Consider the following 57,671-nt stretch of genomic DNA (forward strand, 5'->3'; position numbering starts at 1 on the left):
GTGTTAGGCTTAAACAATACGTTTTTTCTTCAGTTAATGATTATTATTGTCGTGACTTTCCTTTACATGCTGTCGTCGCAGACAGGATTAAACGTAGGGATCCGCATTTTAAGTAAAACAAATATTTACTTAGCAGGTATTTTAATGCTGTTTCTTTTATTCTCAGGACCTACAAACTTTATTATGAACTCTTTTACGCAGACTTTCGGAAATTATTTACAAAACCTTGTATCGATGAGCTTCCAGCTCGATACGTTTAATTTGGAATCAACTTGGGTAGAAGGCTGGACAATCTTTTACTGGGCCTGGTGGATCGCCTGGGCTCCATTTGTAGGGACATTTATTGCCCGTGTTTCCCGGGGACGGACGATCCGTGAATTTATTATCGGAGTAATTGCGGTACCTTCTGTATTTGGAGCGCTCTGGTTCTCAGTTTTTGGAGGAACAGCTATTCATTTGGAAACAATTGCAGGAGTCAGTGTCATGGATGTCATGACAAATGCCGGTGAGGAATCTGCCTTGTTCTTTGTATTACAGCAGTTCAATTTCGGCTGGATAATGGCGATTGTAGCTATTTTCCTCATAGCTTCTTTCTTCATCACTTCCGCAGACTCAGCAACTTTTGTTTTAGGAATGCAGACAACAAACGGCAGCCTGAACCCTCCAAACAATGTAAAGCTTATCTGGGGGCTTATCCAGTCAGCAACAGCAGCCGTTCTCCTTTACTCAGGAGGTCTGGCTGCACTGCAGACGGCAGCCATTATTGCTGCTTTTCCATTTGTAATAATTATGATCTTTATGATTATAAGTTTAATGAAGTCACTAAAGCAGGAGACTTTACCTGAAAAAAAGAAACCAGGAAAGAGTAAAAATAGTTAATATCACAAAGCGGAGCCCCGTATCGTACGGGCTCCGCTTTTGCTATTACGGGGGAATTACCTAATACACCTGAGATTAATGAATAATTTAAAGAGAGACTGAAGCTTTGCTTAATTTGCCGGTTCACTCCCGGTGAAGCTTACCCCTGGGAGCATAAGTGCAACATGAGTTTTAGAATCTTTGGATACCCTTTTCACGTGCTGTGAGACCGCCGAAGTCCCCACATGTGAATGGAAGTTCGCTGGATTCCTTACTAGAGGGCTTTTCTTACTGTTTATAGTTATGACCCAAGATTTTTTACTGGTGATTATCATCAGTTTTCATTTATATAACAGTTTGGTTACTTTAAACAAATGTTGAGCTAATCGTGATAACATCAAAATTGTTTCATAGGTGTAAGTATTTAGTAAGGGAGTGACCCATATGAATCGTTTGTGTGTGATTATTTTAATGACTTCCTGTTTATATATGTCGAGCTGTCAGTCAGATAATATTAGTGCCGATTACTCGTTTCTTGAGGAGTCCCAGGATAATAAGGTGCCAGAAACATTATTATTTTCTAACAATACAGATATCCAGGAAGAGCACGATTACTATGATGCCCTTCGTATTCTCCAGAAGAAGTATCCTGATAGACTTAACAGTACGCACATTGTGTCTGAAAGTGACCATTCCTTAGTCAATTATTACGGTATAGATACTTTTCCTACACTTTTGCTTATAGAGGATCTTGAAGTTAAATTGAGAATAGAAGGCGCAAATGAATTTTCCTCAATACTAAACGAATTAAAATATACATTACTAGATGATTAAATCGGTCATCATTTCATACAAAAACCCCGTAAACAAAATTGGTTTACGGGGTTTTCCTATAAATAACAGTAATTATTTTACAATGTGAACAGGCATTCCTAATGCTACTTCGGCTGTTTCCATTGTGATTTCTCCCAATGATGGGTGAGCGTGAATGGTTAAAGCCAAATCTTCTGCAGTCATACCTGCTTCGATAGCGACACACGCTTCAGAAATCATATCAGACGCGTTATGCCCCGCAATTTGTACGCCAAGGACTAGCCCGTCTTCTTTTCTTGTTACCATTTTCATAAATCCTTCTGACTCATTTAGCGACAGCGCTCGTCCATTCGCCTGGAACGGGAACTTAGAAGCTACCACATCATAGCCTTCTTCTTTCGCTTCTTTTTCAGTTAAACCGACGCTTGCCAATTCAGGACCGGAGAACACTACTTCCGGAATAGCCGTATAATCAATTTCAGCAGCTTCTCCTGAGATGGCTTCGGCGGCTACTTTTGCCTCGTAGGACGCTTTATGGGCTAGTGCAGGACCTGCCACTATATCACCAATCGCGTAAATATTGGATGAGGACGTGCGGCACTGTTTATCAATTTTTACAAATCCTTTATCATCAAGCTCAACGCCTGCCTGCTCAAGTCCCAGCTCGTCTGTATTTGGACGGCGACCAACAGTCACAAGAAGAACATTGCCTTCAAATTCTTCCTCTTTGCCTTTAACTTCAGCTTTCACCTTTACACCATTATCAGTTTCTTCCATTTCTTGAGCAAAAGCTTCAGTTTTAATTGTAACTCCAGCTTTCTTTAATCGGCGTGATACCAGCTGGCTCATTTGCTTTTCAAAACCAGGAAGAATCTGTTTAGTACCTTCAAGAATAGTCACTTCAGCGCCAAGGTTGGCATATGCTGAACCCAGCTCAACACCGATATAGCCTCCGCCGATAACAACCATCTTTTCAGGAACCTCTTTTAAAGCGAGAGCGCCCGTTGAAGAAACGACTTTTTCACTCCATTTAAATTTAGGGAGTTCAACTGGAGATGAGCCTGTGGCTACAATACAGTTTTTGAATTTATACGTCTGGGACGTTTTTTCATCCATGATTCTTACTGTAGAGTCATCAACGAAATAAGCTTCTCCTCGAACAATGTCAACCTCATTGCCTTTTAAAAGACCTTCTACTCCACCTGTCAGTTTCTCAACAACTGATTGTTTCCATTTTTGCACTTTAGAGAAGTCCAGATTTACTTCCCCTACAGAAATCCCCATGTCATCTGAATTTCCTGCATCATGGTAACGGTGTCCAGCTTCGATAAGTGCTTTTGACGGGATACAGCCGACGTTAAGACATACGCCTCCCATATTTTCTTTTTCTACGATCGTTACTTTCTGGCCTAATTGCGCGGCACGGATAGCTGCTACATACCCTCCCGGGCCAGAACCGATGACGAGCGTATCTACTTCTTCTGGAAAATCTCCTACTACCATAAATTATCCCTCCATTACAAGTAATTGCGGATCATTTAATAAACGTTTGATATGGTTCAACGCATATTGTGCTGTTGCACCATCAATAATACGATGATCGAAGCTTAATGACAAGGCTAATACTGGTGCAACTGTCACTTCACCGTCACGGACAATTGCTTTTTCCTGAATCCGGCCAAGTCCAAGAATGGCAACTTCAGGGTGATTAATAACAGGAGTAAACCATTGGCCGCCTGCAGAACCGATATTTGTAATCGTTGTAGAAGCGCCTTTCATTTCTGCTGCAGATAGAGTGCCTTCGCGCGCTTTACCTGCCAGACCGTTAATTTCATCAGAAATAGTGAAAATTGATTTACGATCAGTATCTTTTACAACAGGAACCATTAATCCTTTTTCAGTGTCAGCCGCAATTCCGATATTGTAGTAGTGCTTATGAACAATCTCTTCAGTTGAATCATCAAGAGAAGTGTTTAAGATTGGATATTCACGGATTGCTGAAGTTAAGGCTTTAACCACATACGGTAAGAAAGTCAATTTGATGCCTTTTTCTTCTGCTACCGGTTTGAACTGTTTACGGTGCGCTACAAGGTCAGTCACATCGATTTCGTCCATAAGTGTCACATGCGGGGCTGTACGTTTGGAATTAACCATAGCCTTAGAAATAGCTTTACGTATTCCTGACATTTTCTCACGCGTTTCAAGCTCTTCATTAGCCGGTTGATAAGATGGAACAGATTGTGCTTCCTCTTGAGCTTCAGGAGCTTCTGTCTGCTCGGCAGCTTCAGCTGGCTGCTGGTCGCCAGATAAGTAAGCATCAATATCTTCTTTCATGACACGGCCATTTTTGCCTGAACCTTTTACTTTACGGATGTTTACGTCTTTTTCACGTGCATATTTACGTACAGAAGGCATCGCAATCACACGTGCAGTTTCATCAACTTCTTCCTCTTCTGAAGCAGGAGCTGATTCACTCTTTTCTTCTTTTGGTTCTTCAGAAGCTTTCTCTTCCTCTTTCTCTTCTTCTCCTCCGCCATGAGCATCTTCCGGCTGTTCAGCATCTGTCTCAAACGTAATAATAACTGTTCCTACTTCAGTTACTACTCCTTCGTCAACGTGCAGCTTTTGTACCGTACCCTCTACAGGGGAAGGAATTTCAACGACTGCTTTATCGTTCTGAACTTCACATAAGACGTCGTCTTCTTTGACTTCATCGCCTTCTTTGACTTCCCATTTTACAATTTCACCTTCATGAATTCCTTCACCAATATCAGGAAGTTTAAATTCATATGCCATTATAACGCCTCCAGTTCTTTGTCTTAATTATAGAGAAGAAGGAGGAAATAAAATGATCTCCTCCTTGATGTTTAATTTCAGTTATTAAAAGTTAATAACTTCTTTTGCTCTTGATACGACATCTTTAGAGCTTGGGAGCCAGATATCTTCAGCTGTAGCAAACGGGAAGACAGTATCTGGAGCAGTCACTCGTAAAACAGGTGCTTCAAGACTCAGGATCGCACGGTCGTTAATTTCAGCTACTACACTAGCAGCCACACCTGCTTGTTTTTGAGCTTCCTGTACTACAATTGCACGGTTGGTTTTCTCTACTGACTCAATAATAGTGTCAATGTCAATAGGGCTCACCGTACGTAAGTCGATAACTTCCGCTGAGATTCCGTCTTTTTCAAGTTCATCTGCAGCTTTAAGGGAAGTGTGAACCATCGCACCATAAGTCACAATTGTAATATCAGAGCCTTCACGCTTTACGTCTGCTTTTCCAAGAGGAAGAGTATATTCTTCTTCCGGCACTTCCTCACGGAACGAACGGTAAAGCTTCATGTGCTCGAGGAATACTACAGGATCATTGTCTCGGATAGCAGAGATTAAAAGTCCTTTTGCATCATATGGAGTTGAAGGGATAACAACTTTAATACCCGGTGATTGAGCCATCAGACCTTCAAGGCTGTCAGCGTGAAGTTCCGGCGTTTTAACACCGCCGCCAAAAGGTGAACGAATTGTCACAGGAGCGTGGTATGTTCCGCCTGAACGGTAACGCATACGGGCCATCTGAGCTGCGATCGCATCAAATGTTTCAAACACAAATCCGAAAAATTGAATTTCCATTACCGATCTGAAGCCTGTTACACTTAATCCAGCCGATAAACCGCCGATGCCTGATTCTGCTAAAGGTGTGTCGAAAACACGTTCTTCGCCGAATTCCTTCTGAAGGCCTTCAGTCGCACGGAATACCCCGCCGTTAAGACCTACGTCTTCCCCGAATACAAGCACTTTTTCGTCATTCTTCAACTCATTTCGCATTGCATCAGTTATTGCCTGAATCATTGTCATTTGCGCCATAACTTACTTCGACTCCTTTTCTTTATACTCTTCCATTTGCTCCTGCAGATTAACTGGAAGCTCTTCTCCCATAATTTCGATCAGGTCGGTAACTTTTTGTTTAGGTACGCTGTCAGCTTTCTTAATTGCAGCTTTAATATCTTCTTTGGCCTGTTCTACGACTTTGTCTTCATCTTCTTCAGACCACAGATTTTTGTCTTCAAGGAATTTCCGGAAACGGACAAGAGGATCTTTCTTTTCCCACTCATCGTCTTCCTCAGAGGTACGGTAACGTGTCGGATCGTCACCTGCCATAGTATGAGGACCATAACGGTAAGTTAACGTTTCGATAAGTGTCGGGCCGTTACCATCAAGGCCTCTCTGACGAGCCTCTTTAGTCACAGCGTAGACCGCAAGCAGATCCATTCCGTCAACTTGTACACCGTGAATTCCTGCAGCAACTGCTTTTTGTGCTATTGTTTTAGCTGCAGACTGCTGTTCTACTGGAACTGAAATGGCAAACCGGTTGTTTTGCACTACGAAAATCGCCGGACTGTTAAAAGCCCCCGCAAAGTTCATACCTTCGTAAAAGTCCCCTTGGGATGCACCGCCATCACCAGTATAAGTGATCGCCACAGCATCTTCTTTATTCTTTTTAAGGCCCATTGCCACACCAGCTGTCTGTGTAATTTGCGCGCCGATAATAATCTGCGGCATCATTACCCGTACACCTTCCGGCATTTGCCCGCCTTTGAAGTGTCCTCTAGACCATAAAAAGGCCTGATCCAGCGGAACGCCATGATAATGTATTTGAGGAATATCACGGTAACCCGGCAGAATCCAGTCCTGCTTTTCAAGGGCATACTGGGAACCGATCATTGATGCTTCCTGCCCTGCTACCGGTGCATAGAAACCAAGACGTCCCTGACGGTTAAGGGAAATAGCTCTTTGATCCCAAATACGTGTGTAAACCATCCGCGTCATCAATTCTTTTAATTCGTCATCAGAAAGCTCCGGCATAGCTTCTTCGTTTACTACTTTTCCTTCTTCATCGAGAATCTGGAAAGTCTGGAACTGCTCTTCAACCTGTTGCAATTCTTTAGTTTTTTCCATGAATACTGTCACCTCATCCTTTCTTAAATCGCCTTCTCAAATTAGCTTTTATACGTCAGAATCACTACTAATAAAGTACCCAAAGTTATCTTATTACATGTGATTCGACACGATCAATGCAATCCATACAGGTTGTATTCCCTTTTGTCGAACTCATAATCATAAAAAATTTAGATTTTCAGCCGGACTGTAATAGTTATTTGAAATAAATAGTAATACAACCTCTAATCACGTTATTTAGTTTACACGATACCTTTATCATTCGTCAACGCTTTTACTCTTGTTTTAAACGTTTTCCACATTTCTAATGTTGTTAACGACTTCACAAGTATTTAACAAACTGTTACAGGTAATATTTAAGCCTGTTATACTTTATGACCGATGTGTGAACGTGAGTTTTTTGTCGTGAAGCTTATTTAAAGGATGTTTTTTGGGGGCACTGGCAATTTACAGCATAAAATTATAAAAAACAGTTCCTTTTACTCATGCTTTCAGCCTATGATCAAAAAAAGAAGAGGACGGCTGCCCTCTTCTTGAAAGATTTACTCATCAGCCACATTTAAATCAGCAGCTTGATAAAATTCCATTTTTGCCTCATTGTATTCGTTTGTTAACTGGTTAAACTCCTCATTCAGACTCGAAATTTCTCCATAAATATCATTAACTGTTTCGTGCTGCTCCTGCAGCTCTTCAGCTTCTGCATTTTCATCTTTAATCATTTCATAAAGGGCAATGTCTTCATCGATAGACGTCATATAAGTATTGAATAATTCCTGATAAACCTCATAACGTTCATGCATTGTCTGAACAACGTTCTCTCCTGCTGTCCTGACTTCTTCCTCATCAATATCCTCAAGATGCTCTTCTGCTTCCTGGAATATGCTGAATGATTCTTCAATAAGAGTCTCTTCTTCTTCCATTAATGTCCTTCGTTCTTCGGCCGACTCAATCGCTTCATTTGCCAGCGGTTCAATATCTTCTACGGATGACAGAGTAAGCATTTCGTCATAGAGATTCATTTCTGTTTGTTCGGCATCTACGAGGGGGTCTTGTTTATCCTCTATTTGATTTTCTATTTCAACAGACTCCTCAAATTTTTCGTACATTTGTTCAACCGGATCGTCACCAAAGCAGCCGCTTGTAAAAATTATTGCTGCTGATGCTCCTAATAATGTTATTATTTTTTTCAAATATGAACCCTCCTAAACAATTCACTATATTGCTCCCAATAACAAACTACCTTATTTTACTAATCATTACAAGAATATTTTTCTTCTTTTACATTTAACAACTACCATATTTCATTTATGAAAATAATATCAATACCTATTTTTTTGTTTTTTTATGTTTTTATTTGTGCTCACCTTTGTACGTCCTTCTTACTTTTTTATGTCTTAAAAAATGAGCTGCCAATGCTTAAATTAGCAAGTGCGGGTTTATTTTTTAAAAAAAATGATAAAAAATAGGTGTTTATCTATTCCGGATTTATTAGGCTGCATACCATGAAAGTACTCCGCCTGAAGGAAGCGGTAATTAAAAAGGAGGCATTTTTATGTACGGACATGGTTTTTGCGATGACCCTTGCGGATATGGACATCATCACGGATACGGTTATCCTACACAAGTAGCCGGAGTTGGAACAGGGCCAGGTAAAGGATTTGCCTTAATAGTAGTTCTGTTTATTCTTCTTATTATTGTAGGCGCATCAAAGTACTACTGCTAGGCAAACCTTTAAAGGGGAGCAGCTAAAAAGCTGTCTCCTCTTTTCATTAATTAAAAAACTGTTTATGATAAAGAGAAAGGTATATTTAATATTGCATGATGATGAAAGGAGATACCTTATGTTAACAATGGATGATATTATTCGTGAGGGGCACCCCACCTTAAGAAAAGCAGCTGAACCTGTTGATCTTCCTCCAAGTCAGGAAGACCAGAAAACTTTAAATGATATGATGCAGTTTCTTGTACATAGCCAGGATCCTGAAACTGCCGAAAAATACAGCCTTCGCCCTGGTGTTGGCCTAGCAGCGCCCCAGATAAATGTCAGTAAACGTATGCTTGTTATGCGTACAACAGATCAAAACGATGAAATTATTGAATATGCATTCTTTAATCCTAAAATTATCAGCCACTCCGCTGAAACCACTTATCTTGATAGCGGTGAAGGGTGTTTATCAGTAGACAGGAACGTCGAAGGTATTGTTCCCCGCTATGCGAGAATAAAAATTGAAGCGTACGATGCAGACGGAAATAAAGTTGTTAAACGGTTAAGAGGTTACTTAGCCATTGTTTTTCAGCACGAACTCGACCATTTAAACGGTATTATGTTCTACGATCGGATTGAAGGCGATGACCCTTACAAAAAACCTCTGCCTCCCGGCGAAGTAATAAAAGTCAAGAACGATGACGGCCCCCTCTTATAATTAAGAGGGGTTTTCAAATGGTAAATATCTCCTCGCAACTTCTTTCCTTTTTCTACTCATATTAAAAATAATTAACTACGTAAAACAAACTGGTACACGCTGGTGCTGTTTATTTTTTCTAGAAAAATATCCCTTTATTGCCTCTTCTCACAAACAAGAGTCTTGAATTGAATGGAAGGAGGGTTTAAAATGTTGAAAAGGTGGAGAGAACGTTTATTAAAAAGGTACCGGAATTTACTCCCTAAACAATTATATGTCTAATCCACTCATCCTTCTTTCTTAGCACAAGGTGAAAGAAGGATGAAACTTTATGTTAATATAACTGTACAGGGAAATGAACTTTTTAACGCTTATTTTCATAGGATTATTGATCTTAAGGTGCACGCCCGGAACGCCAAAAGAGTCCTATAATTATAAAATTTATAACTACTCAAGGAGAGGATTATCACATGGTATTTAAAGTCTTTTACCAGGACACACTGGACGAAGTGCCAGTTAGAGAACGTACGAACGTATTGTATATGGAAGCATCCACAGAAGAAGAAATAAGAAAAAAACTTGCAGACCGACGGTATAACATTGAATTTGTGACCCCTTTGTCCGAAGATGCTCTGCAGTATGAAAAAGAAAATAATGAAGACTTCCAGCTGGAGCAGGCATAACTAATGAAAGCAAAAAATCATCAAGCAGCTATATTCGCCTTCGGGGGTCTGGGCGAAATCGGAAAAAATATGTATGGCATTCAGTTTCAGGACGAAATTATTATCATCGATTCCGGTATTAAATTTCCTGAAGATGAATTGTTAGGGATTGACTACGTTATCCCCGATTATACGTATTTAGTAAAAAATGCAGACAAGATTAAAGGTCTGTTTATTACTCACGGGCATGAAGACCATATTGGAGGGGTCCCTTACCTGTTAAGGGAAATTAATGTACCAATTTACGGCGGCAAACTTGCCCTTGCATTAATCAGAAATAAACTTGAAGAACATGGACTTCTACGTAACGCCGAACTTCATGATATAGCAGAGGACGATGTAATTAAATTTCAGAAAACGTCGGTTTCTTTCTTCAGAACGACTCACAGTATTCCGGATTCTTTTGGAGTGGTAGTTAAAACTCCTTCCGGCAATATTGTACAAACGGGCGATTTTAAATTCGATTTCACCCCTGTTGGTGAGCCGGCTAATTTATCTAAAATGGCAAAGATTGGCGAAGAAGGTGTCCTCTGTTTATTATCTGACAGTACGAACAGTGAAGTACCGGGCTTCACGATGTCTGAACGTAAAGTAGGAGAAAGCATCGATTCTATTTTCCGAAAAGTGGACGGGCGTATTATATTTGCGACTTTTGCTTCTAACATTTACCGCCTCCAGCAGGCAGTAGAAGCAGCCGTAAAATATCGCCGTAAAGTTGCAGTATTTGGAAGAAGTATGGAATCAGCTATCCGCATAGGCCGTGAGCTGGGCTATATTAAAGCTCCGGAAAGTACCTTTATTGAGTCTTCTCAATTAAATAAAATACCTGCTGACCAAGTACTGATTTTATGTACAGGAAGCCAGGGAGAACCGATGGCTGCTCTATCGCGTATTGCCCACGGAACCCACAGGCAGATACAGATTATTCCTGGAGATACAGTCGTTTTCTCCTCTTCACCTATTCCAGGCAATACATTGAGTGTCAGCAAAATTATTAACCAGCTGTTCCGCGCAGGAGCAGAGGTCATTCACGGTTCATTAAACGATATCCACACGTCAGGACACGGCGGCCAGGAAGAACAAAAACTTATGCTCCGTCTTATGAAACCTAAATACTTCATGCCAATTCACGGTGAATACCGCATGCTCAAAATGCATACAGAGCTGGCTAAGGATTGCGGGGTTCCGGAAGAAAATTCTTTTGTCATGGATATTGGGGACGTCCTTGCATTAGATAAAAATGAAGCTGTCCGTGCCGGTAAAATTCCATCAGGTTCAATTTACGTTGACGGGAACGGCATTGGCGACATCGGGAATATCGTGCTGCGAGACCGCCGGATTTTGTCTGAAGAAGGACTCGTTGTAGTCGTAGTCAGCCTTAACATGAAAGAATTTAAAGTCGCTTCAGGTCCGGATATTATTTCCCGCGGATTTGTTTATATGAGGGAATCCGGGGACCTGATCAACGAAGCCCAAAAGAAGCTGGCTGTCCATCTAAATAACTTAATGGACAATAAAACCACCCAATGGTCTGAAATTAAAAACGAAGTGACCGATACTCTAGGGCCGTTTTTATATGAAAAAACGAAAAGAAAGCCTATGATTTTACCTATAATCATGGAAGTATAATAAAGAACTTACCGGTTAGGATAACATTTTGTAACCGCGGAGAATCTGCAGACTGGAACACCAGTTAAAATCAGTGGCTCTCACCGATGGTGAGAGCCACTGTTATTTATTAGATTGGAAAGGTTTTTTTATAATAGTTTGGCAGCTGAAACAGAAGATCAGTTGGAGGCGGCTCCCCCGTGATTAATACATGAAACATCTTCTGCCGTGAACGAAGGCGAGGACACCGAGAGGATAAACGCAGTCCTCGGGTAAAAAAACACAGCGAACTTCCACACGGATGTGGTGACTTCGGCGTTTTCACAGGACGTGAAGGTTTAGCCGAAATCCCTGCGACGATGTTGCGCTTATGCCTGTGGTGTAAGACTTCGCAGGAAGTGAACCGGCCGATTAAATAAAGCTGTTTATGCCGGGTGAGGCTCCAGAGCGTAAGCTGGTTTCCTTTTGAGCAACCAACCCAATTGTCTTAAACTTCCTCTTCAAACAAAAAAGACGGCCGTAACAGGCCACCTTTCAAGTCAATTATTGCTAGTCCTCATCATCAAATAAATCATGTTCCATCCGGTTAATGTCTTTATCTGCTCCAATGACAATTATAATATCGCCACTCATTAAGTATTCTGTCGCTGCAGGAGAGACATTGATCTCTTCCCCTCTTTTAATTGCCATAACGTTACACCCATATTTCGCCCGTATATCCAGATCAATCAGGGACTGGCTATGGACCGTTTTTCCAGCTATTAATTCCACAATGCTGTATTCATCGGAAAGTTCCAGATAATCCAGGACATTCTTTGAAATAATATTATGGGCGATTCTGACTCCCATGTCCCGTTCTGGATGGACCACTTTATGGGCGCCTATTTTATTCAGTACTTTTTCATGATAATCATTCTGAGCCTTTACCGTAATGTGTTTCACTCCTAGTTCAACAAGCATAAGAGTCGTCAGAATGCTTGATTGAATATTATCTCCAATCGCCACAATCACATGGTCGAAGTTCCTTATTCCAAGACTCTTAAGAGTGTTTTCATCGGTCGTATCAGCAACCACTGCGTGCGTCGCAATGGAGGCATATTCGTTTACTTTATCTTCATTCGTATCAATTGCAAGCACTTCCATTCCCTGTTCACTTAGAGACTTGCATATGCTTCCTCCAAAGCGTCCAAGGCCGATAACCGCAAACTGTTTTTTCATTTTGATCCCCCGGTATTTATTTTATAGCTTTCTTTATCATACAAATAATAACTCCCCGTATCAATGGTTTATATGTCAACAGAGCTTAAAGCCTAATGCTGGCTGCCGCATGATAACAAGGCTTATCTCTTGAATTGGAGTGGAAATGAGTGTGAATTATACGGAATTCTGCAGGTTGACATTCAGACCAGCAAATAGAAACATAAAAGAATGGCTCTCAGTGGTGAGAGCCATTCTTAATTAACTGGTTTACTCCAGTCTGCGTCCTAATTTTATTATACTTTAAGAGTATCTTGTCCAGGCTTCCAGTTAGCCGGGCATAGTCCCCCGGTTTGAAGCGCCTGAAGCACGCGAAGAGTTTCGTCTACATCACGGCCAATATTGTTGTGGTTTACAACAGAGTACATTAGCTCTCCTTCAGGGCTGATAATAAACAGTCCACGGAGTGCAACTCCCTCTTCTTCAATAAGAACACCATATTCACGGGATACTTCGTGGTTAGTATCCGCAGCTAAAGGATAGTCAAGTTTTCCAAGACCGTTATCATCACGGTCAGTATTAATCCATGCCAGGTGAGTGTGGATAGTGTCAGTTGATACACCGATCACTTCTGCATCTAAATCTTCGAACTCATCATAACGGTCGCTTAAAGAAGTAATTTCAGTCGGGCATACAAATGTGAAATCCATTGGGTAGAAGAAAAGAACAGTCCACTTATCCTGCTTCATATTTTCTTCCAGGCTTACTTTTCCAAATTCCTTATCAGCCATTACAGCATCCATTTCAAATCTGGGAGCTTGTTTAGCTACCATACGCTTTTCTGACATGTCTGAACCCCTCCAACAATTAATGTGCTTTTTAACTTTTACAACAGTGATTATTATATGATACTCATTCCATACCGTCAACCAGGATGGTCCTCTCCTGCCTGATCCATTCCTATCATGCCCTTATTTTTTATTTGTAAAACCCTTTTGGTTTAGAAGCTCTACAGCTTGTGGTAAACTCAAACATACGTATTTACATATAGAGAAAGGAGCTTTAATATGCAAGCATGGATTGATTCCGTCAATTGGACGGAAATTGGTACGAAAGCCTTGACTGTGGCCCTGCAGTTAATAGCTATTCTTATTATATTTTTTATTATAAGGGCAGTTGGCAGGAGTTTTATCTCTAAAAGCTTTTCTAAAATGAGTGACCAGAGAAACATCTCACACGGACGTGTCAAAACTCTGGAAAAGTTATCGCTTAATATTTTTTCTTATGTCCTGCTGTTTATCCTGATTACAATAATAGTAGGGATATTTGAATATGATGTAACCGCCCTAATTGCAGGAGCGGGTATTGTAGGACTGGCCATAGGCTTCGGGGCCCAGGGTCTGGTTAGTGATGTAGTAACAGGCTTTTTCATTCTGCTGGAGAGGCAGATAGAGGTAGATGAATATATAACTGTAGCAGGGATAGACGGGGTAGTTGAAGAAGTTGGACTAAGAACTACTGTTATTCGTGGATTTGATGGAACAGTGCATTTTATTCCAAACAGGGAAATAGGCAGCTTGAGCAACCATTCCCGATCCAATATGAGAGCACTCGTTGATATTAGTATCAGTTACGAAGATAATATTGATGAAGCCATAGCTGTCCTTCAGAAAGCATGTGATGATGCAGCTCGTGAAGATGACGTTATTAAAGAAGGCCCCCACGTTATAGGCGTACAGAACTTTGGAGACAGTGATGTAGTGATCCGCGTTATTGCCCAGACTGCTAATATGGAACAGTGGGGCGTGGAAAGAAAACTGCGTAAAGCTATGAAAGAAGCACTTGATGCAAACAACATAGAAATTCCATATCCTCATCAGGTAAACCTTACAAAAGAATCTTCAGCAGGATAATAAAAATGGTAATCGCACACCAAACAAAATTTCCGCCCCCTCAATTCAGATGATTTGAGGGGCTTTTAATACCACTTCCCCCAGCGCTGCCGGCTTATTCCACATGAGTGGCGCCGAATAATGTAATACAGCAAAACATAAAAAGAGCTGCCCCCAAAGTAATACTTTCAGGACAGCTTCTTCCAGGTTATTTAGCTAGTGTTTTACTGACTGATCGACGCGCTCACACACCTCATCCGCTGTTAATCCCTGCGCAGAAATGACAGATGCCTGCGTGGATGTCTCCTGGATTCCCATAATATTCTGCTGCTGGCCTGACACGACACAACAGTCACACCCAGCCGCATCTTCCTCATTTTGCAAAGACACCACTTCATAACCGCAAGCCTGCAGAGCTTGTTCCACGTCTGTTAATGAAGGTTCTACTCCTACCCTTGCCATACGTAACGCCTCCTTAGTCATTTCTGATTAGTATGACCTTGGTTCATCAACTTATTCAGAGGCGTGAAAAACGACGTTTTACCTTGACTTTATAAACTCAGTCAGATAATTTACAGCAACTGAGAGAGCATTTTCATCGGGGTTCAGCTTTGAGGAATGAAGTCCGTAATCACTCTCTACCCCCAGCCAGAACATGACACCTGGTATTTCTTCAAGGAAGTAACCAAAATCTTCCCCAGTCATCGCTTTATCACAGAGACGGAACGTAACATCTTCAAAGGAATCGGCAAATTGAATAAATGCCTCTGTCAGATCCTCATTGTTGTAAACCTGGCAGTAATTCGACCCGTAATCAATACTGACTTCACAGTTAAAACTTTCTTCCGTTCCGCGCGCCATCCCTTCAATACGGGCCTTGATCCTGTTCATAGATTCAATAGACAAACTGCGGATGGTGCCTTCAATCCGCGCCTGTTCAGCGATTATGTTCTGTTTTGTGCCGCCTTCAATCTTCCCTATGGTCACGACCGCAGAGTCGAGCGGGGATACATTTCTGGCTACTATAGTTTGAAGCTGAGTAACGAAATGGCTGGCAGTCACAACCATATCTTCAGCAGTATGGGGGTAGGCAGCATGACCGCCTTTCCCTTTAAAGTCGATAAACAATTCACTCGTATTCGCAAACAATATACCGGGCTTAGTGGCAATTGTACCTACTGAAAGTTCAGGGGCGATATGAAGAGCATACATTTCATCCGGTTTCCACGCCCGGAACTCTTCTGAAGCTAAAAGAGGTGCTGCACCACCCGGACCTTCTTCGGCCGGCTGAAAGACAAAAAGTAGATTATGCAAAGGCTGATGTTCCGAAAAATATTCGACAACAGCCAGGCCAATAGTCATATGAAAGTCATGGCCACAGGCATGCATCATTCCTTCATGATGTGAAGAAAATGGCAAGCCGGTTTCTTCACTAATGGGAAGACCGTCCATATCTGCCCGGTACCCTACAGTTTTAGCCGGGTTACTTCCTTCAATAAAAATGAGGACCCCCGTCTTCCATGTTTTATAATGTAAAAAATCCTGTGGACAAGCTGCCACCGTTTCCAGAATATATGCCTGCGTTTTCGTCTCTTTAAATCCCGCCTCGGGAATTTGATGAAGCGCCCGGCGTCTTGCCGCCAGGCGCTCTTGGAATTCATGTTCCATCATTATCACTCACTTAACTTTCTCAGCTCTTGTTTGATCTCAGTTTTTCCTTTTGTCTGATCGTCAATTTCTTTGATTACTTTAGCAGGAGTTCCGGCAACTACCGTATTCTTAGGGACATCCTCTGTTACAATCGCCCCAGCCGCAACAACTGACCCTTCACCGACTGTTACGCCTTCAAGAATAACAGCATTGGCACCTACAACGACTCCGTCTTCAATAATGACAGGCTTAGCAGATGGCGGCTCTATAACCCCTGCGAGTACTGCTCCAGCACCGATGTGGCAATTCTTCCCAACAGTTGCTCTTCCGCCGAGAACGGCATTCATATCAATCATAGTGCCTTCACCGACTACTGAACCGATATTAATGGAAGCCCCCATCATAATAACAGCTGAATCGCCGATTTCCACCTGTTCACGGATAAACGCGCCCGGCTCAATTCGCGCGTGGATGTTCTTCATATCGAGCAAAGGAATCGCAGAATTTCTGCGGTCATTTTCTACCACAAAATCCTCTATCTTTTCTTCGTTTTCTTTTATAGCTTTCTGAACATCTTTCCATTCCCCGAAAAGTACACCAGTCTCGCCCTGAATAAACGATTTGGTATTTTCACCAAAATTAATGCCGTCAAGGTTCCCCTTAATATGTACTTTTACTGGTGTTGATTTCTCGCTATTAGAGATAAAGTTAATAATTTCATTAGCATCCATTTGTTTCATAAAAAATCTCCTCCTTAACTTATGTCGAACTCCTTTACATCATAGTCATTTCCAAAAAAAAATGCAATCCATGAGCATCAATTAATCCTTATGGTTCATTACAGGTTACTTTAGCTATCTGCCATCCGGTTATCAACTGACTGGGTAATCGAAAATTAAAAAAGCAACCTCTCTAATATAGAGATATTTTTTCTAAAGGAGAAGGAAGCTTCCCCATGCTCCTTCCCCTCCTTTGTTTATGGATGACAATGGCAGTTAGATTTGTTTCTTTTTTAGAACTTTAATCATTTCCATCAACTTTTTCTTATTACATCCCAGCACCTGTATCTCCCCAAAACAGGTTAAAGGGGTACCCATGGCATTTATAGCCTTCCATTCCTGAAAAAACTCTTTATTTTCTGAGATATTCCGTTCTTCAAATTCCGCATGATTGTCCTCTAAAAACTCTCCCACCTGTTTACAGTAGGGACAACCATTACTCGTATAAACAATTATTTTGCTTTCCACATCTTTTTCCCCCTCACATCATCTTTGCCATTCACATGACACTTTGATTGTACACAAAAATTAACTGCTGCTCATATGTTTTATTATCGCCTGCTTACGTTCCAGCATTCATTTCACCAGCCTGTTCTCTCAGAATTAAGAAAAGGATCCCCTTGTTACAGGGAACCCTTTTGTTCTTCGATGACTTTATCATTTGCCATATAAACGCTTCTGCTTGGAAACGCGACAGATACACCTTCTTCTTCTAAAATTTTCATAATCTCAAGGTTAACATCTTCCCTCACCTTCATATACTCTTCCCACTGGGTGGTTACAGTAAATAAGTACAGGAAGATACCAAGACTGCTTTCATTAAAGTCATTAAACCTCACAATAATCAGTTCCTGATCGATATCTTTACGGCTGCGGAGCATTTTATCAATTCTCTCCACACATATGCGCAGCTTGTCTCTTGACGTGCCGTATTCCACATTTAAACTGTATGAAATTTGCCTTTTTTTCATTTTTGCCCAATTCTCTATTGGTTCATTGGCTAAGGTGGAATTAGGGACGACAATGACTGAATCTGCAAATGTCCTGATCTTCGTACTTCGGAATGAGATGTCTTCTACGACACCTTCTACAGATGGCGTTTGAATCCAGTCACCGAGGGTGAACGGTTTTTCCGTAATAATAATTACTCCTCCAAAAAAATTACCGATAGAGTCCTGTGCTGCCAGGGCGAAAGCAAGCCCGCCCAATCCGAGACCTGCAACAAACCCGCTGACATTATAGCCCCACTCATCAGCTATAATGCTGAGGGCCATGGCAATTAGCGCAAAGCGAACCAGTTTAGACAGAAACGGAAGAAGAATCTGGTCAAATTCGATATCTAATTTCCTGCCTACTTTTGAAAAAACAGTAGAAGTTGAGGCGGATAAATTAAAAAGCCCCCAGGCAATATGAACAATAACCAGTGTTCTGAAGACCCTCAGAAAAAGGGCATCAAATTCAGCAGGAAACGGCAAATATATCAAGGCGAGATAAAAACCTATAAATACGAAAAATGATCTGACTGGCCTTTCAAAAGCCAGTAAAATATTTGTTACTAAATCTGTGGGCGCTTTTCGTGATAAAGTAAGAATAAGTCTGAAAATATATATTGTAAATAATTTTCTAAACACTAAAAATAAAATCAGTATTCCTGCAGCAAGCAGCACTTCTTGCCACGTAAAAGAATATATCCAATGATCTGTCATAGCAACCTCCTTCTTCATAAGTGTCTCAAGCCTGCGTTAAAGTCAGGCTTAATCTATTTTATCTATGTGCACGTATATAGAAGTCCCTTAAGTTATTAAGTATAAGCATGTCAGTTTTATTATTCAACATATTTTGAGCTGAATATTACTTTAAATATTCACTTGATAAGTCAAACAAGTAAATGATATACTTTGACACAATTAGATTATAAGAGGGAAATATAAAATGAAAAAACAATTTGCAATTATTGGACTGGGCCGGTTCGGCCAAAGCGTCTGCAGAGAATTATATCATTTAGGCCATGAAGTGCTGGCTATAGATAAAAATCAGAAGAAAATTGAGGATGCATCCAGCTATGCAACCCACACTCTTCTCGCTGACGGGACAGATGAAGCTGCCCTTAAACAGATTGGAATCAGAAATTTTGAGCATGTTATCGTAGCCATAGCTGAAGATATACAGGCAAGTATTTTATGTACGCTTCATTTAAAAGACATGAATGTGCCTAAAGTGTGGGTGAAAGCCCAGAACAGCTACCATCACAAAGTGTTGGAGAAGATAGGGGCTGACCGTATTTTTCACCCTGAACATGATATGGGAAACCGGATCGCCCAATTTTTAACTTCTGAAAAAGTAATAGACTACATTGATTTATCCGCTGATTACAGTATTGTTGAAGTTATTACGACTTCAAAAGTGGAAGGTAAATCGCTTATTGAACTCGATATCCGGGCCCGATTCGGCTGTACGATTCTCGCTATAAAACAAAACGGCAAAGTAAATATTACCCCCAATCCAAACGATGAACTGCATAAAGGGGATATTTTAATCATGATCGGCAGCAAACAGGATCTTCGCCGTTTTCAGGACGAAGCCCTCTAACGTTTATTGCATAAAAAACTTTCTACTATTGAAACAGTAGAAAGTTTTTTAATTTTACAAAATTGTCAATCTTTTTAAATGACAGCGGTTTCATTTATGTATGTTTCATGGTTTAATATATCTAAAGGAGTTAGAGTCTCAATGATTCAGCCGGTATGGCGAAATCACACTTTCGGGGGTGCTGACGTATGAATGCGATTGAATTAAATCAAGTAGTGAAACGTTTTTCTAATGGTTCTCAAATGACGACTTTATTTAATGATATGAACTTTACTGTGCGCGAGGGGGAACTCGTTGTCATATCAGGCGAAGAAGGCACAGGAAAATCAACTTTGCTGCGTATGCTCGCAGCAATGACACCTGCCAATAAAGGCAGTGTTCACGTATTTGGGGAAGACCTTTTGACTATACGGAAACGTACGGAGTGGCGCCTTGAAAACATAGGTTATATAAACGAAGAAGGGGTTCTGATTCCCTACCTGTCAGCTAGACAAAACCTCCTTCTTGGCTTAAAGCCTGACCATCCTCAATATAAAGAAAAATACAAACAAGCTGCTGAGATATTAATGGATCTTGGTTTTTCCGAGGAAAAGCTGGATGAATCCATTGAGGGACTGGATGATAAACACCAGATCCTCGCCAGTATCGGCCGCATACTCATGACCAGCCCTAAACTTATATTGGCTGATGAACCAACAAAAGCCCTCGATGGTCCGGAAGGAGAAGCTGTTCTTGACCGTTTGATGAATTTTGCAAAAAAACAAGGGTTAACCGTTATTGCAGTTACGAATGACGAGACAATCAGAGATCAGGCAGACAGGCATTTTTCTGTAGAGAACTGCCAGCTGGTAGAAAAAAATGAAGAAGGACAGCTTCATTAATCGATTAGAATAAACGCTAAAATAAAAATGGCCCTCACCTTAGGTGGGAGCCATTTTTTACGTTTAACGGAGCTGGGAGCCTGCTCTTTTTAAAATATTATATGTTTCCAGTCAGCTCCCCGACCCGTACACAATAGCTAAGATCGTCAGAATGGTATATGTAACAACTACGGCAGCGGCTCCTGCCAGCAATACAATTATTACTGCCTTTTGAACCTTCCCCATATGATCACACCTTTATTATAAGAGATTTTCGTATGATGCAGATTCTACTACAATCCATTATGCCAAGATAACCGCCAAAAAGAAAGTATGGGGAGTCAGGAAAAGGTGAAATAAATGATATTTACTTTTTTCATTTCTTTTACAGGGACATATGCCTATTCACTTATCAGTTTCGTTACATATATTAATACAGGAAACACGGTTTAAGAGGTGATATTAATGAGCGATCGAAAGAAGCGTGAAATAAAGCCCATACATGAACAGCCTTTTGGGGATATTTTAAATTCAATGGACAGTTTCTTTAACCAGGCTATTAAGCATCTGCATCCTTCCAAAATGATACCTGTCTATCAATATGAAACGAAAGATGAGTATGTAATTGAGGCAGAAGTTCCAGGAATTAAAAAAGAACAGATTCTGTTAGATATCTTTCAAAACCACATAAAAATCAGTATCAAAAATGAAAGTTATTCAGAGAAAAAAGATGATGTTAAAAAGACTACTGAACAGTACTTCAGGTACCATAAATCCGATCGGATAGTTAATCTTCCTTTTGCCGTCAACCAGTCAGACATTAAAGCAAGCCTTTCTCAAGGTTTACTGACTATCCGTATACCGAACAAGAGAAAACGTATATCCATTGATACAAAGGAGGTGTAAGCCATGTTTTTCGGACGTCCGCCCCGCCAGCCGAATATGCCGCACGAGTACCACCAGCCGTTTCATCCACCCGGACCGCCTTCAAACCAATGGCCAGGTTACGGACAGTCATATTATCAACAGCAGCATCCGTCTGCCGGCTACCCGCCTTACCAGCAATTTGGAGGTTACCCGCCAGCACCCCAGCAGAACCCTGGATCAAAACTGATGCAGGCTTTTCAGACAAGTGACGGTAAATTTGACTTTCAAAAAGCTATGACAACCATGGATCAAGTCGTAAAAACGGCAAATCAAGTCAGTCCCCTCGTTAAACAAGTAGGAAGTTTCTTTACAAAAGCGAAATAGGGAGCCTTCCGGTTCTCCCTGTTGCGCTTTTATTTTTTCCATCTGCCCTCCCGGCTATTATTCTTTCCTGCTGCCGGATTTCAATCAGCGGTGAATCCTTATGACGTATGGTAAACTTATTATAACTACATAACAGGAGTTGATCATGTGAACCAAACCATTAAAACGCTGTTAAACCACCGGTCTATCCGTAAATTTAAAGACGAGCCATTATCAGATGAACAGATCAGTTATATTGTCCAGTCTGCTCAATTAGCTTCTACATCAAGTTTTATCCAGGCTTATACCATACTGGGCATTAAGAATCCTGAAACGAAAGCAAAACTGGCCCAGTTTGCAGGTAACCAGCCTTATGTTGAAAAAAACGGCCACTTTTTTATTTTTTGCGCCGATCTTCACCGGCATACTATTGCATCCGGAATGGAAGGGACGCAAGTAAATGCATCACTGGAAACAACTGAAAAATTTATGGTAGCGGCTATTGATGCCTCCCTTGCTGCCCAGAATGCAGCCATTGCTGCTGAATCTATGGATCTTGGCATTTGCTATATTGGGGGAATTAGAAATGACATTGAAAAAGTGTCGGAACTCCTGCAACTGCCTGGTTATGTGGTCCCCCTTTTCGGGATGGCAGTTGGCGTCCCTGAGACCTCTACAGACCAGAAACCAAGACTTCCTATGGGCAATATTTATTTTGAAGAAACATATCCATCAGATAAAGAAGTTGAAAAAGGACTCAGCATTTATAACGACATCATTTCAGACTATTATAATAAACGGACTGGCGGAGAACGTTCTGACACGTGGACAGAACAAATGACCCGTATGCTCAGTAAAGCAGTAAGAAGAGATATGAAAGATTTTATTCAGAAAAAAGGCTTTTTAAAGACGTAAAATAAATAAACCGCGGCTTTTTTTACTTTCGCCGCGGTTTTTGAGCATTATTATTTTAAAGCTTTTGTATGGAAAAAACCTCCTTTCTTTTTCTTGAAATCATCTGTTCCCCAATTAAGAGCTCTGCTGTCCGCTTCCGGAACCATTTTAATTATATGTTTTGAACAATGGATATAAGCCTCTTCTACAGTCACCCACACCCAATATTCGATTTTTCCGGCTGATTTGATTTTTTCAGAAAAAAGCGGATATCCTTTTTCTTTCAGAGCGGAGCGCAAGTCATCTGTGTTAAATATTTTGCCAGTTCCGTTTATGTGGAGTCCTACCTGGTCATATACAAAATCGATAAACAGAAGACTTAATTTCTCATTCTCCTTAAGGTTCCCTAGGCTTGCAAAGACGCCATTGCCCCGAAACTCAGGGTAAATAAGAGTGTTTTTATCCAATACTTTTATAAAGCCCGGTTCTCCAGCCCGAAAAGAGCAGTCGCAATCCCCGTCTGACCCGGAGGTTGCTATAAAGGCCATCGTCTGGTTTGAAATAAACTCTCTCATTTTCTCATTTAAAGACAAACGTACCTGGTTTTTGTAAAAGGATTCAGCTTTTTTAGCAGTCCCTTTTTCCTTTTGAAGCAGTAATTCTCCAGAGGATTTATGAGGCATGTCCGGTCTCTCCTTCTCAGTTTCTGATACCTCTAATTATAATATAGAATGCCACTGGCCCTTTTCCCTTTTTGGAATGTTCATAATACTGTTAAACAATACGGAGAATGATATATGTAGCAGCCTCATATAAACCCTGTTAAAATAAAAAAGACGGCGGTTTATTTTCCCTCATATTCTTACTAAGGAGGACTGTAAAAATGACTAAAAAAATGAACGTAGAAAGTTTTAACCTCGACCACACTAAGGTTAAAGCGCCGTATATTCGTCTTGCCGGTACAACTCAAGGATCTAATGGTGATACCATCTATAAATATGACCTGAGGTTCTGCCAGCCTAACAAAGAACATATGACAATGCCCGGCCTTCATTCCCTTGAACATATGATGGCCGAATTCAGCCGCAACCACCATTCCCAAATCGTGGATATCAGCCCTATGGGATGCCAGACAGGCTTTTACATGTCGATTATTAATGACGACAGCTATGACAATGTGCTTTCATTGCTCGATAAAACGTTAAATGATGTGCTGGAAGCGACGGAAGTTCCCGCTTGTAATGAAGTTCAGTGCGGATGGGCTGCCTCCCATTCCCTTGAAGGGGCTAAAGACATTGCCCGCAAGATGCTTGACGAAAAAGACAGCTGGACAGAAGTTATGTAATTATAAAAAAGGAGCAGGTCTTAAAAGCATAACTTTTAAAACCTGCTCCTTTTATTTTTCTCATAAATCTTTTTCCATAGTCACATGCAAAATATCTGCATCATAAAATTGCTCTGAGACTGTTTTATATCCTGTCTCAATGTAAAAGGGTTCCGCATGCAGCTGGGCATTCAGCCTGAATTTAGTAAGCCCTTCAGCTTTAGCACTTTCTTCCATCTTTTTCATTAATAGAGAACCTAATCCCTTTCTTCTTGCTTCTTTTAAAATACACACCCGTTCAGCTTTGGCTGTCGTTTCTTCTGTTCTCAACCTTCCGGCGCCAACCGGGAGGCCTTCTCTATATACAACAAAATGAATCGCTTCGTTTTCCTTATTATCAATTTCTATCTCTTCAGGCACACCCTGCTCCAATATAAATACCTCACGCCTGACTTTGTAGACATCTTTTAATTCATCTTCTGCTAAAGCTCTGCGTACTTCCACCACTACTGCTCATCACTTCCCAACAGAAAAGTTTCATAAACTGTCCAGGTGCCGTTTTCCAATTGGTACAGAAGAGAAAAGCGGTCCACTGTTTCTTCATAATTAATGGTCTCCAGCTTTAAACGGCCAAACACATCAGACAATTCATCATAATTCATTTCCTGTCCGATTGTTATATGAGGTACAAAAGGATGTTCTGTTTCTTTCTTGAGGCTCCCGGAATTTAATTCATTGTGGAGAGCAAGCAGGGATTCATTTTCACGGACTTTCATATAAATTGTATTCGTTACCGGATAAAACGAACTGAATTTATAAACTTCTAAAGTAAAAGGAGAAGCTTTTTTAGCAACCTTCCTTACTTCTTTGGAAAATTCATTTATCTGAGTTTCTTCCATTTCAAACGGCTCTTTCAACGTAAGGTGCGGGGGGACAAGAGAATACTTCGTGTCGTATCTTTTCCTATATGAATTGGCCATATCCTGTAATTTTTTAGACGGGAAAACGGCAATACCATACTTCATTGAAACTCCTCCTTATATCATAATTGCTAAATTTCTATTAATTCAACAGTTATTACGTTAATTTGGCTGTCTCAGCGTACATACATCATAATATACTTCTATCTCCATTACAAAAATCCTTTTATTCTGCAAAATTTTTATGTGACATTTGTGTTTTTCTCAAAGAAGTTAAGGGAATGCCAAATGTGAGCTATTTTATAATATATGTTAAAATTAATGTAGTCAGAGACGTTTACACACAGAGAGGAGAACGCTCAAATGTCAAAGAAAAAACAACCAGTCCATTGCCATGTCGTAGAATCTGCTGCAAGGACTCTTCTTAAAGAACGGGGAGTTGAAATTGAGGACGTTGCTCAAATTGTTTATGATATGCAGTCTGAATTTAATGACTCCATTACTCTAGATGATTGTATTGAAAGCGTTGATGCGGTTCTGGAAAAAAGAGAAATCCAGCACGCTGTCTTAGTAGGTATTGAATTAGACAAACTCGCTGAGCAAAATAAATTATCAGAACCTCTTCAATCCATCGTGGAAATGGACGAAGGCTTATTCGGCGTCGATGAAACGATTGCCATCGGTTCCGTATTCGGATACGGAAGTATTGCTGTTACCACCTTCGGGTATCTCGATAAAGAAAAAGTCGGCATTATAAAGAAATTAGACTCTAAGCCAGGCAATAAAGTCCACACTTTTCTTGATGATCTCGTCTGCAGTATTGCCGCCAATGCGTCAAGCAGACTCGCCCACCGAATCAGGGACCGTGAAGAACAATTAAGAGAAGAAGAAATAAAGCACCGTGATAAAGAAGAACGTATTGGCTAAACTTAATGAGAAAACCTTTCTAAGCCAGTCTTAACTAAAGACTGGCTTATTAATTGGTTCTCTTCTTCGTGCTTGATTCTCACCCTTCCCAATGATATTCTTTTTAAAATGGCCATTTATTAGGAGAGGTAATGAATGATTAAAAGACCAAGGTGGATTTACTGGAAGCAAATATTCCCTTCAAAGTTTCAAGCCAGCTGTCTTAAAGCAAAGCTTGAAGACAACTGGGTTAACGGCTATGAGAACGGTCCGTCAGTTGAAATACGGAAGATTAAAAATGACCGGTATATCGTCCGGTATACATATGATGAATAAAATGGAGATGCGAAAATTTAATACCCCGATGAATTCAGTTAGCTTCATAGGTATTATGTGTTTTGGTTCAAATAAAAAAACTCGTAATGCCGGTATTGCTCTCTTCACAAACAATAATTTAACCTTTTTCAGAAAATCTATTGACTTTCATTCGCTTTTCTTGTATATTAATATTTGTCGCTGCAATATACATTGGTTCGTCAGTTCATTCCAACTGAATGGAATCGGCATACATATGGGCTGTTAGCTCAGCGGGAGAGCACTTGGTCGACAACCAAGGGGTCACTGGTTCGATCCCAGTACAGCCCACCATAACAATACATATTTAACTCCTTGGTTTTCAAGGGGTTTTTTATTTTATTTATTACAGCAATAGAATCTATTTCATATTTTATAGGAACATGTCAGTTTCAGACTATCTGCATTATTTCCACTTTAATCGGACGCTTTCCAAGGGTTTTTTAATGTTTCACCATTAATTAATCTTATATATTTTATATTGACGGTCAATAAAAAGAGGCCGGGACAAAAGAATCGTAAATATAAAAAAAGCCGAACAAATCTTATGATTTTTGTTTGGCTTTTCCGCTTTTGTACTTAATAAAAAATTAACTCTGATAAATAGTATTGGCAGTGATTTCAGTCCGCCAGGCGGGCGCTTGCCCAGGGGCTTGTACCCCAATTATTTAATCTGCGGGTTCACTCTCAGCGAAGGCTTATACCACAGGCATAAGTGCAACATCGTCGCAGGGATCTTCGGCTAACCCCTTCACGTCCTGTGAAAACGCCGAAGTCACCACATCCGTGTGGAAGTTCGCTGTGTTTTCTTTACCCAAGGGCTTGTCTTCAACTAACTTTCCCGAAGAACTGCTTCGGGAAAGTGGATTTTCAGACTTTGCTCCTGCGCTTGCTCGTCGCAGGAAAAGATCGCTCATCCTCTGGGTGTCCTCGCCTTCGTTCACCGGAAAAATAATGGATTTAGCGGTGCATTTTTTTACAGCCCGTTTTTAACTGGATCTTCAGACTTCGCTTAATCCCTGTGGCGTCGCCGCCTTCTGTCCTTCAATAAAAAAGCAGAGGCTATTTAATATGTGGTAAAACTAAAAGTGACCCATGTGATAAAATGTCTGATAAAATTATTGTTCGTCTTTAACAAACTTGTCTTTAGTTTTGTCCCGGCCTCTTTAGTTATCCTTTTACGAGGTATGTCTCAAATCCTGCAGCTTTAAGCTTGTCCTCCATTTTTTTGGCTCGCTGCTTTGTGGTAAAGGCGCCTACTTGGACCCGGTACAACTCAGTTTCTTCTGTGAGAAGGGTTTTAATGGTTTCCAATGTTTCAGGTCCTGCCATTCCATCAACAGTTAGATTATGATTAATTTGAAACTCCCTTACGGCATTGACTGTTTCATTTCCATAGGAACCATCTGCTCCGAAACTGGGGAGTGAATAACCCAGCTCCCGTAAGTCCTTTTGCAATTGCCGGACACTTCTGCTAATCGAACCATTCTTTAATAGCATAGTCTCTCCTCCTTATGACTACTTGTATCCCCAAGGCGACTCTTATATTTACTGTAAGTTTTTAAATGATTGCTAGTTGTCTGCTTATCTATATTTATGCAGGATAGAGCCTGCTCATCCCTCTATTTTATTTTGCCAGTGAAAAAATTAGTAACTGCCCTGACCCATTAAAAAAGTGGTTTTTAAGATCAGTAGTTTTCCTTAATGTCTTTTCTTTTTTTGTTCCACATTTTTAATAGTATCTCCATTAGTGAGACGAAAAAGCCGGCTTTTCGGTTCGTAAATTTTCTGTGATGGCCATAATCCATGATGGCCTGAGAAAATAAAAGCAGTTATACACGCCACAAAAAAATATTCTATTCCTTTTCCATCGAACAACTCAACACTTAACAAAAAGGCAGCAACCGGCGTATTTGCACCACCGCAAAAAGCTGTAATTAAACCTAACGCTGCCAGGAAAGAGAGCGGAAAATCAAAAAATGGATAGAGAGTATTCCCTAAAGTGGCTCCCATAAAAAAGAGTGGAATCGCCTCCCCTCCGACAAAGCCGGTGCCCATAGTTACTGCAGTAAAAACGAGTTTAGCCAAAAAAGCAAAAGGAGGCACGTCACTCTCAAAAGATGCTTCAAGCATATCTAGTCCTCTGCCGTTATATTCATATGTACTTGCCGAAAAAGTGAGTACTACAATTATTACCCCGCCCACAAATGCTCTTACCATGTGATTTTTCTTCGTATACTTTTCAGAAAGAAAGTGAATGCCATGCCTGAGCTGACAATAAAGAATACTTAGCAGACTGAAGATTACTGCTAATAACACAACTTTTGCAAATGACATAATCGATAATTCTGGCAGGGCTTTAATTACAAACTCTTCGTGTTCCACTCCCCAGACTTTCTCGGTTACATAATGCCCAATAAAACTGGCTGTGAGGCAAGGGATAAGGGCTTCAAACTTCATTTTTCCAATTGAGGACATTTCCATTCCGAAAACAGCGCCAGTAATCGGGGTGCCGAAAGCTGCACCAAAGCCTGCACTTATGCCGCTCATGAGCAGAATCTTTCTGTCAATCACATTTATTTTGAAAAACCTGATGACTGTTTCGGCTGCGCTCCCTCCCATTTGAATGGCAGCTCCTTCTCTTCCGGTTGAGCCGCCAAATAATACAGTGATAAAAGTGCCTAAATAAACTAAAGGACCGAGTCTGCGCAGCACTTTTGTCTTTCCTTGCACGCCTTCTATGACGAGGTTGTTACCTTTATATAAGTCATATCCTGAACTCGGGCCTATTTTCATATATAAATACCCAATCAGCAAGCCTCCAAGTGGAAGAAACAGAATGAGCCATGAGTTTTGCTCCCTTACGTTACCAAGTGCATCATTCACAGTTAAAAGCAAGGCGGTGGCAGATCCAATCAGCAGACCGATAATTCCTCCCGGTAATACCCATTTGGCAAGGGTTATGAAAAAAAATTTATTCATATAACGTCATCCCGCTTCCTTATTTCAGTTCATCTTCAGGTTCTTCAGCATGGCTGTTGTTCGCTACTTCCGTAAATAGATTAACTGGTTCAGAGGAGCTGTCAGCTGTTGGGTGTCCCGCTATGTCTGGAAAATGTTCCTGAAGCATCATAATCAGCATATGTATATCCTCTTTTGTAGCAGTCTGCTTTTCGGGTTTGAGCATATAGCCTAATTGGCCATTAGATTCAATAGTTGCCCACTGTAAATCATTAAAATTTTGAATGCCCTGCTGTCTTAACCTCAATTCCAGCATATCTACCGTAAGTCTCAATTTTTTCAGGTTCTTCAAATGAATTTGGCCGTTTTCGATTACTATGACAGATTTACTGTAAAAAAAATTCTCAAGCTTATCGTTTTTTAGCACGATGTACTCAATAAACAAAAGAGTTAATACGAGTATTAATGTAATCAGGAGAGTGATCCAAATGTTCCTGTCGCCTACAGGCTGAATAATTAAGGAACCGACGGCAATCATCATAACCGTCTGAGCGACAGTCAATTGGGAAATTGATTTTCTCCCTGCGAGACGTAAAATCAGTACTCCTCCAAAAACAATCAGTACAGCCTTCCAAATGAAATTCAGATCCAATAGTTCCCCTCCTTTTACAGCGTCATTCCGTTATTTTATATCTTTTACATAAATGGAACAAATATGTGTTAAAGGCGAATTGGACGGTCTTAAACTGCCTCCAGAATTTATAATCATTCCAGGATACATAAAATCTTGTTTTTTCTCCTCAATTAATGGGTAATCAAGTATGATAGCATCAATCCTGTGAGTTGGCTTTAAGTTTATTATTAAGGACAACTGACAACGAAAGAATCTTTAAAAAGGGGATTTTAAGTATGAAAAAGCTAATAACTGTTCTGTCACTGACGACGTTAGTCTCGGTTTCAGGCTGTGCAAATGAGAGTGCTGATAATGGAGATGAAAACACTGACACTGGCAATGGTGATTCTCCACAAACTGAGCAAAACAATGACCCAGCTACCAATGAAGAAAACAATAATGGCAGTGCTAACAAAGAACCGGCTGATGACATGGCGGAAGCTGGTGACGAAGCTGAAGCTGGAGACACTATTGAAACAGAGAGCGGCACTTATACACTTCATGCCCGCGAAGATAATGTAGAAAATATGGAGACAGGACCTATTCATTTAGAAGTGGATCAAGTGACTACTGCCTCAGGAGAACCTGATGACGAAGTACAGGAAGCCACTGATCAAGATCACCTGAATTATGTCCAAGTTGATTTGAAGGTGGAAAACAATGGTGATGAGGAAATTTTGTTTTATTCCGGCCAGGCGACTTTAACAACAAATACAGGTGAACAACTGGAGCCCGACTTGTGGCTGTCTGATCATATTGAAGGAGATATGGAAGCCGGCACGTCGAACAGCGGAAGTTTCTTTTACATACTGGAAAATTCGGATGCTGAAGAAATTGAAAGTATCCAGTTGAGCTGGAATGCTCCTTTAGATGTGGAAGAAGATTGGGAGGAAGAAGGAGAAGATATAGAGGTTGAGGTAATTTTATAAAAATAAAAAATGCGGTAAACTGCTGCCGGACCTGAGGATCCTGCACCCCAATTTTAGACATGCGCTAAAATACGGGGTGCTTTAAATATTAATTATGTCTCCAATAACTTGGAACAGAGATATTAGAACACAAAATTTATATAAATAGCCCATGCCGTTTGTGTATTCAATCTGGAATTATTTTATTGTAATAATCCAGTTCAAGTATGTTAGCTGAAACACTAAACTTATTTGTTATCTCAGCTGATATTCTCTTTACGTAACCTTCACTGACCTCCGCTCCTGGAACGGGTGTAAATATATTTGTTTCTGAGTTAAACCGCCCTTTATCCGTTATGAAACTTTTATTTGAAAATATGACAAGAGGGTCAGAATCTGACAAGATATCTCTCCCTATCATCAGCCTTGAATCAAACTCAAGCCCCATCAGGTTAGATAAAGTCGGAATAATGTCCAGGCTTGATGAAGGCTTATCGACAGTCATCGGTTCCATCCTCTCAGTATACATGATCAACGGGCTTTTATATAATTCAAAATTCCTTTCCACCGGCCCTCCTGCCAGTTCATCTATCGCCTTCTTTTCCAGTCCATATGGGTAATGGTCTGCACTGAGAACAATCAAGGTCTGCTCCGCGATGCCTTCTTCTTTCAGCCTGGATAATAAATAGTCCAAAGCACGGTCCAGTTCAACCTGGGTGGCTAAATAAGCTTTTGCCTGGTCTGAGAAAGGAAGGTGTTCAACGTAGTGACGGTTTTTATTAGCCTGGTTGTTTCCGCTGAAATTATATTGCATGTGTCCGCTCACGGTCATGTAATACGCATGGAAAGGCTGTGTTTGTATATACTCCGGCACCGTCTTCTGCATCATTTCAAGGTCGGACGCCGGCCAAATCTCTTCTACTTGCAGGCCGTTCCCTATCCCTTTGTAGGAATAGCCCATATTTGGGTGCGATATGTCCCTCCGATAATAGGAATACGTATGATTATGGTAGGCCACTGTTTTGTACCCTCTTTTTTTCAGCTGGTTTCCCATCGCAAAAGGCATGAGGTTGCTTCCTGATTTATAAAAACTCCATACACCGTTCATAGGCAGCAGGCCTGTAGTGGCCACGTACTCTCCATCAGACGTGCTCACTTCCCAAAGCGGGTTATAAAAATTTGTAAACTTGTACCCTTCATTCACCATTTTATAGAGAGTTGGTGTTACCTCTTTATGAACTGCATAAGGAGAGAAGCCTTCTGCTGTTATAAGGACAAGATTATATCCTTCAAATTTACCTGTAAATTCATTTTTTCGGGAGGGAGGCACATTGTGAAAGTATCTGTGCATCTGCTTAATCTGCTCATCCTCTTCTTCAGCTATCAGTCTTTGGAAATCAATATCCAGCACCTGTAACTCACCTTCTTTTGAACCTTCGCCTTCCCCCTCTTCCTGTGCAGGCAGTTCACCGGGAACCTTTACAGCCACACCGGATGGATAATTAAGGACAAGGCGCTGCAAGTCCAATCTCATAGCAGTTAATAAACCGAGCTGATCCACGGACTGTATCATTCCTCCCTGTTTGAAATACAGTTCATAAGGAGAATTAGTATCCTGGCCATTAATATAAATAAGAGATAATGCGGAAGCATAGGCAATAATAAAGCTGCAGCCTAAGACTGTCAGCACCCGTCCTTTTAATTTATGAAATGCCATTAACTTTTTTCCATACACAAACAGAAATACTGCAGGTGAATAAAATAATGCAATCCAGGCAGATTGACCGAGTCCCAAATCAATAATATCTCTCCAAAATTCTGCTACCTGTAAGACGTTACCTGTAGAATAAAGGCTGTAAAAAGTCTTAAAAAACTTAAAATATATGAGCTGGGAAGAAAACAGCACTCCTGTCAAAATGAGAAAACCATTGAAAATCACAAAATTAATCCTTCCATTAAATAAGCTTGCTAAAGTAAAAATAACGAGAGCTATTGAGAAAGAGAACAGAAAAGAAATGGATAAACCAGTGATAGAAAGTGAGCCATCGGTAGCTAATTGAAATACTGACTCGGTAAAAAATACAGAGATAAATAAAAATAAAAGCGAATAAGCTTTGGCTTTGGAAACCATAACGGCAAACCCTCCAATACCTGTTATTAAAACATGTCCACTGAATTATTCTATGTATTTATAAGTAAATTATGATAAAGCACTCTATTAAAAAGGAGAGATAAAAAAACTGCGTGTCCACAGGCTTAAATTTAAAAGCAGTTATTCTGTTTTCACGTTTATTTCGGAAACCGAAGTACACCTTAGGCACAATTAAACTTGGAGTGACGTTTGAAGCTTCTCATCAAAAAAAGTTATCCTTATGAACCATTGACGCAGACCATCGTTTACAAAAAAAAGATCCCCTGGATAAGGGAACCTTAAATTATACATAAGTGTTATTACTGTACCAGTCATTATAGCTTCCACTTCCACCACAGCCCTCACACTCAAAGTAATCAGGTGAAATATAAAACTCGCTCACGGGGATATTAAACCCTTTCCCTTGGCAGTCAGGACACATGCCTTGCTCCTTCATTTGGTTTAGAAGCTTTTCCTGCCTGTTGGCATTCCAATTGGATATTGCTTGAAATAAGCCCATTTTCCATCACCTCATACCTTTTTAAACTAGTATCTGGTAAGAAGAGATGAATTTATTCACAGAGCAGAAAGCATTCCCTCAGGAAACATGATATTCACCTATTTTTAGGCGATTGCATATATTGGCTCTTGAGAAGGAGGATTGAGAGTTATGCAGCACACTAATCACCCTATGGGATATGAAGATCAAGCTCACAGCGACCATCATCAGCAGCATATGCAGGAAATGTGCCAGCAATACCACTTGTATTTTATTCAGCTTCAAATGATGGATGGCAGTATAGCCGAAGGTATTATTGAAGATGCTGATCATGAAGGAGTAACACTACTGATGCCTGAGGAAGATGGACATATGGACGGTTCGCGCCAGTTTGGGGCAGGAGCCTTTGGAGGGGCTCCATACGGTTTTGGGCCTGGTTTGGGTTATGGGGTTCCGCGCAGATTCAGAAGGTTCCGGAGAAGAAGATTCCCTTTTTTCGGAATAAGAACTTTATTTTTCCCCTTTTTCTTTTAAGTGAACGAGAACTGCCCTGTCTTTACAATAAAGACAGGGCAGCTCATTTCTAGGCTGGGACAAAAGAATAGCAATATAAAGAAATCTGAACAAAATTGTTCTTTTTGAGAAAATGAGTGATTTCAGTCCGCCAGGTGGACGCTTGCCCAGGGGCTTGTACTTTTAATCTGCCGGTTCTCTCTCGGCGAAGTTACAAGCTTGTCTTTAGCTTTGTCCCAGCCTCAGATATATTCAAGTTAATTATTTATAATCAAAGCGATTTTCCCTAATTGTTTTGCTTCATTCAGACGCTCTAAAGCATGCCTGGTATCCTTTAGCGGATAACTTGTATCCATTACCGGCTTAATATTATTTTTACTAATAAATTTCAGCATGTCCTGATATTCGTCTCTGCTTCCCATCGTGCTTCCAAGCATATTATACTGTCCGTAAAAGAAGCTTCTAAGATCCAGTTTAATCTCGTCACCTGCAGAAGCGCCAAAAGTCACCAGCGTGCCTCCTTTGCGCAACTGGTTAAGGGACTTGTCAAATGTGGCTGCCCCCACGGTTTCTATTACAATATCGGCTAGTTCATTATTTAACGCTTCATTCCAGTCTCCCTCACTGTCAATAGCCTCGTCTGCTCCAAGTTCAATCGCCTTTCTCCTTTTTTCTTCCGAGCGTGAGGTGACAATCACCTTGGCTCCTGCGGCTTTGGCAAAGAGAAGTAAAATAGTCACGGCACCGCTGCCCACACCAGGGAGGAGAACGGTGTCCCCGCGATTGACCTGGGCTCTTGTAAAAAGTGCTCTGTAAGCTGTAAGAGCAGCTAAAGAAAAGACCCCTGCTTCTTCCCAATTTAAATGCACCGGTTTTAGCTCTACATTATTCTCTGGAAGAGTTATTTTCTCCGCAAAAGTTCCATGTCCCGGCAGGCCGACTATACCGAAATTTTCAGGGGGAGCCTCACTCTTGTCCATCCAGCCAAGGCTCGGATTAATTACAATTTCGTCTCCTGGCGAGACACGTGTCACCCCTTCTCCTACTGATTCAACAACCCCAGCACCATCTGACCCTATAATCAGGGCCGGGTCGGATTCCTTATGTCTCTCAAGTACGAATAAATCCCGGTGATTGAGTCCGGCTGTTTTTAATCTGATTTTTACTTCTCCTTGCTTTGGTTCAGTTTCTTCCATATCTCTGTAGTGAGTGCCTTCAAGGCCTTTTTTCCCTTCATGAACAAACGCTTTCATATTGTGCCTCCTTAAAACTGTTAGCGTTATTTTGTGCTTTTTTTCTGTAAAACCAATTATACTTAAGACAAGGATTTCTTTCAAAAGTTACAGAGGTGACATGTAATGAAAATTGAAGCTGGCGACCTTCCCGTAAATGAACGGGAGATTTTTTACTATCTTAAAAATCTTCCTGGAAATGAAAAACAGACGTTATGGATTTTGATTAGAAAATCCAATAAAGATCATATATGTGTCATAGAGCGTGTAACTCCTGCAATCAGATCACTTATAGCTAAGAAGCTTATCTCTGTTAATAGAAGTTTCAGGCATTCATCCAAAACCAGTTTGTTTATTCTGAGGCAAACTCCTCACTTAATGAAAAAATTACAGGAATTAGGCCAGGAGTATTAATACTGAGAACAACGTTTAAAGTCTTCAAAATCTGGAAATAGGATGGATGTAAGCTTGTCACCTAAATTAAAGTGCATGACACTGCCAGAAACAAAAACAACTTAAGTTTTAAAGGAGGCTTTTAAACATGCCATTATTAGAAATAAGTGTCGTTCCTGTTGGAACAGAATCTGAAAGCTTTAACAGTGATGTAGAGAAAGCAGTCTCAGTCATTGAGCAAAACGGTTTAAATTATCAAGTGACACCGACATCAACAATTATTGAAGGCGAACTGGACAAATTGATGGATGTTGCCCAGGTGATTCATCTGAATGAAATTGAGAATCAGGCTAAGCGTGTGGTCACTACCATCAAAATTGATGACCGGGTTGACAAACCGATCAGCTTGGACAGACAGGTTGACAGAGTATCAAATTCCGATAAATAAACTATATAAACTTAATCTTCGCTGTTTTGCAGGCTATGAAGCCTGTAAAACAGCTTTTTTTTCTTTTTTTATAAATGATGGTCTCTTTCCAATTCATGCAAACTTCTATAACGTTATATACATAATCAAATCTTCATATGGAGGTGAAGTAAGTGTTTGAGTTAGAAGGAATACATATACTGATGGCGGTAATTAGCGCTGTCTTAATTGGTATATCAAAAACAGGGCTCCCAGCATTGGGAATTCTTGTTGTTGCCGTGATGGCCTCTATCTTTCCCGCCCGGGAATCTATAGGCATCGTTCTCCCGCTCCTTATCACAGCAGATATAATTGCTGTAATCTATTACCGGAAGAGTGTGAACTGGAAGACTCTTTTCTCTTTAATTCCCTGGGTGCTCGGAGGACTCGCAGCAGGTTTTATATTTTTATATTTTTTTACTTCCAGCAGACCTGTGGAAGTCATCCTTGGGATTATTATAGTGCTAATGATCTGTCTCCAGTTCTTTAAAGAAAAGCAAGGGACTCCTCTGTCCGGCATGCTGCCTGCTTCTATATGGTTTATTGCCGTTATGGGAACGCTGGCTGGTTTTACAACTATGGTCGGAAACGCGGCAGGACCTGTGATGTCAATTTTCCTGATTGCTCTGTCACTTCCCAAAAAAGAATTTATAGGTACAGGCGCATGGTTTTTTCTATCTGTTAATCTTATTAAAGTTCCTATGTACGGGAGTTTAGGGCTCATTACTACGGAATCACTCACTATAAACATGTGGCTCATCCCTGCTATATTAACCGGCACTTATCTCGGGATAAAATTTCTCCCTTACATTCCTCAGTCGAAGTTTAATATGATAATTCTAATCCTTTCCTTTGCAGGAGGAATAAAACTGTTAATCGGCTGAGACGATTAAAATTGCAATTTCTTTTATTAGGAGAGTCTTCTTCCTCTCCTCCTTATGATCTCGGCAGGTGTTATTCAAATAAACGGATAATACTCAGTGTAAAAGAGAAAGGGGCCACCCTCAAAAGTTAGACTTCCAGAGGGCAGCCCCGTTAATAGATGACTTTATTGTTTTATACTTTTCATTACGGCTGAGTTACGGCAGTCTTGTTGCCCCCATTAAATATTTATCACATTCGCGGGCTGCGCCTCTTCCTTCATTTATTGCCCAGACAATTAAACTCTGGCCGCGGCGCATATCTCCTGCGGCAAATATACCGTCCACATTTGTTGCGAATTTGTTATATTCTGCCTTAACAGTTGTTCTGTCTTCTGTTTCTACGCCAAGCTCCTCAACCATTTCCTGTTCAGGTCCTGCAAAACCAATTGCCAGAAGAACGAGGTCTGCCGGCCATACTCTTTCCGTTCCTGGAATCTCTTTACGGATTTTATGACCGTTTTCATCAAAGGTTGTTTCCACGTCGATCGTATGGACTTCTTTTACATGACCATTTTTGTCACCTGTAAATTTCTTCGTCATAACAGCATAAGCTCGCGGGTCTTTGCCAAAAACTGCCTCTGCTTCCTTCTGGCCGTATTCCACCCTGTGAATGACCGGCCATTGGGGCCAAGGATTCGCCACTTCGTCCCGGACGGCTCCTTTTTTAGTATAGATGTCAAATTGAGTCAGACTTTTGCACCCATGTCTCAATGAAGTGGATAAACAGTCCGTTCCGGTATCTCCTCCACCGATGACAATGACATCTTTGCCTTCAGCCGAAATGTAGTTTCCGTCTTCATGATTTGAATCAAGAAGGCTTTTCGTATTAGAATGAAGAAAATCCATTGCATAATGAATCCCTTTCAGTTCTCTTCCATCTGCAGGAATATTTCGGTGAACAGTCGCCCCTCCGCAAAGGATGGCGGCGTCAAAACTGTTTTCCAAGTCAGACGAAGGCAAATCTTTGCCTACTTCAGTGTTTGTTACAAACTCTATTCCTTCTTCTTTCAAAATATTGACGCGGCGTTCAACTACACTGTATGGGAGTTTCATTTCAGGAATTCCGTAAGTAAGCAGTCCGCCAATCCGGTCATGCCGCTCATACACAGTTACCGAGTGTCCTGCTTTGTTCAGCTGGTCCGCCGCTGCAAGCCCTGCTGGTCCGGAGCCAACCACAGCGACTTTCTTTCCTGTTCGTTTTTCAGGAGGCTCAGGTACCACCCAGCCTTCTTCAAAACCTTTTTCTATAATAGACCTTTCCACAGTCCGTATGGCAACAGGCGGTTCATTAATGCCTAATACACAGGCTCCTTCGCAAGGTGCAGGGCAAGCCATTCCTGTAAACTCAGGGAAGTTATTCTTCTCATGTTCTTTCTTCAAGGCTTCTTTCCATTTTCCCCGGTAAACAAGGTCATTCCATTCGGGGATCAGGTGATAGACAGGACAGCCTGTGGTAGCTCCTTCAATTTCCATTCCAGTATGGCAGGTAGGGACGCCACAATCCATGCAGCGTGCCCCTTGTTTTTTCAGTTCCTCTTCTGATAAAGGCTCTGTGTAATCCTCCCAATCCTTCGTTCTTTCAGAAGGGTTTCTTTCGTGTTGTGACTGACGATCATATTCCATAAAACCAGTCGTTTTTCCCATAGCAGATACCCTCCCTTTTTTAATTTTTCAGTGCTTCCACACTAATTTTGCTTTCTTCAAATGCCTGCATTTCAGCTTCATGTTTGTCATTGCCATCATTTAATAATTCCTGAATACGATTCTGGATCTTACGGTAGTCTTTCGGAATTACTTTTACAAATTTAGGAACCATCTCTTCCCAGTTTCTGAGTATACGCTTGGCATTATCACTATACGTGTGTTCAATGTGCGTCTTAATCGTTTCAAATAACTCTTCAATTTCATCTGGATCTGTCAGCTGCTCCAGATGCACTAAGTCCTGGTTGCATTTTGATTCAAATGACGATTTGTCAGACTCATGAAGAACGTAAGCAACACCTCCGGACATACCTGCAGCAAAGTTTCGCCCGGTAGGACCGAGGACAATGACCTTTCCTCCTGTCATATACTCACAGCCATGGTCGCCAACACCTTCTACGAGAACTTTAGCTCCACTGTTCCGGACACAGAAACGTTCTCCGGCCATGCCGTTTATATATGCTTCACCACCGGATGCACCATAGAAACACACATTTCCGACTACTATATTCTCTTCAGGCTTAAATGTACGCTTTCTTGAAGGCCGTACAATGATCTTGCCACCCGATAACCCTTTTCCTACATAGTCATTTGCATCCCCGACAAGCTTTAATGACATTCCTTTCGGTATAAAAGCTCCAAAACTCTGACCCGCGGAGCCTTTAAAAGTTAAACGGATTGTATCTTCCGGCAGCCCTTCCAAGCCGTAACGTTTTGTTATTTCACTGCCGAGGATGGTTCCAGTTACACGATTAATATTCCGAATGGATAATGTCTCTTTAACAGGGATCTTTGCTTCAAGAGCATCTTCACACATTGGCAGCAGTTCCTGCATATCAAGTGAGTTTTCCAATCCATGATCCTGTTCTTTTGAGGCATAAAGTGTCGTATTTCCAGAGACATGCGGCTGGTGAAGGAGAGCAGATAAATCGACACCTTTTGCTTTCCAATGATCAATCGCGTCATTCGTTTCAAGAATATCTGTACGCCCAACCATTTCATTGATGGTGCGGAATCCTAACTCAGCCATTAGTTCTCTAACTTCCTGGGCGATAAATAACATAAAGTTTTCAACATGGTCAGCCTTACCAGGGAATTTTTTCCTCAACTCTGGATTCTGTGTCGCTACACCGACAGGGCACGTATCCAAATGGCAGACCCGCATCATGACACACCCTAATACAACTAATGGTGCTGTAGAGAAGCCGTATTCTTCAGCTCCCAGTAAAGTAGCTACAATAACATCTCTACCGGTCATCATCTTTCCATCACTTTCTACTACAATGCGGTCGCGCAGCTTATTTAGCAGAAGCGTTTGATGAGTTTCAGCTAAACCAATTTCCCACGGCAACCCGGTATGTTTGAGACTCGTTCTTGGGGCTGCGCCAGTCCCGCCGTCATAACCGCTTATTAACACGAGATCTGCCCGGCCTTTTGCTACCCCGGCTGCAATGGTGCCTACGCCTACAGCAGAAACGAGTTTGACACTGATCCGCGCCTGCGGATTGGCATTTTTCAGGTTGTGAATTAATTCTGCTAAATCCTCAATTGAATAAATATCATGATGAGGAGGGGGCGAGATTAATTCGACACCTGGGGTAGAGCCGCGGACTTCCGCAATCCATGGATAAACTTTCTTGCCAGGGAGATGTCCCCCTTCACCAGGTTTTGCTCCCTGGGCTATTTTAATCTGAATTTCGTCTGAATTTACAAGATAATGGCTGTTAACCCCGAATCTTCCAGAGGCCACTTGTTTGATTGAACTTCTGCGGGAATCGCCGTTTTCGTCAGCTGTAAAACGCTCGATTTTCTCTCCGCCTTCTCCGGTATTACTGCGCCCGCCTATACGGTTCATCGCCACTGCAAGTGCTTCGTGTGCTTCTTCACTAATTGAACCGTAAGACATGGCTCCTGTCTTAAACCTTTTGCAAATTTCCTCGATTGATTCCACTTCTTCGATAGGAACCGGCTCTCTTTTCTTAAACTTTACTAAGCCTCTTAGAGACTGTAAGTTGTTTTTCTCATCTGTGAGCAATTTGGAATACTTTTTAAACGATTTATAATTGTTCGTACGACACGCATATTGAAGGAGATGAATGGTTTCAGGGTTATACTGATGGTCTTCTCCATTTTCCCTGTATTGAAATTCGTCTCCTGACTCCAGCACTTTTTGAGCCCCGCGATCCTCTCCGAAAGCTGTTTTATGCCTCATTAATGTTTCTTTCTCAATGGTATCGAGACCGATTCCGCCAAGTCTTGAAGCAGTTCTCGTAAAGTACTTATCTATAACTTCCTGAGTAATGCCGACGGCTTCAAAAATCTGGGCACCGCGGTAACTTTGAATTGTGGAAATACCCATTTTGGATAACACTTTTATAATTCCGTCAGTGACGGCTTTGATATATTGGTTAACCGCTTTATCCAGTGGCTGATTCTCAATTTCATCAATATTGATCAAATGATTAATTGTATCGAAGGCGAGATACGGATTAACAGCTTCCACTCCGTAGCCTAGAAGACTTGCAAAGTGATGGACTTCCCGGGCTTCCCCTGTTTCCAGCAGCAAGCTCACTTTTGTACGCGCGCCGTTGCGGATTAAATGATGGTGTAAGCCTGAAACAGCTAATAACGAAGGAATGGCGGCATGGTCTTTATTTACTCCACGGTCTGAGAGGATGAGTAACGTAGCGCCATCCTCCACTTTTTGATCAGCTTCAGTAAAAAGCCTTTCCAGCGCTTTTTCCATTTCCCCAGCGCTTCCGCTAATATCAAACAGCGTAGATAAGGTTACTGCTTTAAAACCGCTCATATCCTGGTTCCGTAACGTTTCCAGCTGATCGTTTCTTAAAATAGGCGTATCAAGCCAAATGTGCCTGCAGCTTTCAGGCGCTGGGTTAACAAGGCTTCCCTCTCCGCCGATAGTCGTCCCTATTTGAGTGATCAGTTCTTCTCTAATCGCATCAATTGGCGGGTTGGTCACTTGCGCGAAAAGCTGTTTAAAATAGTTAAATAACAGCTGAGGCTGTTTAGAAAGGACAGCCAGCGGGGAATCATAACCCATAGAACCAACTGGATCTTTTCCGCCTGTCACAAGCGGCTTAATAATCTTATTTAATTCTTCTGTTGTATAACCAAATGCCAGCTGATGGTCAAGAAGCTGTTCTTCATTATTTATTTCTTTAACAGCTCTTTGTTTTGGCAGTTCATCAAGCCGGATCATATGTTCAGAAAGCCATTCTCTGTAAGGCTGTTCATTTGCCATCTGAAGCTTTATCTCTTCATCTGGAATAATTTTGCCTTCTTCCAAGTCAACGAGCAGCATTTTCCCGGGCTTCAGGCGGTCTTTATAAAGGACATCATCGGAAAAAATGTCCAAGGCCCCTACTTCTGAACCAAGGACGATCATACCGTCTTTTGTTACGTAATAACGGGCAGGCCTTAAGCCGTTCCTGTCAAGACAGGCTCCAATTTGCCTTCCGTCCGTAAAAGCGATAGCTGCCGGTCCGTCCCAGGGTTCCATCAAGGTACTGTGATATTCATAGAAATCCTTTTTATCTGGATGAATTGTTTCATCATTTGCCCAAGGCTCTGGTACCATCATCATGGCAGTATGAGCAAGAGACCTCCCTGACAAATGAAGGAATTCAAAAGCATTATCAAACATGGAGGAGTCACTGCCGTTTTTATCGATGACCGGAAGTATTTTTTCAAGGTCTTCTTCACTGAAATATTCTGAGGCGCACATCTTTTCCCTTGCTTTCATCCAGTTAACATTCCCGCGGATCGTATTGAATTCTCCGTTGTGAATCGTGTACCTGTTCGGATGGGATCGTTTCCAGCTTGGAAAGGTATTTGTACTGAACCGTGAATGGACAAAGGCCATTGCAGATTTAAAATCAGGATGGTTCAGGTCAATATAAAACGAATCCAGCTGTTCGGGAATAAGCATTCCTTTATAGACAACTGTTCTTGTAGACAAGCTGCTGATATAAAAATCGTTTGTAGCGGTTGTTTTAGAAATTTCAATTTCTGTACGCTTGCGGATGATATACAATCTTCTTTCAAAATCATCCTGGTCTTTAATATTTTCCGAAGGTAGAATAACCACTTGCCTGATATACGGTTTTGTCTTTTTGGCATCTTTACCTACAAATGCATCATTTACAGGCACCGTACGCCAGCCAAGGATTTTCTGGCCTTCCTCTTTAATAACCCTTTCAAATACTTCTCTGCTTTTTTTCCGGCTTTTATGGTCTTGGGGAAAAAACACCATCCCTAATCCATATTCGCCTTCTGGAGGGAGTTCCAAATCTTCCTTGTGAAACTGTTTGTCGAAAAAGCGGTGCGGGATCTGAGTAAGAATGCCTGCTCCGTCACCAGTGCTCACATCTGCAGACTGGCCTCCTCTGTGCTCCAGGTTACAAAGAATCGTTATGGCGTTTTGAACGATATCATGAGATTTCGTCCCGTCAATATGAGCGATTAAACCTATACCGCATGCTTCATGCTCGTTTTCCGGGTGATATAACCCTTGCGGTGATGGTATTCTTGGATGTGTCATGACAGCGTTCCTCCTTTAATTAAATCTATCAAATTACTTGGTAAAATAATCTACCAGACTTTCATATTTAAAACAAGTACTTTATGTTTTAAATATTTTGATAAGTGTAACATGAAAAAATATTTTATACTAATTCAAACTGTCAGAAAAGTATTGCAAACCCTGTATATTATCAAATATTATGAATAGTGTTGATATTTGCTGCTTATTGTTGTTTTTTCTGCTGTATAGTCAATTTATTGTTTAATTTCAGCTTTGAAAGGTGTGTATTTAGTGGATTTACTTATTTGGATTGCCATTGCATTTTTATTTATTTTAAGTTTCGCTGGGCTAATTTATCCTGTTATTCCCGCAGTATTATTAATATGGGCAGGAGTCGCCCTCAGTCATTTTTTTCTTGAAGCGTCTGTCTCGTGGTGGACATGGAGCTCTTTAGTCTTGCTGACAGTTATTATCTTTGCGGCTGATTATGCGGCTAATATGTACTTTGTGAAAAAGTACGGCTCGTCAAAAAAAGGAATGACTGCAGCTACGATTGGCATTATAATCGGCAGCTTCATCATTCCTCCGCTCGGTATTATAGTTGTTCCATTTTTACTTGTTTTTGCTGCTGAGTATTTGCAAAACAAGTCATTCAGCTTGTCGGCCAAAAGCGCGCTCGGTACACTGCTTGGCTTTTTAACAAGTACCCTGGCAAAAGGCCTTCTTCAGCTGATTATCATTTTAATTTTTTTAGCAGATGTAATATTTTTATAGAAATTTTCGGCAAAAAGAAAAGTCATATTCTTTCTTTCACCCAATTTATTAATCCACCTGCGAGCACAATGTCAATTTGACGTTTAGACATCATGTGCTCGCAAGGAATTTCCAGTTTTTTTGACCGGACTTTTGCTGTTATTTCCTCTTCATTCAGGAGCACTTCCCTTATATTCTCAAGTGTTATAAAATCGCCTTCTTCGAGCTTTTCATAATCAGCATCGTCTTTGAAGGTAATTGGAAGAATGCCGAAATTAACCAGGTTTTGCCAATGGATTCTTGCAAAGTCTTTGACAAGCACTACCCTGAGCCCAAGATACCGCGGGGCAAGTGCCGCATGTTCCCTGCTGGAGCCTTGGCCGTAATTAGTCCCTCCAACGATTGCATGTCCGCCCTCTTCCATGAGGGCGGTGGCCCGCTCATAATAATTAGGATCAATTATTTCAAATGAAAACTTGCTTATTTCTGCAAGGTTGCTTCTGTAAGGAAGCACCCGGGAGCCTCCTGCAAGTATTTCATCTGTAGAAATATCATCTTTAAGGTATAAGAGTACCGGCACTTCTATAAATTCAGGCAGCGGTTCCATTTCAGGGATCGGCGTAATATTATCACTCTTATACAATTCTGTTTGTTTCGCTTCTTCTTCAGGAACCGGTGTTTCAAGAAGGCTGAGGTCGACCTCCGGTTTCTCAGGCTCAAAGATCTCCGGATAATCCTGTTCAAGTTTACGCGGGTCTGTAATTTTTCCAGTTAAGGCTGAAGCTCCTGCTGTTTCCGGGCTGCATAAAAACACGCTGTCCTCTTTTGTTCCTGAACGTCCTGGAAAATTTCTAGGTGTCGTTCGTAAACTGTTTCTTCCTGTAGCAGGTGCCTGTCCCATTCCAATACAGCCGTTACAACCCGCCTGATGAAGCCTTCCCCCTGCCGAAAGAAGACTTGTAATATGCCCTTCATTTATTAAGTCTGTGAGAATTTGCCTTGAAGAAGGGTTAATGTCAAAAGAGACGCCGCTAGCAATTGACTTTCCTTTCACAATCTCTGCTACCACAGCAAAATCACGGTAGCCAGGATTGGCAGAGGACCCTATATAAGACTGGTAGATCGGCTCTCCTTCTACCTCCTCAACGGGTACAACATTTCCCGGACTTGAAGGTTTTGCGATAAGCGGGACCAGTGAAGAAAGATCAATTTCTTCTTGTCTATCATACTTAGCGTCTGTATCCGCTGTGAGAGGCATCCATTCCTCTTCCCGCTTCTGCGACGCCATATAGCGTTTTATTTCCTCATCGGATGGAAAAACAGAGGTGGTCGCTCCAAGCTCGGCCCCCATGTTGGCAATGACATGGCGGTCCATGGCACTTAAAGAAGCCACCCCTGGTCCGTAATATTCAATTATAGTGCCTGCGCCTCCTTTAACATTGTGCCGTCTGAGAAGCTCGAGGATCACATCTTTTGCACTCACCCAGTCCGGCAGTTCTCCGGTTAGTCTAACCCCCCATACTTCAGGCATCTTAATATAAATAGGTTCACCGGCAACTGCCATAGCCACATCAATGCCTCCTGCTCCCATTGCCAGCATACCCATACTGCCGTTGGCACACGTATGGCTGTCGGAACCGAGCAAAGTAGCGCCCGGCTTTGCCAGCCTCTGCATGTGAACAGGATGGCTCACTCCATTCCCCGGCTGGCTGTAAAACATGCCGAATTTCTTTGTGGCGCTCCGCAAAAACAGGTGATCATCAGGGTTTTTGCTGTCGACTTGAATAATATTATGATCCACGTACTGGGCAGACACTTCTGTTTGGGCTCTCTCAAGTTCCATCGCTTCTAATTCCAGCATTACTAATGTTCCCGTGGCGTCCTGTGTCAGTGTCTGATCAATTTTAAGGCCGATTTCTTCACCCGGGGACATTTCACCTGATATGAGATGCCCCTTAATTAACTTTTGAGTGACATTTAACCCCATTGCAAAACCTCCTAAATCATACTAATAAACTATATATTCCCTTTCCTTATATTCTAAAAATTAAAACTGCTCCAGTTTTCCATTTAAGTTTTAAACACTTCAACACGAGATTGACACAGGAATTACTACTCTGCTGACAGAGTTATAACCGCGCCTTTTTGCCCCTGAAGACTTCTATTAATTGAGAGATGTTGTGCCGCAGCATAGTATAAGTTTTATCTGAATGAAAAAGAGGGGGTGCCCGCAAAAGTCAGACTTTTGGGACATCCCCTCCAATAATATTCAGTCAGGCTGGACAAAAAAGCCAATTTCATCCATCATCAGCTCACCAGGCCCGTCAGCAAAATATAAAGAAATCCTTTCTACTTCTTCGATTTGAAAATCAGGAACTGCTTCCATAAAAAGATCAACAGGCAGTTCATAGTTTTGGAAAACCGGCTCGATTGCTTCCTCATATTTTCCTTCACGCATGATGTCTTCAAACCATGGGTTAATTGTATATTGAGTGGCAATAGGCGGTTCAATCGTTTTAACCGCCTCCAGCGATACCCTTGCCGTTTCTCCGGAGACAGTTTCCATCTCCACATCTATTTGCGGCACATGATAGCCTTCCCCTCCATCTTTTTCCATGTCACGTTCCTTGTTTGCAATAGACAGCCGTATACTTTCAAAGCTTTTATTAAAGTTGTCCGCGCGGAAATCTTCATTAAAGTATAAATGATATCTGGCTGTATCCTCCCACTTGAACACCATTCCCCGGCTGCGTTTCGTATTCCCGGAACGGTTTTCAGCTGCTTGTATCTCCCATTTATCAAAGCCGACTCCTTCAGCAGTTAATCCCCTGGAAAGATTTGTCTTACTTTCCGCTCTGTTATAGTTAACAAAAGGCATAAACTCACTGTTTTCAAACCTCGTAATATATTGCGTGTTCGGCAGCCATTCTTTTCCATACCTTACATCCCTGAACAGCGGTAGATATTGGTCATTCTCCTTCACAGCACTTTCAAGAAAAGCGGATATATATACTTCAGCCACCTGCCGTTGCTCCTCTTCACTCATCATTTGCGCTCTGTTAAGAAAAACTCCGCCGGGAAGCCTCATATCCATCCGTCCCCAATCAGTATTAAACTGGCTGTGATTGGCTTCAGCGATGTAGACACCTGCTTTAAAGTGCCCGTTATCCCCAGGGATCGAGACACGTCCATATTGCCTGTCACCATGGTAATTGTGTACATCCCCGTCTCTTGCCCCATGCAGGGTCAAATAAGACACATCATCAAGTTCCGCTCTCGTATCATCTACTTGCCGGTCAGTCGGTGCTATCGCTACAACTCCTTCTATCCCGATATCTTCAATACCATTTAAGGACTCTTCTTCCGAGAACCATCTTTCATAATCAGCTACCATCGCCACAGCCTGTCCTCCACGAGAATGACCGATTAAAGAAACCCGCTGGAGGTCAACCTTTCCATAAAACGGAGTGTCTTGAGTTTCATGGAAGGCCTCAACCTGCAATAAATGATGCATCAACAACCAGGCTCTTAACTTCATATCATTTGAAGGAATCCCTGTCCAATTAGAATAATTAAGAAAGTTCTGATCTACTGAGACAGCAATATATCCTCTGCTTGCAAGCAGTTCGCCTAGATACCCATATCCCCCGTCTGAAAAATTCTCCATTGTATGATTTCCATGCACCATGAGTACAAGCGGAAACGTTCCCTCCCCCTCAGGCATCCAAACTCTTCCATTTAAGGGGAGGGAAGATTCATCAAATCCCCAGAAGAATGTCCGGTATCTTTTCCATTCATTAATATAGGCCGAGGCATCCACCGAATCAGAAATTAACTCCACACCATGTCTAAATTCATCCCGGTGATTGTCCTCTCCGTTTCCATATGTAAATGTTTTAACAGGATGTGAACCCGGGTCAGAAGGGTTTTCAACTGACAGTGGGGTAATATAGCCATTATCTCTGAATGACTCAGCTACGTCAGCATGCTCAATCTCCGGCCTCCATAAAAACAGGAATAAGATTATAGCTGCCGGAAGCACTGACAAACCAGCTTTTTTCCCCGGTGTTAAATTACTTTTCAGAAGAGTAACAATTAACCCTGCACATAATCCGATTCCCATCCACAAACCTGTAATAATTCCTGAGAATAATGGACCAAGGTTGGCCTCTGTTAATATAAAATAAGTTATATAACTGCTGTACAGAAAGCATCCTGTAAATAACCTTGGAATAGGCAAATATAGTACCGAGAACAAAAAACCGATAATAACTGCAGCCAGTATAAATATTATCGTATGGGCAGTTAAAGCGATGGCAAGATCAATATGCCTGCCTAACCCGGTCGGCGTCCCCGCCACACCCGTCATAATACCAATGGCAGTAATAAGCCAAAGAGAAATAATGATGTAAGTAAACTTGCTGTCGAACGCATGTATTGTCACTGCTCTTCTTCTAAGCCAACTTATAAGTTTATATAATTTATTCGGTTCTTTCGTCTCACTGTCCATTCCATTTATCCCCTTATTAAGCACTTGTAAATTAATCTCAATTTTCTATTATATCAGACCTTTTCCAAGTCTTGTGACACTTCTTCATGCTTTTTAAAATAAAAAAACTGCTCATAAAGTAATTAAATTACCCTTGAGCAGAAGGGTTAAACCCGTTTATTTATTTGAAAATTATCTTCAAGAAGGAGCCAGTTTTGCGGAAAGTCCCAACCCAGCACCCAGTAATACACGCCCCGTAAGCCTAACTCCTTCACGAGATTAAATTTCGCCTGTATGCTTCTCGCATCCTCAAACCACACTTCATGCTCTGCCCCTTCCTCATCAATATACCGGAAAAATGGAGACTGAGCTGTTTCATCATATTCTATTGCTGCATTATAAGCACCGGCGAGCCGAATCGCCTCCTGATGATCTATTGCCCTTGCTCTTGACACTCCTTCTATAAACGGCAGGGTCCAGTCATATCCATAAAGCGGAATGCCCATCATCACTTTATCGTAAGGCATAAGCGAACCAGCATATTCTATCACACGTCTTACTTCATTAAGAGGAGCCACTGCTCTTGGAGGTCCCCCTGTCCATCCCCATTCATAAGTCATAAGAAAGACGAAATCAGCCGTTTCCCCGTGAAAAGCGTAATCGTGCCCTTCATAAAGAACGCCAGTCATACCCGGTTCTACTATAGGTGCCAAAGCACTTGAAAGAAAATAGCCTTTCTCGTCAAGACGGGTCTTAGCCCGTTCCATCAGCTGATTATATGCTTCCCGATTTTCGAGTCCCAGGTATTCCAGATCAAAATCAAGGCCTAAATAACCTTTTTCATCCATTATGGCGAGCGCCTCATCAAGCATTCTGTTTTGTAAGGCATCATCCTGAAGCACTGTTGAAGCAAGCTCTGTGCTGAAAGCTCCCTCATCAATATTAGTAATAACCATTAATGGAACAATATTATTTTGATAAGCTGTGTTAATAATCTCCAGGTCATTTAAGGGGGTCAGCGATCCATCTTCATTCAGTTCATAACTGAAAATTTGCAAAAAAGTTAAATACCGGCCAACTTCATCCACCGCCTGTGCTGACTCCTCACCGGTTATTTGAAGGTCTACATAGGCTCCTACATCTATTGCTGGTTTCTGGCGCATATAATTGGGAATATACAGTGAATGGCCTGGCTGAATAAATTCCGGCCGAATAACCTGGTTTACTGCCGCTAACTGATTGACCGGTATACCGTATTTCTGACTGATCATCTGTAAGCTTTCTCCGCGCTCAAGTAAATGAAATCTGCCTCCAGTTGGAATAACAAGTGCCTGACCGATGACAAGCGGGGTCATATCGTCCAGCCTGTTAGCACTTGTAATTTCCTGAACTGTCACCCCATAATCCCGGGCTATACTAAATAAAGATTCTCCAGTCGACACCACATGAATGATCAACTGATCGCCCTCCCTGCTGTCTTTTAAGCCTTCTTTTAACTCTATTCCTTTCTTAAGGAGAATATGTTCAAGAGAAAGCAAAGGCAGCCTCATTCACCATTTAATTGAAGAGACGGCTTCTTTCAAGCGTTCTTTTTCAGAGTCTGACCCGTCCGATTGACTGATTTCTTTTTTTATCCCTGAAATCGAACCAAACCCTTTCACAAATCCATTTAAACGCGCAGCCAAGGTTGAATGAACCAGGTCTTTATGGGATGGGTATAATTCAGACAGTTTCTCCAATGCTGACTTATACTGTTTTAAATAATATTTCTGATGATAGTCTTCCGCTGGAAAAAAAGGTTTTTCTGTATTAATTTCTGTTTCAATCTTATGCCCTTTTATCTCCTCCCACTTCTGTTTCACGCTTAAAGCCTTTTCTTTCTGCGAGTTATCAAAACAGACGAGAAGAGACATGTACTGCCTTCCCCTGTAGCCGTGTTTTTTACCGCTGTGGCTTTTCCAGAATTCATTAAGAAGGTCTTCGTAAGTTATTTTTGCTGGATCGTAAACCACTTGAACAGCTTCCGTATGATCTCCCATTCGCCTGTATACAGGGTGATCTGTCGTCCCGCCTGTATAACCTGCTTCAGTTTTTATGACACCTTTATAACGCCCAAACTGGGCATCAGGCCCCCAAAATCAGCCCATCCCAAAAATAGCTTTTTTGAGGCCTGTTTCTCCTGCATTTATTATGTCTGCCATAATTTTAATCCACCTCTTTCTGTATTTAATAATAAGGCCAGCACAATTATTCCCTCACTTGTTCATTTTTATTACCTCCAGCAGATTTAATCAAACAAACTTTTTTATATTAAAAACTCCTATAAGTGGGCAAATTAACTTTACAAAAAACTGAGGATAAAAGGAGTATATTATGAAGCTGAAAAAAACACCATCAATGAAACGTTTGTGCCAGCCAAGAATAAGGAAAGCTGTCGTCTTTTTATTGACATTTCTGACAATGCTGGCTGTTCTCTCCCCTTCAGTATCAGCGAAAGAGTCTGAGTTACTTGAAGCGCCAGTATATGTGGATAACCAGCCTGTCCAGACGAAGTATGTGATGAGAGACGGGCATATGATGGTGCCTGCTATGTTTTTTAAGCATACAGGGACAGAAGTTAACTGGAATGAAAAATATGATTCAATTGTGTTCCGATTAGGCGGCACTCGTTTTGCCAACCCGACAGGAACGAAATACATCGATTATCAGAAAGCAGGAACTGACCAATGGGAAAGAGATACGTGGGCAACAGCTTCTATTCACGTAGACGGCCAGACATTCGTCCCTTTAGTGGATGTAGCAAGAAGACTGGGATTAAGAGTTGATTATGATAGGGTTGCGAAAAGAACAACTATTCAAAACCCAAACGAAAGAACTGCCAGAAGAATCGGTTCAGGAGATCCATCAGGAAGGCAAATTGCCCTTACATTTGATGACGGCCCGGATGCCACTTATACTCCGCAAATACTCGATATTTTAAAGGATAAAGGAGTTCCTGCCACATTCTTTGTTGTTGGAAGGCAGGTAGATCAGTTTCCTGAACTTATGCAGCGAATTGTAAAAGAAGGACATGGATTGGGCAACCATTCTTTCACTCATCCTGATTTTACTGGCATTCAGTCCAGTGAGGTAAGGGAAGAACTTTTCAAAACCCAGCAGAGTATGAGCAGAGCTGTTAACAGATTGCCTGATTTATTCAGACCTCCATACGGAAACCTAACCAGAGCTGATGAAGATTTTCTTCATGAAAAAGGATTCCGGATTGTTATGTGGTCTGTTGATACGTTGGACTGGACCGGCCTTTCAGGCGATGAAATTTTCAACAGGGTCCAAAATAATATAAAACCGGGCGGAATTATTCTTCAGCATAACATTGATGTGAACCCCGGGATGCTTGATGGAACGGTAGAAGCCCTTCCAAGGATTATCGATGAGCTGCAGGGGCAAGGTTATACCTTTGTAACGGTCCAGACATTACTTGATTAATCTTCTGTAAAGACTAAAAAGAGCCTGGCTAAGGCCAGGCTCTTTTTAGTTACTATTGAATAGTGACATCTTTTAGTTGGTACAACCCGGATGGATCTGCCCAGAAACCGTCAACACTGTCTGCATATCCCATAATATGGTCTGGGTGATACAAGAACGCCATTGGCGATTTATCAAGAAGATAGTTCGTTGCTTCTTCATACATTTCTAAACGGGTATCCTCATCCTGTTCAACACGGGCTTCGTGAAGCATCGCATCAAACTCTTCATCTGCAAAGAACGATCTGTTTCCGCCTGCACCAACGTTCTCAGAGTGGAAAAGCATGTGCATTGGGTAATCCGCATCACCTGTCCCAAGAGACAGACCGAGAATAAACATATCATGCTCGCCTGCCCCAGTCTGATCAAGGTACGCTCCCCATTCAACAACTTCAATTTCAATGTCTACACCGATCGCGGCTAAGTCAGCTTGCGCCAATTCGGCGACATCCATTCTTTCCCGGCTGTCATTTGTCCAGATGGTTGTTTCGAACCCATCTTCATAGCCTGCTTCAGCAAGCAATTCCTGCGCTCTTTCAGGGTCGTACTCCAGCTGGTCAACATTTTCACTGTAGCCGAAGTTAGTATTATTCACAGGGCCGAGAGCTGCATCCCCCGTACCTTCAAGAACCCCGTCCAGCATATTTTCCTTATTAAGTGCCAAAGAGATCGCCTGACGGACTCGTTCATCATCAAACGGTTCTTTTTCCACGTTAAAACCTAAATAAGTAATACTTGCGGCATTTCTTTGATATACGTTAATTCCATCCGTATTTTCAACACGCCCCATATCACTTGGGGTAACCGGGTCAATAATATGAGCAGCCCCCGTTTCCAGTTCTCCAATACGCGTTAAATCTTCAGGGACCACACTGAAAGTAACAGTATCTACTTTCGCATTTTCTCCCCAATAATCTTCATTTTTAGTTAATACGATTTCATCACCTGTGTCCCAGCTTTCAAATTTGAAATAGCCTGTACCGTAAGGATGCTCGTTAACATAGTCGCCAGGCTGCGCCCCGTCTTCCATATTCGCATAATCCTCTTCGATCACTTCCGGGCTCAAAATACTGGCGGCATAGTGTGCCATATGAGCAGGAAGCGGTGCAAAAGGATCTTCAGTTACAAATTCAACTGTATAATCATCCACCACGTTCACTTCTTCTACAATTTCAAAAAGAATTTTACGCGGAGAAGCAATTTCATCATCCAGAATCCGCTCAATATTTACCTTGACTGCTTCTGCGTTAAATGGCGTCCCGTCATGGAATTCTGCTCCTTCAACCAATTGGAAATGCCAAACATCCTCTTCTACAGCTTCCCACTCTTCGGCAAGTCCCGGCTCCAATTCCATATTATCATCATATTTGACAAGCGTTTCATATAGATTGGTTTGAATGTTACCGGACGGTACATCACTTGAAGTATGAGGATCCAAAGAGCTTGCATCTGATAATACGGCAACAACCAAGTCCCCGCCTTCTCCGCCTGCTGCTTCATCCCCATCATTCTGTTCGTTTTCATTATTTTCCGGTGTTTCTGCACCTGTGTTTTCCCCGCCTTCATCCGGTTCACTGGCACAACCAGCCAGAGCCACAGCTGCCGCGAGTGAAAACATCCCGGCTTTTAAGCTTTTACTTCTTAACATGTCATAATCCCCCTTTAAATAGTAAGAAACTCAAAGTTGATAAAAAATAAAAATATTACAAATCTATTACCTAAATTACTATATTCTAAAAAGAATGTAAAGAATATTTTTTGAAAATTATATTTTTTCGTATTTATTAAACAATTTGTTTATTTTTAAAAACGCCTGCATGTCAGATTTTTTAGCAATAATCAACTATTTTATTGAAAAATTCAAAAAAGTTTAAAAGTATAATCATAAAATATAGTAAACAAGATTTAAATTACATTAAAGGGAAATTATTGTAAAAAACTATTAGACCTTTTTCGTTAGCAGTTATTTGCCTATGTTATAATACGGATGTTATATGAAAAATAAGCCGGAGGTTTCACAATGGATTTTACTATAGAGTATTTATCTTTCTTTGTAATTAAAGTAACAGGAGGCGGAGAGGAAGCAGATAAAGTATTTAACCACTATCAGACACTGGATGAGGAGACTTACTTATCCAGCCCATTAAAAGATTTTTTAGACGGAGAATTAGGGAAAATAGCTAAACGGAAAGTAGAGCGTCATCCAAAGAGCGATCAAGTACCTACTAAAATAGGTTATTTTACAGTTGAACCCGGTTACGAGCTTGATTCAAACCCAAATTATAATCTCTTTCAGAGACTCAGGGTGGCAGACTCATTAGATACTTTCAAAGAACAAAGCGAAAAAATAGTCAGAGGCTATTTGAACACTAGTTCGATTCGGGGCGGGGCTCTTATTGTTATCCGAGCTAAACTTACTAAGTTTTCAGATGAGCCTTATATATTTGTTTTAAAATGCGACTTCGAACAGAAAGTCGCTTCTGTTACGGATGAGCAATCGCTTATTAAAAAAGTTGAAATGGCTATCACAACTAAAAATATGAAATCCATTCAATACCCTCATATGCCTGAGGAAGGAATGGCAGAAGAGTGGGAACTTAAGATTCATCAGTCCTCCCATTCCAGATATTTTGAAGAATTTCTTAAATATGTTGAATACACCCAGACGATTACGGACATGGTCAAAGACCGTGTCATAGAATCTCATCAACAGTACATTTCTGAAACATATGAAGAAGACAGTGAAGAGAGAATTGAGGAAGAAGAATATATTGAAGCCTGGTCAAATACTGCAGAGAGACAAATGCAGGAAAAATGGACGGAAGATCAGGTGATTGAAGCGTCTTCCCCCCTTGTTGAAAATCAGCCTGAAATGCCATTAAAACTGAAACTGGACCATATTGATATTAAAGGCCTCCTTTCTGATTTCAGTGACAGCATACATATCGCTAAACAAAACGGAAGATACATTGTACTAATCGAAGGAGAATCATTTTCATTTGATAAAGATGCTTCTCCGGTTGAATTCCTTCAGCCTGACACACTTGAAAATGTAATAAAACGATTAAATAAATAAAGAGGCTGGACAAAACTAAAGACAAGTTTGTAAAAGACGAACAATAATTTTTATCAGAAAGGCGTGGCCTTTTAGTTTTTCCAGCTATTCAATAGCCTGAGCTTTTTTGATTGAAGGACAGAAGGCGGTGACTCGACAGGTTAAGGCTGAAGATCCAATTCAACGAAGCTCCATGCTGCGTTGAATTTCAACCAATCCTGAAGAAGAAACGCACCCGTTAAATACATTATTATTCCGATGAACGAAGGCGAGGACACCCAGAGGATGAGCGAAGTCTTCGTCGAGAGTGATTTGGCAGATTAACAGGACAAGCCCCTGGGGAAGCGTCCGCCAGGGGGACTGAAAGCACTTCTTTTCTCATAAAGAAAGCCGAACAAAATTTTCAAATTTTTGTTCGGCTTTTCTATATGATTACTATTCTTTTGTCCCTGCCCTTTCTAAACACTACTGAACTCTTACACCAACTCCTCACATTATCTGTCCGTTTCTTAACTTTCACCTTGCTTTTCTAACACTTCTCTGCAAATATCATAAATATCTTTTACATTTAAATTCTCAGCTTCATTTAAAATACTTCTCTCAAACTGGTCATTAACCGTTTTGGCCTCTTTCAGATAAGTGATTCCCTGTTTCATATATGATTTATACAATTTTGTTAATTCGTTAATAGCCACTGCATATTTCTCATCGGTTTCAGGCATTACTGTTTCGGTATAAAGGTCAATAATCTGATCCTCTTCTTGTTCAGGGAAATATTCATGGGGATCGGTACTGTCAAATAAGCAGATACCGAGCTCTCTTATAATTACCATATCAATACTGTGAGGATCAAAACCGCAATGGTACATCTCGACGTCAAACCCTGCCTCTTCGCTGAAATGCGCTACTTTTTTAAGCAAGGTCGATTTCCCAGTCCCTGCCCGCCCTTTAATTAAGTATCGCTTTTTCACATCTTCTGTTAAATCAGGAATATAGTCAACCACACCACGAGGAGTTGACGCACCGAAAAAACGGTGTTTTGTACGGCCTTTTTTTCCAGGGTTTCGTTTCCTTCCAATTATCTCCTGAACTAAATTACCAGTCAATTTGTCGGCTCTATGAAAATCCATGCTGTTTATATATATTTCTTCCAAACCATCGTGGATTTCCAAACCTCTTTTAAAAGACCGGTGTGCTTTTTGAATAATCCTGTTGATATTTTGCACATACATCCGTCTGATGTCCTTCTCAATAAGCCGGGATAAGTTAAGAATGGGATCTGAATTAATCACTTTAGTGCGCCCTGTATGATCCAGGTCGTTAACTGTAAAAGCTGTTTTAAGAGCGGGTATAATTACACCATCAAGGGCGTTATTGTCAGACGCGCAATGAATACACTCAACTTCATGCCCTTTAGCCGCATATTCTTTGGCGATTGTTTCCAGTATTTTGGACTTAATAACCCTTAACGACCCTTTAATAACCACCACTTCATCTACATCCTGTAAATTTGATTCATATAAAGAAAAGAATCCTCTGGCAGTATGAACTCCCCAAAAGTAATGACGCATTTTTCCCTGCATAATAATCTCCCCTTAATGGTCAATCGTCTATATAATTTATGCACCATTCATCAAAAAGTGTTTGTTAGGAAGAAAAGGGACTATAAAAAGAGCGTCCTCCTACAGGAAGTCGCGGAAGCCCTCGGGTAAGCCTTCGCCGACAGTGAACCGGCAGATTAAATAAAGCTTTAGCTAAAAATTAATCAGATGAAAGCCTTTGCTATATGCATACACGACACTCTAATAATAATTAACCTGCCGTTGAACGAAGGCAAGGACACCCGGAGGATAAGCGCAGTCTGAAAATCCACTTTCCTGAAGGTGCCCTTCGGGGAAGTTAGTTGAAGACAAGCCCTCGGGTAAGCCTTCGCCGATAGTGAACCGGCAGATTAATTGACTCTGATTTAGATAGAAAAAATTCTATTTTTTACATTAAACAACCCTGTGGTAAATTTAAATCCCTGCTTCTATTAAAAAAACATCCGAACAACATTTAAAATATTGTTTCGGATGTCTTTCAGGTTACTATTCTTTTGGCTCAGCCTCTTTATGAAAAGAAAACAAATTCAGCGTGAATATGATCTGACAAAGTCAAAATCCCAAATGAAAAGTAAGGCATTTTTCTTTTATCCATGACAGACCCTGGATTAAACATCAGAGTCTTGTTTACATAACGTAAATATGGTATATGAGAATGTCCGAAAATAATACAGTCCATTTTTTCAGAAAAAGACTCTGCAGCCCTCTTTTCGGTCGTTTTACCGGTTCCATGACCATGGACAATGCCGATTTTAAATCCCTCAATTGTTAAAGCTTTTTTATCAGGTACTAGTCTTCTCATCTGATCATCATCTGTATTTCCACAGACCCCATCTATCTGTCCATATTTTTTAAACCGGTCATACACTTCCGGAGTCTGCCAGTCGCCTGCATGTATGATACGGTCAGCGGTGGCTAATTCCTCTGTTAGCCTGCCGGGAAGTGTTTTTCCTTTTTTAGGCATATGGGTATCTGAGACGACTATAATTTTCATATAGACCACCTTTTTATAATGGCAAGAAATTAAACCCTATAGGCAGCCCAAACCCTAAATACAGCGTTACCAGCAGTGAAACAACCAGCCCGATAAGCATACCATTCAGCGGTTTGCCTTTTTTCATCCGAATCATATACATTTCTGAAAAGCTTATCACAGCCAGTCCGGACACAAATTTCAGGCCGTACAGCATATGATTGATCCCTGCAAACTGAAAGAATAAAATTCCCCCGGTTATAATTATCAGGATATAAAACAGCCTTAATGCCATATGTAAGATTTTAACCTGTTTTGCCATTCCTTTTTTAAATAACGACACAGCTGCAATAAATAATACGATGGCTACTACCCAAGTAAAAA

General features: G+C 41.1%; 54 protein-coding genes, 1 tRNA gene and 1 pseudogene (2 of these 56 only partly in view). 24 read left to right on the top strand and 32 right to left on the bottom strand.

What is annotated here, in order from left to right; genetic code table 11:
- Together K8O68_RS20435 and K8O68_RS20440 are read left to right on the top strand one after the other, a co-directional pair.
- Positions 1 to 879, top strand: the 3' portion of a protein-coding gene (locus tag K8O68_RS20435; protein WP_230898592.1) for a glycine betaine uptake BCCT transporter. Its footprint begins 648 nt before the window's first position; the window shows 879 of its 1,527 coding nt (coding positions 649–1,527); the start codon falls outside the window, past its left edge; it ends in the stop codon at positions 877 to 879.
- 423 nt (positions 880 to 1,302) lie between these two features.
- Entirely contained in the window at positions 1,303 to 1,692 is a 390-nt protein-coding gene (locus tag K8O68_RS20440) for a thioredoxin domain-containing protein (RefSeq protein WP_230898593.1), read from the top strand.
- 72 nt (positions 1,693 to 1,764) lie between these two features.
- Here K8O68_RS20440 and lpdA read toward each other — a convergent pair whose 3' ends face one another.
- From lpdA to K8O68_RS20465, 5 genes are all read right to left on the bottom strand, one after another.
- Positions 1,765 to 3,174 (bottom strand): dihydrolipoyl dehydrogenase, encoded by a 1,410-nt coding sequence (gene lpdA, locus K8O68_RS20445; protein ID WP_230898594.1) that lies wholly within the window; start codon positions 3,172 to 3,174, stop codon positions 1,765 to 1,767.
- A gap of 3 nt (positions 3,175 to 3,177) precedes the next feature.
- On the bottom strand, positions 3,178 to 4,467 hold the full coding sequence (locus tag K8O68_RS20450) for a dihydrolipoamide acetyltransferase family protein (protein ID WP_230898595.1): 1,290 nt from the start codon (positions 4,465 to 4,467) through the stop codon (positions 3,178 to 3,180).
- Between the two features lie 84 nt (positions 4,468 to 4,551).
- Positions 4,552 to 5,529, bottom strand: coding sequence for an alpha-ketoacid dehydrogenase subunit beta (locus tag K8O68_RS20455; protein WP_093055582.1), 978 nt, complete (start codon positions 5,527 to 5,529; stop codon positions 4,552 to 4,554).
- 3 nt (positions 5,530 to 5,532) lie between these two features.
- The gene (gene pdhA, locus K8O68_RS20460) at positions 5,533 to 6,621 is read right to left on the bottom strand and encodes a pyruvate dehydrogenase (acetyl-transferring) E1 component subunit alpha (protein WP_230898596.1); all 1,089 of its coding nucleotides are present in this window, start codon (positions 6,619 to 6,621) and stop codon (positions 5,533 to 5,535) included.
- A 542-nt stretch (positions 6,622 to 7,163) separates the two neighbouring features.
- Complete coding sequence (locus K8O68_RS20465; RefSeq protein WP_230898597.1) at positions 7,164 to 7,811, bottom strand: YkyA family protein; 648 nt, start codon at positions 7,809 to 7,811, stop codon at positions 7,164 to 7,166.
- A gap of 362 nt (positions 7,812 to 8,173) precedes the next feature.
- Here K8O68_RS20465 and K8O68_RS21535 point away from each other — a divergent pair, with 362 nt between their 5' ends.
- The 4 genes from K8O68_RS21535 (at position 8,174) to rnjA (ending at position 11,374) form a co-directional block, all read left to right on the top strand.
- The gene (locus K8O68_RS21535; RefSeq protein WP_304619981.1) at positions 8,174 to 8,344 is read left to right on the top strand and encodes a YjcZ family sporulation protein; all 171 of its coding nucleotides are present in this window, start codon (positions 8,174 to 8,176) and stop codon (positions 8,342 to 8,344) included.
- A gap of 118 nt (positions 8,345 to 8,462) precedes the next feature.
- Entirely contained in the window at positions 8,463 to 9,044 is a 582-nt protein-coding gene (gene def, locus K8O68_RS20475) for a peptide deformylase (protein ID WP_230898598.1), read from the top strand.
- Positions 9,045 to 9,493: 449 nt separating this feature from the next.
- Positions 9,494 to 9,706, top strand: coding sequence for a DNA-dependent RNA polymerase subunit epsilon (locus tag K8O68_RS20480; protein ID WP_230898599.1), 213 nt, complete (start codon positions 9,494 to 9,496; stop codon positions 9,704 to 9,706).
- A 3-nt stretch (positions 9,707 to 9,709) separates the two neighbouring features.
- Positions 9,710 to 11,374, top strand: a complete 1,665-nt coding sequence (rnjA, locus tag K8O68_RS20485) for a ribonuclease J1 (protein WP_230898600.1) — start codon at positions 9,710 to 9,712, stop codon at positions 11,372 to 11,374.
- A 528-nt stretch (positions 11,375 to 11,902) separates the two neighbouring features.
- On the opposite strand, the gene K8O68_RS20490 is transcribed toward rnjA, so the two are convergent.
- Positions 11,903 to 12,571 (bottom strand): potassium channel family protein, encoded by a 669-nt coding sequence (locus tag K8O68_RS20490; RefSeq protein WP_230898601.1) that lies wholly within the window; start codon positions 12,569 to 12,571, stop codon positions 11,903 to 11,905.
- Between the two features lie 275 nt (positions 12,572 to 12,846).
- Positions 12,847 to 13,398: a peroxiredoxin gene (locus K8O68_RS20495; protein WP_230898602.1), complete on the bottom strand. Its 552-nt coding sequence runs from the start codon at positions 13,396 to 13,398 to the stop codon at positions 12,847 to 12,849.
- A 219-nt stretch (positions 13,399 to 13,617) separates the two neighbouring features.
- On the opposite strand from K8O68_RS20495, the gene K8O68_RS20500 reads away from it, so the two are divergent.
- Positions 13,618 to 14,463 (top strand): mechanosensitive ion channel family protein, encoded by an 846-nt coding sequence (locus K8O68_RS20500; RefSeq protein ID WP_230898603.1) that lies wholly within the window; start codon positions 13,618 to 13,620, stop codon positions 14,461 to 14,463.
- A gap of 195 nt (positions 14,464 to 14,658) precedes the next feature.
- Here K8O68_RS20500 and K8O68_RS20505 read toward each other — a convergent pair whose 3' ends face one another.
- From K8O68_RS20505 to K8O68_RS20525, 5 genes are all read right to left on the bottom strand, one after another.
- Positions 14,659 to 14,904 carry a YkuS family protein gene (locus K8O68_RS20505; RefSeq protein ID WP_230898604.1) on the bottom strand — a complete coding sequence of 82 codons (246 nt, stop codon included), beginning with the start codon at positions 14,902 to 14,904 and terminating at the stop codon, positions 14,659 to 14,661.
- Positions 14,905 to 14,982: 78 nt separating this feature from the next.
- Complete coding sequence (locus K8O68_RS20510; RefSeq protein WP_230898605.1) at positions 14,983 to 16,113, bottom strand: N-acetyldiaminopimelate deacetylase; 1,131 nt, start codon at positions 16,111 to 16,113, stop codon at positions 14,983 to 14,985.
- 2 nt (positions 16,114 to 16,115) lie between these two features.
- The gene (dapD, locus tag K8O68_RS20515; protein WP_093055560.1) at positions 16,116 to 16,832 is read right to left on the bottom strand and encodes a 2,3,4,5-tetrahydropyridine-2,6-dicarboxylate N-acetyltransferase; all 717 of its coding nucleotides are present in this window, start codon (positions 16,830 to 16,832) and stop codon (positions 16,116 to 16,118) included.
- Positions 16,833 to 17,087: 255 nt separating this feature from the next.
- Positions 17,088 to 17,339 (bottom strand): glutaredoxin family protein, encoded by a 252-nt coding sequence (locus K8O68_RS20520; RefSeq protein WP_230898606.1) that lies wholly within the window; start codon positions 17,337 to 17,339, stop codon positions 17,088 to 17,090.
- A 155-nt stretch (positions 17,340 to 17,494) separates the two neighbouring features.
- Positions 17,495 to 18,577, bottom strand: coding sequence for a mechanosensitive ion channel family protein (locus K8O68_RS20525; RefSeq protein ID WP_230898607.1), 1,083 nt, complete (start codon positions 18,575 to 18,577; stop codon positions 17,495 to 17,497).
- A 226-nt stretch (positions 18,578 to 18,803) separates the two neighbouring features.
- On the opposite strand from K8O68_RS20525, the gene K8O68_RS20530 reads away from it, so the two are divergent.
- The 5 genes from K8O68_RS20530 to nfsA all read left to right on the top strand — a co-directional run bounded on the left by K8O68_RS20530 (position 18,804) and on the right by nfsA (position 22,465).
- Complete coding sequence (locus K8O68_RS20530) at positions 18,804 to 19,460, top strand: potassium channel family protein (protein ID WP_230898608.1); 657 nt, start codon at positions 18,804 to 18,806, stop codon at positions 19,458 to 19,460.
- Positions 19,461 to 19,648: 188 nt separating this feature from the next.
- Entirely contained in the window at positions 19,649 to 20,341 is a 693-nt protein-coding gene (locus K8O68_RS20535; RefSeq protein ID WP_230898609.1) for an ABC transporter ATP-binding protein, read from the top strand.
- Positions 20,342 to 20,785: 444 nt separating this feature from the next.
- The gene (locus K8O68_RS20540; protein ID WP_230898610.1) at positions 20,786 to 21,226 is read left to right on the top strand and encodes an Hsp20/alpha crystallin family protein; all 441 of its coding nucleotides are present in this window, start codon (positions 20,786 to 20,788) and stop codon (positions 21,224 to 21,226) included.
- Positions 21,227 to 21,229: 3 nt separating this feature from the next.
- Positions 21,230 to 21,571 carry a YppG family protein gene (locus tag K8O68_RS20545; protein ID WP_230898611.1) on the top strand — a complete coding sequence of 114 codons (342 nt, stop codon included), beginning with the start codon at positions 21,230 to 21,232 and terminating at the stop codon, positions 21,569 to 21,571.
- A gap of 147 nt (positions 21,572 to 21,718) precedes the next feature.
- A complete protein-coding gene (gene nfsA / locus K8O68_RS20550; protein WP_230898612.1) occupies positions 21,719 to 22,465 on the top strand; it encodes an oxygen-insensitive NADPH nitroreductase in 747 nt (248 codons plus the stop codon).
- 50 nt (positions 22,466 to 22,515) lie between these two features.
- Here nfsA and K8O68_RS20555 read toward each other — a convergent pair whose 3' ends face one another.
- Positions 22,516 to 23,127 carry a pyridoxamine 5'-phosphate oxidase family protein gene (locus tag K8O68_RS20555; RefSeq protein ID WP_230898613.1) on the bottom strand — a complete coding sequence of 204 codons (612 nt, stop codon included), beginning with the start codon at positions 23,125 to 23,127 and terminating at the stop codon, positions 22,516 to 22,518.
- 200 nt (positions 23,128 to 23,327) lie between these two features.
- On the opposite strand from K8O68_RS20555, the gene K8O68_RS20560 reads away from it, so the two are divergent.
- Positions 23,328 to 23,789, top strand: a complete 462-nt coding sequence (locus tag K8O68_RS20560; protein WP_230898614.1) for an S-ribosylhomocysteine lyase — start codon at positions 23,328 to 23,330, stop codon at positions 23,787 to 23,789.
- A gap of 60 nt (positions 23,790 to 23,849) precedes the next feature.
- On the opposite strand, the gene K8O68_RS20565 is transcribed toward K8O68_RS20560, so the two are convergent.
- Positions 23,850 to 24,272, bottom strand: a complete 423-nt coding sequence (locus K8O68_RS20565; RefSeq protein WP_230898615.1) for a GNAT family N-acetyltransferase — start codon at positions 24,270 to 24,272, stop codon at positions 23,850 to 23,852.
- 2 nt (positions 24,273 to 24,274) lie between these two features.
- Positions 24,275 to 24,793: a YjcG family protein gene (locus K8O68_RS20570; RefSeq protein WP_230898616.1), complete on the bottom strand. Its 519-nt coding sequence runs from the start codon at positions 24,791 to 24,793 to the stop codon at positions 24,275 to 24,277.
- Positions 24,794 to 25,051: 258 nt separating this feature from the next.
- Here K8O68_RS20570 and K8O68_RS20575 point away from each other — a divergent pair, with 258 nt between their 5' ends.
- The 3 genes from K8O68_RS20575 to K8O68_RS20585 all read left to right on the top strand — a co-directional run bounded on the left by K8O68_RS20575 (position 25,052) and on the right by K8O68_RS20585 (position 26,242).
- Positions 25,052 to 25,615 carry a phosphatidylglycerophosphatase A family protein gene (locus tag K8O68_RS20575; RefSeq protein ID WP_230898617.1) on the top strand — a complete coding sequence of 188 codons (564 nt, stop codon included), beginning with the start codon at positions 25,052 to 25,054 and terminating at the stop codon, positions 25,613 to 25,615.
- Between the two features lie 135 nt (positions 25,616 to 25,750).
- Positions 25,751 to 25,930, top strand: a complete 180-nt coding sequence (locus K8O68_RS20580; RefSeq protein WP_093055534.1) for a hypothetical protein — start codon at positions 25,751 to 25,753, stop codon at positions 25,928 to 25,930.
- A 237-nt stretch (positions 25,931 to 26,167) separates the two neighbouring features.
- Positions 26,168 to 26,242, top strand: a tRNA-Val gene (locus K8O68_RS20585).
- A gap of 876 nt (positions 26,243 to 27,118) precedes the next feature.
- Here the strand turns inward: K8O68_RS20585 and K8O68_RS20590 are convergent.
- The 3 genes from K8O68_RS20590 to K8O68_RS20600 form a co-directional block, all read right to left on the bottom strand.
- Positions 27,119 to 27,448, bottom strand: coding sequence for a peptidoglycan-binding protein (locus tag K8O68_RS20590; RefSeq protein WP_230898618.1), 330 nt, complete (start codon positions 27,446 to 27,448; stop codon positions 27,119 to 27,121).
- Positions 27,449 to 27,649: 201 nt separating this feature from the next.
- On the bottom strand, positions 27,650 to 28,930 hold the full coding sequence (locus K8O68_RS20595; RefSeq protein WP_230898619.1) for a chloride channel protein: 1,281 nt from the start codon (positions 28,928 to 28,930) through the stop codon (positions 27,650 to 27,652).
- Positions 28,931 to 28,949: 19 nt separating this feature from the next.
- Positions 28,950 to 29,561, bottom strand: a complete 612-nt coding sequence (locus K8O68_RS20600) for a DUF421 domain-containing protein (protein ID WP_230898620.1) — start codon at positions 29,559 to 29,561, stop codon at positions 28,950 to 28,952.
- Positions 29,562 to 29,818: 257 nt separating this feature from the next.
- Here K8O68_RS20600 and K8O68_RS20605 point away from each other — a divergent pair, with 257 nt between their 5' ends.
- A complete protein-coding gene (locus tag K8O68_RS20605) occupies positions 29,819 to 30,511 on the top strand; it encodes a DUF4352 domain-containing protein (RefSeq protein ID WP_230898621.1) in 693 nt (230 codons plus the stop codon).
- 166 nt (positions 30,512 to 30,677) lie between these two features.
- On the opposite strand, the gene K8O68_RS20610 is transcribed toward K8O68_RS20605, so the two are convergent.
- Positions 30,678 to 32,621: an LTA synthase family protein gene (locus K8O68_RS20610; protein ID WP_230898622.1), complete on the bottom strand. Its 1,944-nt coding sequence runs from the start codon at positions 32,619 to 32,621 to the stop codon at positions 30,678 to 30,680.
- Positions 32,622 to 32,925: 304 nt separating this feature from the next.
- Positions 32,926 to 33,141, bottom strand: coding sequence for a methionine aminopeptidase (locus tag K8O68_RS20615; RefSeq protein WP_230898623.1), 216 nt, complete (start codon positions 33,139 to 33,141; stop codon positions 32,926 to 32,928).
- Between the two features lie 150 nt (positions 33,142 to 33,291).
- On the opposite strand from K8O68_RS20615, the gene K8O68_RS20620 reads away from it, so the two are divergent.
- On the top strand, positions 33,292 to 33,654 hold the full coding sequence (locus K8O68_RS20620) for a hypothetical protein (protein ID WP_230898624.1): 363 nt from the start codon (positions 33,292 to 33,294) through the stop codon (positions 33,652 to 33,654).
- 236 nt (positions 33,655 to 33,890) lie between these two features.
- Here the strand turns inward: K8O68_RS20620 and K8O68_RS20625 are convergent, their stop codons facing one another.
- The gene (locus tag K8O68_RS20625) at positions 33,891 to 34,886 is read right to left on the bottom strand and encodes a zinc-binding dehydrogenase (RefSeq protein WP_230898625.1); all 996 of its coding nucleotides are present in this window, start codon (positions 34,884 to 34,886) and stop codon (positions 33,891 to 33,893) included.
- A 105-nt stretch (positions 34,887 to 34,991) separates the two neighbouring features.
- On the opposite strand from K8O68_RS20625, the gene K8O68_RS20630 reads away from it, so the two are divergent.
- From K8O68_RS20630 to K8O68_RS20640, 3 genes are all read left to right on the top strand, one after another.
- Positions 34,992 to 35,279 (top strand): hypothetical protein, encoded by a 288-nt coding sequence (locus tag K8O68_RS20630; RefSeq protein WP_230898626.1) that lies wholly within the window; start codon positions 34,992 to 34,994, stop codon positions 35,277 to 35,279.
- A 127-nt stretch (positions 35,280 to 35,406) separates the two neighbouring features.
- Positions 35,407 to 35,706, top strand: coding sequence for an MTH1187 family thiamine-binding protein (locus tag K8O68_RS20635; RefSeq protein WP_093050327.1), 300 nt, complete (start codon positions 35,407 to 35,409; stop codon positions 35,704 to 35,706).
- Between the two features lie 152 nt (positions 35,707 to 35,858).
- On the top strand, positions 35,859 to 36,608 hold the full coding sequence (locus K8O68_RS20640; protein WP_230898627.1) for a sulfite exporter TauE/SafE family protein: 750 nt from the start codon (positions 35,859 to 35,861) through the stop codon (positions 36,606 to 36,608).
- A gap of 195 nt (positions 36,609 to 36,803) precedes the next feature.
- Here the strand turns inward: K8O68_RS20640 and K8O68_RS20645 are convergent, their stop codons facing one another.
- On the bottom strand, positions 36,804 to 38,291 hold the full coding sequence (locus K8O68_RS20645; RefSeq protein WP_230898628.1) for a glutamate synthase subunit beta: 1,488 nt from the start codon (positions 38,289 to 38,291) through the stop codon (positions 36,804 to 36,806).
- A gap of 19 nt (positions 38,292 to 38,310) precedes the next feature.
- A complete protein-coding gene (gene gltB, locus K8O68_RS20650; protein WP_230898629.1) occupies positions 38,311 to 42,909 on the bottom strand; it encodes a glutamate synthase large subunit in 4,599 nt (1,532 codons plus the stop codon).
- A gap of 273 nt (positions 42,910 to 43,182) precedes the next feature.
- Here gltB and K8O68_RS20655 point away from each other — a divergent pair, with 273 nt between their 5' ends.
- Positions 43,183 to 43,665 carry a DUF456 domain-containing protein gene (locus tag K8O68_RS20655; RefSeq protein WP_230898630.1) on the top strand — a complete coding sequence of 161 codons (483 nt, stop codon included), beginning with the start codon at positions 43,183 to 43,185 and terminating at the stop codon, positions 43,663 to 43,665.
- A 22-nt stretch (positions 43,666 to 43,687) separates the two neighbouring features.
- On the opposite strand, the gene K8O68_RS20660 is transcribed toward K8O68_RS20655, so the two are convergent.
- The 5 genes and pseudogenes from K8O68_RS20660 to K8O68_RS21690 form a co-directional block, all read right to left on the bottom strand.
- Positions 43,688 to 45,631, bottom strand: a complete 1,944-nt coding sequence (locus K8O68_RS20660) for an aconitate hydratase (RefSeq protein ID WP_230898631.1) — start codon at positions 45,629 to 45,631, stop codon at positions 43,688 to 43,690.
- A 282-nt stretch (positions 45,632 to 45,913) separates the two neighbouring features.
- The gene (locus K8O68_RS20665) at positions 45,914 to 48,154 is read right to left on the bottom strand and encodes a poly(ethylene terephthalate) hydrolase family protein (protein ID WP_230898632.1); all 2,241 of its coding nucleotides are present in this window, start codon (positions 48,152 to 48,154) and stop codon (positions 45,914 to 45,916) included.
- A 146-nt stretch (positions 48,155 to 48,300) separates the two neighbouring features.
- A complete protein-coding gene (locus K8O68_RS20670; RefSeq protein ID WP_370640554.1) occupies positions 48,301 to 49,671 on the bottom strand; it encodes a glycosyl hydrolase family 18 protein in 1,371 nt (456 codons plus the stop codon).
- A gap of 12 nt (positions 49,672 to 49,683) precedes the next feature.
- Positions 49,684 to 49,872 (bottom strand): hypothetical protein, encoded by a 189-nt coding sequence (locus K8O68_RS21685; RefSeq protein ID WP_370640561.1) that lies wholly within the window; start codon positions 49,870 to 49,872, stop codon positions 49,684 to 49,686.
- Between the two features lie 18 nt (positions 49,873 to 49,890).
- Positions 49,891 to 50,259 (bottom strand): annotated as a pseudogene (locus K8O68_RS21690) (peptide-methionine (S)-S-oxide reductase); the annotation flags it as partial.
- Positions 50,260 to 50,506: 247 nt separating this feature from the next.
- Between K8O68_RS21690 and K8O68_RS20680 the strand changes: the two are divergent.
- Positions 50,507 to 51,619 carry a polysaccharide deacetylase family protein gene (locus tag K8O68_RS20680; protein WP_230898633.1) on the top strand — a complete coding sequence of 371 codons (1,113 nt, stop codon included), beginning with the start codon at positions 50,507 to 50,509 and terminating at the stop codon, positions 51,617 to 51,619.
- 52 nt (positions 51,620 to 51,671) lie between these two features.
- Here K8O68_RS20680 and K8O68_RS20685 read toward each other — a convergent pair whose 3' ends face one another.
- Positions 51,672 to 53,306: a glutathione ABC transporter substrate-binding protein gene (locus K8O68_RS20685; RefSeq protein ID WP_230898634.1), complete on the bottom strand. Its 1,635-nt coding sequence runs from the start codon at positions 53,304 to 53,306 to the stop codon at positions 51,672 to 51,674.
- 372 nt (positions 53,307 to 53,678) lie between these two features.
- On the opposite strand from K8O68_RS20685, the gene K8O68_RS20690 reads away from it, so the two are divergent.
- Positions 53,679 to 54,734: a DUF3900 domain-containing protein gene (locus K8O68_RS20690; RefSeq protein WP_230898635.1), complete on the top strand. Its 1,056-nt coding sequence runs from the start codon at positions 53,679 to 53,681 to the stop codon at positions 54,732 to 54,734.
- Between the two features lie 488 nt (positions 54,735 to 55,222).
- Here the strand turns inward: K8O68_RS20690 and K8O68_RS20695 are convergent, their stop codons facing one another.
- The 3 genes from K8O68_RS20695 to K8O68_RS20705 all read right to left on the bottom strand — a co-directional run.
- Positions 55,223 to 56,296: a hypothetical protein gene (locus K8O68_RS20695; protein ID WP_230898636.1), complete on the bottom strand. Its 1,074-nt coding sequence runs from the start codon at positions 56,294 to 56,296 to the stop codon at positions 55,223 to 55,225.
- 526 nt (positions 56,297 to 56,822) lie between these two features.
- A complete protein-coding gene (locus tag K8O68_RS20700) occupies positions 56,823 to 57,308 on the bottom strand; it encodes a metallophosphoesterase family protein (protein ID WP_230898637.1) in 486 nt (161 codons plus the stop codon).
- A gap of 13 nt (positions 57,309 to 57,321) precedes the next feature.
- Positions 57,322 to 57,671, bottom strand: partial view of a YisL family protein gene (locus tag K8O68_RS20705; RefSeq protein ID WP_230898638.1) — the 3' portion only. The gene runs 25 nt beyond the window's last position; only the last 350 of its 375 coding nucleotides appear in the window; its start codon lies beyond the right edge, outside the window — the gene reads right to left on this strand; it ends in the stop codon at positions 57,322 to 57,324.

Source organism: Salipaludibacillus sp. CUR1 (genome assembly GCF_021028955.1).
Lineage (GTDB): Bacteria > Bacillota > Bacilli > Bacillales > Salisediminibacteriaceae > Salipaludibacillus.

Bases quoted from the DNA above. Each gene is read 5' to 3' on its own strand.
- K8O68_RS20695 (WP_230898636.1), bottom strand. From the start codon at position 56,296: ATGCAGGGAAAAATGCGTCATTACTTTTGGGGAGTTCATACTGCCAGA.
- K8O68_RS20505 (WP_230898604.1), bottom strand. From the start codon at position 14,904: ATGGCAAGGGTAGGAGTAGAACCTTCATTAACAGACGTGGAACAAGCT.
- K8O68_RS20625 (WP_230898625.1), bottom strand. From the start codon at position 34,886: ATGAAAGCGTTTGTTCATGAAGGGAAAAAAGGCCTTGAAGGCACTCAC.
- K8O68_RS20700 (WP_230898637.1), bottom strand. From the start codon at position 57,308: ATGAAAATTATAGTCGTCTCAGATACCCATATGCCTAAAAAAGGAAAA.
- K8O68_RS20490 (WP_230898601.1), bottom strand. From the start codon at position 12,571: ATGAAAAAACAGTTTGCGGTTATCGGCCTTGGACGCTTTGGAGGAAGC.
- K8O68_RS20630 (WP_230898626.1), top strand. From the start codon at position 34,992: ATGAAAATTGAAGCTGGCGACCTTCCCGTAAATGAACGGGAGATTTTT.
- K8O68_RS20665 (WP_230898632.1), bottom strand. From the start codon at position 48,154: ATGGACAGTGAGACGAAAGAACCGAATAAATTATATAAACTTATAAGT.
- K8O68_RS20530 (WP_230898608.1), top strand. From the start codon at position 18,804: ATGAAAAAACAATTTGCAATTATTGGACTGGGCCGGTTCGGCCAAAGC.
- K8O68_RS20605 (WP_230898621.1), top strand. From the start codon at position 29,819: ATGAAAAAGCTAATAACTGTTCTGTCACTGACGACGTTAGTCTCGGTT.
- gltB (WP_230898629.1), bottom strand. From the start codon at position 42,909: ATGACACATCCAAGAATACCATCACCGCAAGGGTTATATCACCCGGAA.
- K8O68_RS20510 (WP_230898605.1), bottom strand. From the start codon at position 16,113: ATGATGGAACATGAATTCCAAGAGCGCCTGGCGGCAAGACGCCGGGCG.
- K8O68_RS20590 (WP_230898618.1), bottom strand. From the start codon at position 27,448: ATGCTATTAAAGAATGGTTCGATTAGCAGAAGTGTCCGGCAATTGCAA.
- K8O68_RS20610 (WP_230898622.1), bottom strand. From the start codon at position 32,621: ATGGTTTCCAAAGCCAAAGCTTATTCGCTTTTATTTTTATTTATCTCT.
- lpdA (WP_230898594.1), bottom strand. From the start codon at position 3,174: ATGGTAGTAGGAGATTTTCCAGAAGAAGTAGATACGCTCGTCATCGGT.
- K8O68_RS20635 (WP_093050327.1), top strand. From the start codon at position 35,407: ATGCCATTATTAGAAATAAGTGTCGTTCCTGTTGGAACAGAATCTGAA.
- K8O68_RS20645 (WP_230898628.1), bottom strand. From the start codon at position 38,291: ATGGGAAAAACGACTGGTTTTATGGAATATGATCGTCAGTCACAACAC.
- K8O68_RS20540 (WP_230898610.1), top strand. From the start codon at position 20,786: ATGAGCGATCGAAAGAAGCGTGAAATAAAGCCCATACATGAACAGCCT.
- def (WP_230898598.1), top strand. From the start codon at position 8,463: ATGTTAACAATGGATGATATTATTCGTGAGGGGCACCCCACCTTAAGA.
- K8O68_RS20545 (WP_230898611.1), top strand. From the start codon at position 21,230: ATGTTTTTCGGACGTCCGCCCCGCCAGCCGAATATGCCGCACGAGTAC.
- K8O68_RS20575 (WP_230898617.1), top strand. From the start codon at position 25,052: ATGTCAAAGAAAAAACAACCAGTCCATTGCCATGTCGTAGAATCTGCT.
- K8O68_RS20480 (WP_230898599.1), top strand. From the start codon at position 9,494: ATGGTATTTAAAGTCTTTTACCAGGACACACTGGACGAAGTGCCAGTT.
- K8O68_RS20680 (WP_230898633.1), top strand. From the start codon at position 50,507: ATGAAGCTGAAAAAAACACCATCAATGAAACGTTTGTGCCAGCCAAGA.
- K8O68_RS20560 (WP_230898614.1), top strand. From the start codon at position 23,328: ATGACTAAAAAAATGAACGTAGAAAGTTTTAACCTCGACCACACTAAG.
- K8O68_RS20535 (WP_230898609.1), top strand. From the start codon at position 19,649: ATGAATGCGATTGAATTAAATCAAGTAGTGAAACGTTTTTCTAATGGT.
- K8O68_RS20620 (WP_230898624.1), top strand. From the start codon at position 33,292: ATGCAGCACACTAATCACCCTATGGGATATGAAGATCAAGCTCACAGC.
- rnjA (WP_230898600.1), top strand. From the start codon at position 9,710: ATGAAAGCAAAAAATCATCAAGCAGCTATATTCGCCTTCGGGGGTCTG.
- K8O68_RS20690 (WP_230898635.1), top strand. From the start codon at position 53,679: ATGGATTTTACTATAGAGTATTTATCTTTCTTTGTAATTAAAGTAACA.
- K8O68_RS20450 (WP_230898595.1), bottom strand. From the start codon at position 4,467: ATGGCATATGAATTTAAACTTCCTGATATTGGTGAAGGAATTCATGAA.
- pdhA (WP_230898596.1), bottom strand. From the start codon at position 6,621: ATGGAAAAAACTAAAGAATTGCAACAGGTTGAAGAGCAGTTCCAGACT.
- K8O68_RS20580 (WP_093055534.1), top strand. From the start codon at position 25,751: ATGATTAAAAGACCAAGGTGGATTTACTGGAAGCAAATATTCCCTTCA.
- K8O68_RS20555 (WP_230898613.1), bottom strand. From the start codon at position 23,127: ATGCCTCATAAATCCTCTGGAGAATTACTGCTTCAAAAGGAAAAAGGG.
- K8O68_RS20455 (WP_093055582.1), bottom strand. From the start codon at position 5,529: ATGGCGCAAATGACAATGATTCAGGCAATAACTGATGCAATGCGAAAT.
- K8O68_RS20525 (WP_230898607.1), bottom strand. From the start codon at position 18,577: ATGACAGATCATTGGATATATTCTTTTACGTGGCAAGAAGTGCTGCTT.
- K8O68_RS20615 (WP_230898623.1), bottom strand. From the start codon at position 33,141: ATGGGCTTATTTCAAGCAATATCCAATTGGAATGCCAACAGGCAGGAA.
- K8O68_RS20660 (WP_230898631.1), bottom strand. From the start codon at position 45,631: ATGGGGTTAAATGTCACTCAAAAGTTAATTAAGGGGCATCTCATATCA.
- K8O68_RS20685 (WP_230898634.1), bottom strand. From the start codon at position 53,306: ATGTTAAGAAGTAAAAGCTTAAAAGCCGGGATGTTTTCACTCGCGGCA.
- dapD (WP_093055560.1), bottom strand. From the start codon at position 16,832: ATGAAACAAATGGATGCTAATGAAATTATTAACTTTATCTCTAATAGC.
- K8O68_RS20495 (WP_230898602.1), bottom strand. From the start codon at position 13,398: ATGTCAGAAAAGCGTATGGTAGCTAAACAAGCTCCCAGATTTGAAATG.
- K8O68_RS20595 (WP_230898619.1), bottom strand. From the start codon at position 28,930: ATGAATAAATTTTTTTTCATAACCCTTGCCAAATGGGTATTACCGGGA.
- K8O68_RS21535 (WP_304619981.1), top strand. From the start codon at position 8,174: ATGTACGGACATGGTTTTTGCGATGACCCTTGCGGATATGGACATCAT.
- K8O68_RS20570 (WP_230898616.1), bottom strand. From the start codon at position 24,793: ATGAAGTATGGTATTGCCGTTTTCCCGTCTAAAAAATTACAGGATATG.
- K8O68_RS20440 (WP_230898593.1), top strand. From the start codon at position 1,303: ATGAATCGTTTGTGTGTGATTATTTTAATGACTTCCTGTTTATATATG.
- K8O68_RS20500 (WP_230898603.1), top strand. From the start codon at position 13,618: ATGCAAGCATGGATTGATTCCGTCAATTGGACGGAAATTGGTACGAAA.